54 protein-coding genes (2 of these 54 cut by a window edge) are annotated in these 54,852 nt (G+C 63.9%); 24 read left to right on the top strand and 30 right to left on the bottom strand.

The features are described 5' to 3' along the window. From AC19YR_RS04910 to AC19YR_RS04890, 5 genes are all read left to right on the top strand, one after another. Nucleotides 1-1,845 carry the 3' portion of a heavy metal translocating P-type ATPase gene (locus AC19YR_RS04910; RefSeq protein ID WP_095109141.1) on the top strand. The gene continues 381 nt to the left of window position 1, outside the view, so the window shows 1,845 of its 2,226 coding nt (coding positions 382-2,226); the start codon falls outside the window, past its left edge; it ends in the stop codon at nt 1,843-1,845. Nucleotides 1,846-1,860: 15 nt separating this feature from the next. Beyond that, nucleotides 1,861-2,730, top strand: coding sequence for a LysR family transcriptional regulator (locus tag AC19YR_RS04905; RefSeq protein ID WP_500597399.1), 870 nt, complete (start codon nt 1,861-1,863; stop codon nt 2,728-2,730). A gap of 114 nt (nt 2,731-2,844) precedes the next feature. Beyond that, entirely contained in the window at nt 2,845-3,921 is a 1,077-nt protein-coding gene (locus AC19YR_RS04900; protein WP_095109139.1) for a putative 2-aminoethylphosphonate ABC transporter ATP-binding protein, read from the top strand. Beyond that, on the top strand, nt 3,921-5,645 hold the full coding sequence (locus AC19YR_RS04895; RefSeq protein WP_500597397.1) for a putative 2-aminoethylphosphonate ABC transporter permease subunit: 1,725 nt from the start codon (nt 3,921-3,923) through the stop codon (nt 5,643-5,645). Before AC19YR_RS04900 ends, AC19YR_RS04895 begins: the two co-directional genes overlap by 1 nt. A gap of 32 nt (nt 5,646-5,677) precedes the next feature. After that, nucleotides 5,678-6,703, top strand: coding sequence for a putative 2-aminoethylphosphonate ABC transporter substrate-binding protein (locus AC19YR_RS04890; protein ID WP_500597395.1), 1,026 nt, complete (start codon nt 5,678-5,680; stop codon nt 6,701-6,703). A 69-nt stretch (nt 6,704-6,772) separates the two neighbouring features. On the opposite strand, the gene AC19YR_RS04885 is transcribed toward AC19YR_RS04890, so the two are convergent. Continuing rightward, entirely contained in the window at nt 6,773-8,155 is a 1,383-nt protein-coding gene (locus tag AC19YR_RS04885) for a GTPase/DUF3482 domain-containing protein (protein ID WP_500597393.1), read from the bottom strand. Continuing rightward, on the bottom strand, nt 8,148-9,527 hold the full coding sequence (locus AC19YR_RS04880) for a DUF2868 domain-containing protein (RefSeq protein WP_500597391.1): 1,380 nt from the start codon (nt 9,525-9,527) through the stop codon (nt 8,148-8,150). The genes AC19YR_RS04885 and AC19YR_RS04880 overlap by 8 nt, the downstream gene beginning before the upstream one ends. An 84-nt stretch (nt 9,528-9,611) precedes the next feature. Between AC19YR_RS04880 and AC19YR_RS04875 the strand changes: the two genes are divergently transcribed. Then, complete coding sequence (locus tag AC19YR_RS04875) at nt 9,612-10,124, top strand: dihydrofolate reductase (RefSeq protein WP_095109134.1); 513 nt, start codon at nt 9,612-9,614, stop codon at nt 10,122-10,124. A 101-nt stretch (nt 10,125-10,225) separates the two neighbouring features. On the opposite strand, the gene AC19YR_RS04870 is transcribed toward AC19YR_RS04875, so the two are convergent. Beyond that, nucleotides 10,226-11,617, bottom strand: coding sequence for an L-cystine transporter (locus tag AC19YR_RS04870; RefSeq protein ID WP_095109133.1), 1,392 nt, complete (start codon nt 11,615-11,617; stop codon nt 10,226-10,228). Nucleotides 11,618-11,859: 242 nt separating this feature from the next. On the opposite strand from AC19YR_RS04870, the gene AC19YR_RS04865 reads away from it, so the two are divergent. The 4 genes from AC19YR_RS04865 (at nt 11,860) to AC19YR_RS04850 (ending at nt 16,965) form a co-directional block, all read left to right on the top strand. Further along, nucleotides 11,860-12,915, top strand: coding sequence for an HAD family hydrolase (locus AC19YR_RS04865; RefSeq protein WP_500597388.1), 1,056 nt, complete (start codon nt 11,860-11,862; stop codon nt 12,913-12,915). A 327-nt stretch (nt 12,916-13,242) separates the two neighbouring features. Then, nucleotides 13,243-14,628, top strand: a complete 1,386-nt coding sequence (locus AC19YR_RS04860; protein ID WP_500597386.1) for an MBOAT family O-acyltransferase — start codon at nt 13,243-13,245, stop codon at nt 14,626-14,628. Continuing rightward, nucleotides 14,615-15,754: an SGNH/GDSL hydrolase family protein gene (locus AC19YR_RS04855; protein ID WP_500597384.1), complete on the top strand. Its 1,140-nt coding sequence runs from the start codon at nt 14,615-14,617 to the stop codon at nt 15,752-15,754. Before AC19YR_RS04860 ends, AC19YR_RS04855 begins: the two co-directional genes overlap by 14 nt. Before the next feature lie 2 nt (nt 15,755-15,756). Further along, nucleotides 15,757-16,965, top strand: coding sequence for an SGNH/GDSL hydrolase family protein (locus AC19YR_RS04850; RefSeq protein WP_500597382.1), 1,209 nt, complete (start codon nt 15,757-15,759; stop codon nt 16,963-16,965). A 60-nt stretch (nt 16,966-17,025) separates the two neighbouring features. On the opposite strand, the gene ilvD is transcribed toward AC19YR_RS04850, so the two are convergent. The 5 genes from ilvD to AC19YR_RS04825 form a co-directional block, all read right to left on the bottom strand. Beyond that, nucleotides 17,026-18,867: a dihydroxy-acid dehydratase gene (ilvD, locus tag AC19YR_RS04845; RefSeq protein ID WP_095109128.1), complete on the bottom strand. Its 1,842-nt coding sequence runs from the start codon at nt 18,865-18,867 to the stop codon at nt 17,026-17,028. A 220-nt stretch (nt 18,868-19,087) separates the two neighbouring features. Continuing rightward, nucleotides 19,088-20,284: an MFS transporter gene (locus AC19YR_RS04840; RefSeq protein WP_500597379.1), complete on the bottom strand. Its 1,197-nt coding sequence runs from the start codon at nt 20,282-20,284 to the stop codon at nt 19,088-19,090. Then, complete coding sequence (locus tag AC19YR_RS04835; protein ID WP_095109126.1) at nt 20,277-21,230, bottom strand: diiron oxygenase; 954 nt, start codon at nt 21,228-21,230, stop codon at nt 20,277-20,279. The genes AC19YR_RS04840 and AC19YR_RS04835 overlap by 8 nt, the downstream gene beginning before the upstream one ends. Then, nucleotides 21,227-22,309 carry a SagB family peptide dehydrogenase gene (locus AC19YR_RS04830; RefSeq protein ID WP_095109125.1) on the bottom strand — a complete coding sequence of 361 codons (1,083 nt, stop codon included), beginning with the start codon at nt 22,307-22,309 and terminating at the stop codon, nt 21,227-21,229. Before AC19YR_RS04830 ends, AC19YR_RS04835 begins: the two co-directional genes overlap by 4 nt. A 480-nt stretch (nt 22,310-22,789) precedes the next feature. Next, complete coding sequence (locus AC19YR_RS04825) at nt 22,790-23,986, bottom strand: class I SAM-dependent rRNA methyltransferase (RefSeq protein ID WP_500597378.1); 1,197 nt, start codon at nt 23,984-23,986, stop codon at nt 22,790-22,792. Nucleotides 23,987-24,194: 208 nt separating this feature from the next. Between AC19YR_RS04825 and AC19YR_RS04820 the strand changes: the two genes are divergently transcribed. Both AC19YR_RS04820 and mutM read left to right on the top strand, forming a co-directional pair. Beyond that, entirely contained in the window at nt 24,195-25,007 is an 813-nt protein-coding gene (locus AC19YR_RS04820) for an HDOD domain-containing protein (RefSeq protein ID WP_176465105.1), read from the top strand. A 21-nt stretch (nt 25,008-25,028) separates the two neighbouring features. Then, nucleotides 25,029-25,841, top strand: coding sequence for a bifunctional DNA-formamidopyrimidine glycosylase/DNA-(apurinic or apyrimidinic site) lyase (gene mutM, locus AC19YR_RS04815; protein ID WP_095109122.1), 813 nt, complete (start codon nt 25,029-25,031; stop codon nt 25,839-25,841). A gap of 121 nt (nt 25,842-25,962) precedes the next feature. On the opposite strand, the gene AC19YR_RS04810 is transcribed toward mutM, so the two are convergent. From AC19YR_RS04810 to AC19YR_RS04790, 5 genes are all read right to left on the bottom strand, one after another. After that, nucleotides 25,963-26,214 (bottom strand): YfhL family 4Fe-4S dicluster ferredoxin, encoded by a 252-nt coding sequence (locus tag AC19YR_RS04810; RefSeq protein WP_048722619.1) that lies wholly within the window; start codon nt 26,212-26,214, stop codon nt 25,963-25,965. 102 nt (nt 26,215-26,316) lie between these two features. Continuing rightward, nucleotides 26,317-26,796: a pantetheine-phosphate adenylyltransferase gene (gene coaD, locus AC19YR_RS04805; RefSeq protein ID WP_095109121.1), complete on the bottom strand. Its 480-nt coding sequence runs from the start codon at nt 26,794-26,796 to the stop codon at nt 26,317-26,319. A gap of 115 nt (nt 26,797-26,911) precedes the next feature. Then, nucleotides 26,912-28,507, bottom strand: a complete 1,596-nt coding sequence (locus AC19YR_RS04800) for a GMC family oxidoreductase (RefSeq protein ID WP_500597374.1) — start codon at nt 28,505-28,507, stop codon at nt 26,912-26,914. An 80-nt stretch (nt 28,508-28,587) separates the two neighbouring features. Further along, complete coding sequence (locus AC19YR_RS04795) at nt 28,588-29,133, bottom strand: twin-arginine translocation pathway signal protein (protein ID WP_095109119.1); 546 nt, start codon at nt 29,131-29,133, stop codon at nt 28,588-28,590. Nucleotides 29,134-29,160: 27 nt separating this feature from the next. After that, the gene (locus AC19YR_RS04790) at nt 29,161-30,591 is read right to left on the bottom strand and encodes a coniferyl aldehyde dehydrogenase (protein WP_500597372.1); all 1,431 of its coding nucleotides are present in this window, start codon (nt 30,589-30,591) and stop codon (nt 29,161-29,163) included. A 146-nt stretch (nt 30,592-30,737) separates the two neighbouring features. Between AC19YR_RS04790 and AC19YR_RS04785 the strand changes: the two genes are divergently transcribed. Both AC19YR_RS04785 and AC19YR_RS04780 read left to right on the top strand, forming a co-directional pair. After that, nucleotides 30,738-31,406: a TetR/AcrR family transcriptional regulator gene (locus AC19YR_RS04785; protein WP_095109117.1), complete on the top strand. Its 669-nt coding sequence runs from the start codon at nt 30,738-30,740 to the stop codon at nt 31,404-31,406. A gap of 33 nt (nt 31,407-31,439) precedes the next feature. Then, nucleotides 31,440-32,294: a sulfurtransferase gene (locus AC19YR_RS04780; RefSeq protein ID WP_095109116.1), complete on the top strand. Its 855-nt coding sequence runs from the start codon at nt 31,440-31,442 to the stop codon at nt 32,292-32,294. A 48-nt stretch (nt 32,295-32,342) separates the two neighbouring features. On the opposite strand, the gene AC19YR_RS04775 is transcribed toward AC19YR_RS04780, so the two are convergent. From AC19YR_RS04775 to AC19YR_RS04760, 4 genes are read right to left on the bottom strand one after another with little or no spacing between them, the layout of a single operon-like run. Next, on the bottom strand, nt 32,343-33,341 hold the full coding sequence (locus AC19YR_RS04775; protein ID WP_500597370.1) for a hydrolase: 999 nt from the start codon (nt 33,339-33,341) through the stop codon (nt 32,343-32,345). A gap of 56 nt (nt 33,342-33,397) precedes the next feature. Beyond that, on the bottom strand, nt 33,398-34,009 hold the full coding sequence (rsmD, locus tag AC19YR_RS04770) for a 16S rRNA (guanine(966)-N(2))-methyltransferase RsmD (protein ID WP_095109114.1): 612 nt from the start codon (nt 34,007-34,009) through the stop codon (nt 33,398-33,400). Next, nucleotides 34,009-35,502 carry a M16 family metallopeptidase gene (locus AC19YR_RS04765; RefSeq protein ID WP_500597368.1) on the bottom strand — a complete coding sequence of 498 codons (1,494 nt, stop codon included), beginning with the start codon at nt 35,500-35,502 and terminating at the stop codon, nt 34,009-34,011. The genes rsmD and AC19YR_RS04765 overlap by 1 nt, the downstream gene beginning before the upstream one ends. Then, nucleotides 35,495-36,850, bottom strand: coding sequence for a M16 family metallopeptidase (locus AC19YR_RS04760; protein ID WP_095109112.1), 1,356 nt, complete (start codon nt 36,848-36,850; stop codon nt 35,495-35,497). The genes AC19YR_RS04765 and AC19YR_RS04760 overlap by 8 nt, the downstream gene beginning before the upstream one ends. Before the next feature lie 406 nt (nt 36,851-37,256). Here AC19YR_RS04760 and ftsY point away from each other — a divergent pair, with 406 nt between their 5' ends. From ftsY to rpoH, 4 genes are all read left to right on the top strand, one after another. Beyond that, nucleotides 37,257-38,729 carry a signal recognition particle-docking protein FtsY gene (gene ftsY, locus AC19YR_RS04755; RefSeq protein ID WP_500597366.1) on the top strand — a complete coding sequence of 491 codons (1,473 nt, stop codon included), beginning with the start codon at nt 37,257-37,259 and terminating at the stop codon, nt 38,727-38,729. Next, nucleotides 38,726-39,397 carry a cell division ATP-binding protein FtsE gene (ftsE, locus tag AC19YR_RS04750; RefSeq protein WP_093418294.1) on the top strand — a complete coding sequence of 224 codons (672 nt, stop codon included), beginning with the start codon at nt 38,726-38,728 and terminating at the stop codon, nt 39,395-39,397. The genes ftsY and ftsE overlap by 4 nt, the downstream gene beginning before the upstream one ends. Beyond that, complete coding sequence (gene ftsX / locus AC19YR_RS04745) at nt 39,394-40,416, top strand: permease-like cell division protein FtsX (protein WP_500597363.1); 1,023 nt, start codon at nt 39,394-39,396, stop codon at nt 40,414-40,416. Before ftsE ends, ftsX begins: the two co-directional genes overlap by 4 nt. Before the next feature lie 113 nt (nt 40,417-40,529). Then, nucleotides 40,530-41,384: an RNA polymerase sigma factor RpoH gene (gene rpoH, locus AC19YR_RS04740; RefSeq protein WP_095109109.1), complete on the top strand. Its 855-nt coding sequence runs from the start codon at nt 40,530-40,532 to the stop codon at nt 41,382-41,384. Between the two features lie 73 nt (nt 41,385-41,457). Here rpoH and mtgA read toward each other — a convergent pair whose 3' ends face one another. Then, nucleotides 41,458-42,180, bottom strand: a complete 723-nt coding sequence (gene mtgA / locus AC19YR_RS04735) for a monofunctional biosynthetic peptidoglycan transglycosylase (RefSeq protein ID WP_500597362.1) — start codon at nt 42,178-42,180, stop codon at nt 41,458-41,460. A gap of 74 nt (nt 42,181-42,254) precedes the next feature. Here mtgA and AC19YR_RS04730 point away from each other — a divergent pair, with 74 nt between their 5' ends. The 4 genes from AC19YR_RS04730 (at nt 42,255) to trmB (ending at nt 44,528) form a co-directional block, all read left to right on the top strand. Beyond that, nucleotides 42,255-42,635 (top strand): DUF423 domain-containing protein, encoded by a 381-nt coding sequence (locus AC19YR_RS04730; RefSeq protein WP_095109107.1) that lies wholly within the window; start codon nt 42,255-42,257, stop codon nt 42,633-42,635. 83 nt (nt 42,636-42,718) lie between these two features. Then, entirely contained in the window at nt 42,719-42,919 is a 201-nt protein-coding gene (gene thiS / locus AC19YR_RS04725; protein WP_095109286.1) for a sulfur carrier protein ThiS, read from the top strand. A gap of 79 nt (nt 42,920-42,998) precedes the next feature. Next, nucleotides 42,999-43,793 (top strand): thiazole synthase, encoded by a 795-nt coding sequence (locus AC19YR_RS04720; protein ID WP_095109106.1) that lies wholly within the window; start codon nt 42,999-43,001, stop codon nt 43,791-43,793. Between the two features lie 9 nt (nt 43,794-43,802). Beyond that, a complete protein-coding gene (trmB, locus tag AC19YR_RS04715; protein ID WP_095109105.1) occupies nt 43,803-44,528 on the top strand; it encodes a tRNA (guanosine(46)-N7)-methyltransferase TrmB in 726 nt (241 codons plus the stop codon). A gap of 86 nt (nt 44,529-44,614) precedes the next feature. Here the strand turns inward: trmB and AC19YR_RS04710 are convergent, their stop codons facing one another. From AC19YR_RS04710 to AC19YR_RS04665, 10 genes are all read right to left on the bottom strand, one after another. Next, entirely contained in the window at nt 44,615-44,938 is a 324-nt protein-coding gene (locus AC19YR_RS04710) for a DUF3392 domain-containing protein (protein ID WP_095109104.1), read from the bottom strand. A 21-nt stretch (nt 44,939-44,959) separates the two neighbouring features. Further along, nucleotides 44,960-46,162, bottom strand: a complete 1,203-nt coding sequence (gene hemW, locus AC19YR_RS04705; protein WP_095109103.1) for a radical SAM family heme chaperone HemW — start codon at nt 46,160-46,162, stop codon at nt 44,960-44,962. Further along, nucleotides 46,159-46,755 (bottom strand): RdgB/HAM1 family non-canonical purine NTP pyrophosphatase, encoded by a 597-nt coding sequence (gene rdgB / locus AC19YR_RS04700; RefSeq protein WP_095109102.1) that lies wholly within the window; start codon nt 46,753-46,755, stop codon nt 46,159-46,161. The genes hemW and rdgB overlap by 4 nt, the downstream gene beginning before the upstream one ends. Continuing rightward, nucleotides 46,752-47,186, bottom strand: coding sequence for a DUF4426 domain-containing protein (locus AC19YR_RS04695; protein WP_095109101.1), 435 nt, complete (start codon nt 47,184-47,186; stop codon nt 46,752-46,754). Before AC19YR_RS04695 ends, rdgB begins: the two co-directional genes overlap by 4 nt. A 159-nt stretch (nt 47,187-47,345) precedes the next feature. Then, on the bottom strand, nt 47,346-47,966 hold the full coding sequence (gene metW, locus AC19YR_RS04690; protein ID WP_095109100.1) for a methionine biosynthesis protein MetW: 621 nt from the start codon (nt 47,964-47,966) through the stop codon (nt 47,346-47,348). Between the two features lie 7 nt (nt 47,967-47,973). Further along, nucleotides 47,974-49,113 (bottom strand): homoserine O-succinyltransferase MetX, encoded by a 1,140-nt coding sequence (metX, locus tag AC19YR_RS04685; protein WP_095109099.1) that lies wholly within the window; start codon nt 49,111-49,113, stop codon nt 47,974-47,976. Nucleotides 49,114-49,272: 159 nt separating this feature from the next. Then, entirely contained in the window at nt 49,273-49,569 is a 297-nt protein-coding gene (locus tag AC19YR_RS04680; protein WP_095109098.1) for a DUF167 domain-containing protein, read from the bottom strand. Nucleotides 49,570-49,573: 4 nt separating this feature from the next. Next, nucleotides 49,574-50,164: a YggT family protein gene (locus AC19YR_RS04675; RefSeq protein ID WP_500597359.1), complete on the bottom strand. Its 591-nt coding sequence runs from the start codon at nt 50,162-50,164 to the stop codon at nt 49,574-49,576. Between the two features lie 10 nt (nt 50,165-50,174). Beyond that, the gene (proC, locus tag AC19YR_RS04670; RefSeq protein ID WP_095109096.1) at nt 50,175-50,993 is read right to left on the bottom strand and encodes a pyrroline-5-carboxylate reductase; all 819 of its coding nucleotides are present in this window, start codon (nt 50,991-50,993) and stop codon (nt 50,175-50,177) included. Between the two features lie 33 nt (nt 50,994-51,026). Next, entirely contained in the window at nt 51,027-51,713 is a 687-nt protein-coding gene (locus tag AC19YR_RS04665) for a YggS family pyridoxal phosphate-dependent enzyme (RefSeq protein WP_500597358.1), read from the bottom strand. A 57-nt stretch (nt 51,714-51,770) separates the two neighbouring features. Between AC19YR_RS04665 and AC19YR_RS04660 the strand changes: the two genes are divergently transcribed. Continuing rightward, complete coding sequence (locus AC19YR_RS04660) at nt 51,771-52,805, top strand: type IV pilus twitching motility protein PilT (protein WP_095109094.1); 1,035 nt, start codon at nt 51,771-51,773, stop codon at nt 52,803-52,805. A gap of 66 nt (nt 52,806-52,871) precedes the next feature. Here the strand turns inward: AC19YR_RS04660 and AC19YR_RS04655 are convergent, their stop codons facing one another. Next, a complete protein-coding gene (locus AC19YR_RS04655; RefSeq protein ID WP_095109093.1) occupies nt 52,872-53,486 on the bottom strand; it encodes a C40 family peptidase in 615 nt (204 codons plus the stop codon). A gap of 251 nt (nt 53,487-53,737) precedes the next feature. Here AC19YR_RS04655 and AC19YR_RS04650 point away from each other — a divergent pair, with 251 nt between their 5' ends. Beyond that, nucleotides 53,738-54,154, top strand: coding sequence for an NINE protein (locus tag AC19YR_RS04650; RefSeq protein WP_095109092.1), 417 nt, complete (start codon nt 53,738-53,740; stop codon nt 54,152-54,154). Between the two features lie 74 nt (nt 54,155-54,228). On the opposite strand, the gene AC19YR_RS04645 is transcribed toward AC19YR_RS04650, so the two are convergent. Then, on the bottom strand, nt 54,229-54,852 hold the final stretch of the coding sequence (locus AC19YR_RS04645) for a dihydroorotase (RefSeq protein WP_095109091.1). It continues 648 nt past the right edge of the window; only the last 624 of its 1,272 coding nucleotides appear in the window; its start codon lies off the right edge, out of view; the stop codon is at nt 54,229-54,231.

The following is a 54,852-nucleotide window of genomic DNA, read 5'->3' as shown; positions in this document are numbered from 1 at the left end:
TGGCCGTTGGCCCTGTCCGGGGTCATGGCCCTGGCTGCCGAGGTTATCCACTTCACCGACGCAGCGCCCACGGTCGTCGTTGCGCTGGTGGCTCTGGTGTCGATCCTCAGTGGTGGCCTTGGCACCTATAAAAAGGGCTGGATCGCCATCAAGAACTTCAACCTCAACATCAACGCGCTGATGAGTATCGCCGTGACCGGCGCGGTGCTGATCGGCCAGTGGCCGGAAGCGGCGATGGTGATGTTCCTGTTCACCGTGGCCGAGCTGATCGAAGCCAAGTCCCTGGACCGCGCGCGCAACGCCATCAGTGGCCTGATGCAAATGGCCCCGGAGACCGCGACCGTGCGCCAGGCCGACGGAACCTGGGCCGAACGGGAAGTGAAAAGCGTTGAACTGGACGCCATCGTGCGGGTTCGCCCCGGCGAACGCGTGGGCCTGGACGGCGAAGTAACCGCCGGCAACTCCACCATCGACCAGGCGCCGATTACCGGCGAAAGCCTGCCTGTGGAGAAAACCCTCGGCGACAAAGTCTTCGCGGGCACCATCAACCAGTCAGGCTCGCTGGAGTACCGCGTCACCGCCGCCGCCAACCATTCCACCCTGGCGCGCATCATTCACGCCGTGGAACAGGCCCAGGGCGCGCGGGCGCCGACCCAGCGTTTCGTCGACAGCTTCGCGAAAATCTACACCCCGGTGGTGTTCCTCTTCGCCCTGGGCGTGGCCCTGATCCCGCCGCTGTTCATGGGCGCGGCGTGGTTCGACTGGATCTACCGCGCGTTGGTCCTGCTGGTGGTGGCGTGCCCGTGTGCACTGGTGATTTCCACCCCCGTGACCATCGTCAGCGGCCTCGCGGCGGCGGCGCGCAAAGGCATTCTGGTCAAGGGCGGCGTGTACCTGGAGGGCGGCTACAAACTCGACTACCTGGCCCTGGACAAGACCGGCACCATCACCCACGGCAAACCGGTACAGACCGATTTCGTGGCGCTCGACCCTTTGGCCGAAGGCACAGCCGTGGCCCTGGCCGCCAGCCTCGCGGCGCGCTCCGACCACCCGGTGTCAATGGCCATCGCCAACGCGGCTGTGGATAACCACACCGCGCTGCACACGGTGGATAACTTTGCGGCCCTGGCCGGGCGCGGCGTGAGCGGCGAAATCGGCGGCCAGCTCTACCACTTGGGCAACCACCGGTTGGTGGAGGAGTTGGGCCTGTGCTCCCCCGCGTTGGAAGAGCGCTTGTTCGCCCTGGAAAAACAAGGCAAATCCGTGGTGCTGCTGCTCAACTCGGGCGGCCCGTTGGCCCTGTTCGCGGTGGCCGACACCGTCAAGGCGTCGAGCCGCGAAGCCATCGCGCAACTGCATGAGCTGGGCATCAAGACCCTCATGCTGACCGGCGACAACCCCCACACCGCCCAAGCCATTGCCGCACAAGTGGGCATCGACCGCGCCGAGGGCAACCTGCTGCCGGCCGACAAACTCAGCGCCATCGAAGCCTTGTACGCCCAGGGCCATCGGGTGGGTATGGTGGGCGACGGCATCAACGACGCCCCGGCCCTGGCCCGTTCCGAAATCGGTTTCGCCATGGCCGCGGCCGGCACCGACACCGCCATCGAAACCGCCGATGTCGCTCTAATGGACGACGATCTGCGCAAGATCCCCGCCTTCATTCGCCTGTCGCGCCAGACGTCCACGGTGCTCAAGCAAAACATCGCCCTGGCGCTGGTCATCAAGGCGATCTTTCTTGCGGTAACCTTCTTCGGGATGGCCACCATGTGGATGGCTGTGTTTGCCGACATGGGCGTTGCCCTGTTGGTGGTGTTCAATGGCTTGCGCCTGGTGCGCAAATAAAGAAGCGAGCGTGCAGTGCTGAGTGCCGAGCTAAAGGCGTTTTACATGGTTGCCCGCCTGGGTAGCATCACCCAGGCGGCGAAAAAACTGGCCCTGAGCCAGCCCACGGTGACGACCCAGATTCGGCACCTGGAAAGCCAATACGGCGTGGAGTTGTTCTACCGCGGCGGCCGGCGCCTGAGCCTGAGCGACGACGGCGCGCGGTTGCTGCCGATGGTCAAGATGCTGTTGCAGCAAGAGGCTGATATTGAGTTCTTCCTGCGCAACACCGGGCAGGTGCAGGGCTCCCTGCGCATTGCCGCGACGGCGCCGTATTACATCCTCGACCTGGTGAAAACCTTTCGCGAACGCCTGCCCCAGGTCGAGGTGTCGGTGGAAATCGGCAATTCCCAGCAGGTGCTTGAAGCCCTGGAGGAATACCGTGTCGACGTCGCTGCCTCGTCCCAACTGCTGGAAGACCCGCGCCTGATCCGCCGGGTGTTGGGCATGGACCCTCTCGTGCTGGCGGTGCACCGCAACCACCCGTTGGCGGCGTTCGACCACATCCCCCTCAGTGCGCTGAACGGGCACACGCTGCTGATGCGCGAAACGGGCTCCACCACCCGGCAGTTGACCGAACACATGCTCAAGAGCGCGGGCGTGTCCTTCGGGCCCTTGCTGGAAATCGGCAGCCGCGAATCGATCCGCGAAGCGGTGCTGCGCAACATCGGCATCAGCATCATCGCCCGCCAGGAAGTGCCCCACGACCCGCAGCTAAAGGTGCTGACCCTGGAAAACGCACCGCTGTTGCCCGAGTACCTGTACTGCCTCAAAGAGCGCAAAAACGCACGGCTGCCGGCGGCATTTTTGGGCGTGGCGCAGGAAATGGCGCCGGTTGAAGGCTAAGCCCGCCTCTACCCAAATCCCCCAATACCACTATCGGCAGTTTTTTCCTCGCTGCCACAAGACCTACGCATTGCTTCCCTAGGATGGCCTGCATCTGCTTGATGAGGCCCATCCATGAACCACGCGATCGCAATACCCCTGAGCAACCCCGGTGCGCCGATGAAGGTACGCGGTGTCGAGAAACGCTTCGGCGCCTTTACCGCCCTGGACAACGTGTCGCTGGACGTCGCCGCCGGCGAGTTGGTGTGCCTGCTCGGGCCATCCGGGTGTGGCAAGACCACCTTGCTACGCTGCATCGCAGGCCTGGAGCGCCAGGACCGTGGCGAGTTGTACCTGGGTGATCGCGATGTTTCCCGACTGGCACCGCAGGCGCGGGACTACGGGATTTTGTTCCAGTCCTACGCCCTGTTTCCCAACCTCAGCGTCGAAGCCAACATCGCCTATGGCCTGGCCGGCAGCGGCCGGGAGGAGGTGCGCAAGCGCGTGGCACAGATGCTGGAACTGGTGGGCCTGACCGGCAGCGAAAAGAAGTACCCCGGCCAATTGTCCGGCGGCCAGCAACAGCGCGTGGCCCTGGCCCGCGCCTTGGCGCCAGCACCCTCGTTGCTGCTGCTCGACGAGCCGATGTCGGCCCTCGACGCCCGCGTGCGCGAGCATTTGTGCACCGAATTGCGCCAATTGCAGCGCAGCCTGGGCATCACCACGTTGATGGTCACCCACAACCAGGACGAAGCCATGTTGATGGCCGACCGCATCGCCGTGATGAACCACGGCAAGGTCGAGCAATACGCCACCCCGCAGGAAATCTACGATCACCCGGCCACGCCTTTCGTCGCCGAATTCGTCGGCCAGGGCAACTGGCTACCGTTCCAGCGCCACAGCCAGAGCCACGCCCAGGTGGGCGGCATGAGCCTGCGCCTGGCCGCCAATGCCGGCAGCGCAGCGTCGGGGCGGTTGTTCTGCCGCCCCGAGGCGATCAGCGTCAACCCGTTGGTGCACGAAGAAAACCTGTTCCCGGCCAAGGTGCGCGAGATCACCTTTTTGGGTAACCGCTGCCGCATGAGTTTTGAACTCAACCACTTGCCCGGCCACGCCTTGCTCGCCGAAGTGGCGCCCGAGGCCATGCCGCGCCTGGGCGCACAGGACATCATGGTCGCCCTGCCGCCGCGCAGCCTGCAGGTGTTTGCCTGATGAGCACACCCATGACCCTGGCGCTGGCGCACAAGCAGGTGCGCAAGGCTTCGCGCGCCGAACTCGGTGACCGGGTCTTCGTGATTGGCGGCAAACTGCTGCTGTTGTGCCTGCTGAGCGTGGCGGTGCTGATGCCGCTGCTGGCGATCTTCTGGCGCGGTTTCAGCGCCGAAGACGGCCAGGGCGGAGGCTTGGTGGCCGCGCGGGAGCTGCTGACCAGCGACAACTTCCACTGGTTGCTGGGCAATAGCCTGAAAGTTTCGCTGAGTGTTGCGGCCATCGTCGTACCTTTGGCCTACCTGTTTGCCTACGCCTTGCAGCGCACCCTGATCCCGGCAAAAGGCCTGTGGCGCGGCCTATCGCTGCTGCCGCTAATGGCGCCCTCGATGCTGCCGGGCATTGCCCTGGTCTACCTGTTCGGCAACCAGGGCCTGTTGCGTGGGTTGCTGTCGGACAACATCTACGGTTTCTGGGGCATCGTCCTCGGCGAGGCGATCTACACCTTTCCCCATGCGCTGATGATTCTGTTGTCGGCGCTGTCCTTGGCCGATGCGCGCTTGTTCGACGCCGCCTCCAGCATGGGCGCCAGCCCGGCCAAGGCGTTTCGTAGCATCACCTGGCCGGCCACCCGGCAAGCCGTGTTCGCTGCGTTCTGCCTGGTGTTCACCCTGACCATCACTGACTTTGGCGTGCCGGTGGTGGTCGGCGGCGACTACCAGGTGCTGGCCCTGGAAGCCTATAAGGCGGTAGTGGGCCAGCAGCAATTTGGCCGCGGTGCGTTGATCGGCATGGTGCTGTTGCTGCCGGCGCTGTTCAGTTTCGCCGTGGACGCCTGGCTGCGGCGCCAGCACGGCGATGCCATGAGCGGCCGCGCCCAGGTGTTCACCCCGGCGCCGTCGCGGCTGCGCGACAGCTGCTACCTGGCCATCGTGCTGTTGATCTGCGCGGTGTTGCTGCTGGTGTTTGGCATGGCGGTGTATTCGTCGCTGGTCAAGTTCTGGCCGTACAACCTGTCGCTGTCGCTCAACCACTACCAGTTCAACGACACGGCGGGCGGCGGCTGGCTGGCCTACGGCAACAGCGTGAAGATGGCCCTGTGCACGGCGCTGATCGGCAGCGTGCTGATCTTCACCGGTGCCTACCTGATGGAAAAAACCCACAGCCAGCGCGGCCTCAACCTGACGCTGCGCATGCTGAGTTTCGTACCGATGGCGGTGCCGGGTTTGGTCTTGGGCCTGGGCTACGTGTTTTTCTTCAACCTCAGCGGCAACCCACTGCATGTGTTCTACGGGACGATGACCCTGCTAGTGGTCTGCACCATTGCTCACTATTTGACCACCGCGCAAATGACCGCCACCACCGCCCTGCGCCAACTCGACGCGGAGTTCGAGGCCGCCGCCCTGTCGCTGAAGGCGCCGCTGTATCGCCACTACGTGCGGGTCACGGTGCCGATTTGCCTGCCGGCCCTGCTGGACATCGTGCGCTACCTGTTCGTCTCGGCCATGACCACCGTGTCGGCGGCGATTTTCCTCTACAGCCCCGACACCATCCTCGCCGCCGTGGCGGTGCTGAACATGGACGACGCCGGCAACGTCGGCGGCGCGGCGGCCATGTCCACCTTGATTCTGTTCACTTCGGCGAGCGTTTCCCTGCTCCTGGCCTGGGCGTCGCGCGGCTTGCTGCGCCGCTCCCAGGCCTGGCGCCAGAGCGCTCCCGGCCAATGATTCAGCCCCTTAACTCACACAGGAAAACGCTCATGTTCAAGCCCCTGGCCCTGGCCGCTGCTGCTCTCACCGCTTTCAGCCTGAACGCCTTCGCGGCGAAAACCGAGTTGACGGTATACACCGCCCTGGAAGCCGAACAACTCAAGACCTACAAACAGGCCTTCGAGCAGGCCAACCCGGACGTGGAAATCAAATGGGTGCGTGATTCCACCGGGATCATCACCGCCAAGCTGCTGGCCGAAAAGGCCCGCCCCCAGGCTGACGCGGTGTGGGGCCTGGCGGCGTCGAGCCTGGCCATCCTCGATGCCCAGGGCATGTTGCAAAACTACGCCCCGCACGACTTGGACAAAATCGGCAGCAACTACCGCGACGCCGCCAACCCGCCGGCCTGGGTGGGCATGGACGTGTGGGCCGCGACCATTTGCTTTAACACCGTCGAGGCCGAAAAACAGGGCCTGAGCAAACCGGTGAGCTGGCAGGACCTGACCAAGCCTGAGTACAAGGGCAAGATCGTCATGCCGAACCCGGCGTCGTCCGGCACCGGTTTCCTCGATGTCAGCGCCTGGCTGCAAACCTTCGGTGAAAAGCAGGGCTGGCAGTACATGGACGACCTGCACCAGAACATCGGCCAATACGTGCACTCCGGCTCCAAGCCGTGCAAGTTGGCGGCGGCGGGGGAGTTCCCTATCGGCATTTCCTTCGAGTACCCCGCCGTGCAGCTCAAGCGCCAGGGCGCGCCGCTGGATATCGTGCTGCCCAAGGAAGGCCTGGGCTGGGAAATCGAAGCCACCGCCGTCATCAAGGGCACGCCCCATGAGGCCGCAGCGAAAAAACTCGCCGACTTCTCCGCCAGCCCTGCGGCCATGGAGTTGTACAAGGAGAACTTCGCTGTCCTCGCCCAGCCCGGCATCGCCAAGCCGCAGACCGAGTTGCCTGCCGACTATGAGCAGCGCCTTATCAAGAATGACTTTGCCTGGGCCTCGAAGAATCGCGACGTGATCCTTGCCGAGTGGCGCAAGCGTTATGACGGCAAGTCCGAGAAAGTCGTAGCCAAGTAAATGATGGGTTAACCGCGCTCCCGGGGCCATCCGTCGCCCCGGGAGCGTTTTCGTTTGTATGGCCTGCGGCTAGAGGTCGTTGAGGACGTGGCTCAAGGCCTCCACCTCTTCCTGGCGTTGGGCCTGGCTCAGGCGGGCGCCGGGGTTGAGGGACGACCATTGCGGGTGCGCGCGGGCGCGGGTCAGGGCCGCGGGCAGTTTGCCTTCACGCCAGGTTTTGTCCTGGGGCGCGGCGACCTTGATGCTGTCCATCGCCGCGTGCCCGCGCAAGTTGAGGGCCTGCAGCAACTGGCGTTGGCGCAGGGCCAGCAGGCGCAGCACGCTGTCGTCGATGGTCAATTCCCGTTGGCCCTTGAGCTTACCCAGCAAGCGGCTGCCGTAGCCGCGCGCGGTTTGCAGGGCGCCGCCGGCGATAGCGCCGGCCAGGGCGGCGGCACCGAGGGTCAGGCCGCCCACCAGTAAATCCACCCCGGCGCCGGCCGCAGCGCCTGCGGCGATCCCACCGCCGACCCGCACCCCCAGTTGCTTGAGGGTTTCGGGGTTGAACAAGTCGTCGCCCCAGCGCCCATCCAGCAGCGGCAGGTCGCCCGCATCGGCGTCCTGGGGGCGAAAACCATAGAGCTTGAGCAGGGCCTCGACGCAGCGTTGTTCGCGCTGGCGGATGGCCGTGTGCAGTTGGCTGACGGCTTGCTGTTCTTCGCCGGCCTCGGTGCTGACGCTGCGCCGGCATGCCGCGCAGTCGATCAGCAGTTCGGCGATCAATCGCGCCGCGCTCTGTTGCCGGGCGTGGCGCTGGGCTTGTTGGTCGGCGATCAGGCGTTCGAGTTGGCCGCGGGCGCTTTCCAGCAGCAGCGCCAGGCTTTCATACAGGCGCCTTTCGCCATCCTCGGGCGGGGCGACGCTGTCAAAGCGCACCAGGGCGTGCAGCCCCAGGCGTGCCAGGGCTTCGCGCCAATCCGGCTCGCGGTGGTTGGCGCTGCTGACGAAGTTGAGTACTGGCAGCAGCGGTTTGCCGCAACTGGCCAGCACTTGCAACTCATCGCGGTACTTGGCCAGCACCGGCTCGCGGGCGTCGATCACGTACAACCCGGCGTCGCAGGCCAGCAGTTGGCGCAGCACCTTGGCTTCCTGTTCAAAGCGCTGGCGCGCTTCGCTGGCGTCGAGAAAACGCGCCAGCCGCGCTGGGCCGTCGAGGCGCTCGCCCGGTTGCTCCAGGCGTTCGAGGTAGTCGAGCAGGGCGATGGCGTCTTCCAGGCCAGGGGTGTCGTAGAGCTCCAGCAGCGGCTCGCCGTCCACCGACAGCCGCGCCCCTTCGACGTGGCGCGTGGTGCTGGGGCGGTGGGACACCTCGCCAAAGCCCACGTCCCGGGTCAGGGTGCGCAGCAGGGAGGTCTTGCCCACGTTGGTGTGGCCGACCACGGCCAGTTTCAGCGGCTTGGCGGATTCAGTCATGGCCTGTCTCCAGCCAGTTCATGGGGGCGCAATCGGCGAACGGCAGTTCCAGTTGGCGCAGGGCGCTGTGCCAGTCGCCCAGGCGCTCGGCGTCCAGGGCCTGGCCGGGTGGCGCTTGGAGCAACCACACGCGGGTAGCGGTTGCACTGCGCGCCAGTTCAGCGATCAGTGCCAGGCTGCCGCGATCCGGCGAGCGCCGTGGGTCGCAGGCAATCAGCAGGCGCGCCGCCGGGAAGCGGCTCAGTTGTTCCAGCAGCTTGTTGCGCGATTCGCGGCTGTCGAGGATGCCAGCGTCTTTCACACCCTTGGGCAGGGCCGGGGGCCAGGGGTGTTGGTCGTCCAGTTCGATGGCCACCAGCAGGGCGCCGTCGCTGTGCTGCACACCCGCACCGCTTTCGACGCGGTGCAACTGCGCTGGCGCGGCGTCATTGACTCCCAGGCGTTCGCTGCTGGGCATCAGGCGTTCACGCAATTGGGCGTAGCCGGGCAGGTTGAGGTCCAGGCCCAGGGCCGCTTGCCCGCGCCGCCAGCGCCAACGGCAAAACAGCATCAGCAGCAGGCGCGGCAGCACGCCGTAAATCAGCATCGCGCCCACCAGCCAGGTGGCCCACATCTGCCGCACCAGTTCGGTGTTGTACACATCGCGAGTGCTGGCCTCGATCATGGCCACGGTCGGCACGCCAAAACCGATGGCCCGTGGCGCGGCGGCGAGGGCGTTGGTCATGTCGACAAAGGCATCGGCGCCCAGCAGGGTGCTTTCCCAGAAGAAGCTGTAGCGGTGGGTGGTCAGCAGCACCAGCAGGATCGCCACCGCACTGAGCATCGCCAGCAGCCACAGGCCATTGACCAGGGTGCCCACGGCCCAGCGGTTGAGTTTGCGCCGTTGCAGCATCAGCAGCAGGGCGGGGGCCAGTTGCGCGGCCTTGGCGTCGCGGGCCAGTTTTTCGCTGAGCCACAACCACAGCCGCCCCAGGCTGGCGCTGTGTTCACCGGCAAACGCCAGGCCCAAGGCCCAGCCCAGCAGCAGGATCAGGTTCAACCCCAGCAGGCTGCCTAGAGCCCAAAACACATTGACCGGGCGCTGGCCGTCGCCCAGTGCGGCGAAGGCCAGGCCTGCGCCGCTGATGATGGCCAGCACGGCCAGCAGCCATACCGCCAGGCGTGCGCCTTGCAGCCAGTGGCCCAAGGCTTCGCGCAGGCCATCGCGGGTGGCCAGGGTCAGGGCGCGGTGCTGGATGCGGCTCGCCAGGTCGCCGCCGGCGGCGCGGGCGAGGCGGTTGGCTTCCTGGTCGTCCAGGGCGCCGGCGTGTTCTTCGCGCAAGCGCACGGTTTCCGTCAGCCAGAGGTGGTGCAGGGGAGTCAGTTCAGTCACGCACGATACCGTCGCTCAAATGAGCGCTGAGCATAACCGCTGCGGCGCTTATCGGGGTAAGACGGCTCTGCTATCCTCGCCGCCATGAAAAAAACTCTCCCCTTAAGCCTGATCGCGGCCCTCGCCGAGAACCGCGTGATCGGCGTCGATAACCGCATGCCCTGGCACTTGCCGGGGGATTTCAAATACTTCAAGGCCACTACGCTGGGCAAACCCATCGTCATGGGCCGCAAGACCTGGGATTCCCTCGGCCGGCCCTTGCCCGGGCGCCTGAACATCGTGGTCAGCCGCCAGCCGGGTTTGCAGCTAGAAGGCGCGCAGGTCTACCCCTCGTTGGACGCCGCCCTGGCCCGCGCGCAAGCCTGGGCCCAGGAGCAGGGCGTGGATGAAGTGATGTTGATTGGCGGCGCGCAGCTGTATAGCCAGGCCCTGGCCGATGCCGACCGCTTGTACCTGACCCGCGTGGCGCTCAGCCCCGAGGGCGATGCGTGGTTCCCCGAATTCGACCCGGGCCAGTGGACCCTGGTCAGTAACACCCCGGTGGCCGCCGAGGGCGACAAACCGGCGTACAGCTTTGAGGTGTGGCACCGCCACTGAGGGCTAACAGCATCGCGGGCGGGCGCGCTCTCACAGTGGAACTCGGTTACCTGTGGGAGCGGGCCCGCCCGCGATGCTGTTAATAGGGGTAACAGGCGCCGCTAAGCGTGCGCCAATTCCTCATGCTCATCGGCATTGAGCAGTTCTTTATCGGTCTGCTGCATGATCTGGCTGGTGATCGCCCCGGCGGTCATCGAACCGCTGACGTTCAGGGCTGTGCGGCCCATGTCGATCAACGGCTCTACGGAAATCAGCAGCGCCACCAGCGCCACCGGCAAGCCCATGGCCGGTAGCACGATCAGCGCGGCGAAGGTTGCACCGCCGCCCACGCCCGCCACGCCCGCCGAACTCAACGTAACAATCGCCACCAGCGTCGCGATCCACAGTGGGTCCAGGGGGTTGATGCCCACGGTCGGGGCCACCATCACCGCCAGCATGGCCGGGTACAACCCGGCGCAACCGTTCTGGCCGATGGTTGCACCAAAGGACGCGGCGAAACTGGCGATCGACTGCGGAATACCCAGGCGCCGGGTTTGCGCCTCGATGCTCAACGGAATGCTCGCGGCGCTGGAGCGGCTGGTGAAGGCGAAGGTCAGCACTGGCCAGACCTTGCGGAAAAAACGCAGTGGGTTGATCCCGGCCAGCGCCACCAGCAGGCCATGGACCACGAACATCAGGCCCAGGCCGATGTAGGACACCACGACAAAACTGCCGAGCTTGATGATGTCTTGCAGGTTGGAACCGGCCACCACCTTGGTCATCAGGGCCAGCACGCCGTAGGGCGTCAGCTTCATCACCAGGCGCACCAGGCGCATCACCCAGGCTTGCAGGGTGTCGATGGCGTTGATGACTTTCTGGCCTTTTTCCACATCGTCCTTGAGCAGTTGCAGCGCCGCCACACCCAGGAACGCGGCGAAAATCACCACGCTGATGATGGAGGTAGGCTTGGCGCGGGCCAGGTCGGCGAAGGGGTTCTGCGGGATAAACGACAACAGCAACTGCGGCACATTCAGGTCGGCAACCTTACCGGCGTAGTCGCTCTGGATGGTTTGCAGGCGCGCCAGTTCCTGGGTGCCGGCCACCAGCCCTTGGGCGGTGAGGCCGAACAGGTTGGTCAGGGCGATGCCGATCAACGCCGCGATGGCGGTGGTGAACAGCAGGGTACCGATGGTCAGGAAGCTGATTTTGCCCAGGGACGAGGCGTTGTGCAGGCGGGCCACGGCGCTGAGAATCGAAGCAAATACCAGCGGAATCACGATCATTTGCAGCAATTGCACGTAACCGTTGCCCACCAGGTCGAACCAGCCGAGGGAGGCTTTGAGCACCGGGCTATCGGCGCCGTAAATCGTGTGCAGGGCCACGCCGAACGCCACGCCCAGCACCAGGGCCAGCAGGACTTTCTTGGCCAGGCTCCACGTGGTGTGGCGGGTTTGGGCCAGGCCCAGCAACAGGGCGAGGAATACCAGCAGATTGAGGATCAGCGGCAGATTCATTGAGACTCCGGACATAAACGAGTGCCAATCGCGTAGCGCTGCGATTGCGAACCGGCAAGCCTAACAGCTTGAAAAATAATGAATTAATACCGAGATGGAATGGTGACCGTCGTTTTTGGAATAAGGCTGTGGCGCAGATGCGCATGCCGGTGGCGCAATTACGACGCAAGCGGTCGTGGGCAGAGCGGCGCGGTGATGGGGATTTGCTAGCGTCCAACGCTTCCATTCAGGGAGAACCCGCCATGAAACTCGCTTCGAGATTGATCGCTGCCGCGCTGTGCCTGGGCCTCGCCGGCCAGGTGCTGGCCACCGAGTTGCAGCACTGGCCCGCAGAGCAGGCCAAGCAGTTGAACGCCATGATCGTGGCCAATGCCAACAAAGGTAACTACGCGGTGTTCGACATGGACAACACCAGCTACCGCTATGACCTGGAAGAATCCTTGCTGCCGTTCATGGAGAACAAGGGCCTGATTACCCGCGAAAGCCTGGACCCGTCCCTGAAACTGATGCCCTTCAAAGACACCGCTGAGCACAAGGAAAGCCTGTTCAGCTACTACTACCGCCTCTGCGAAGTGGACGACATGGTGTGCTACCCCTGGGTGGCGCAGGTGTTTTCCGGCTTCACCCTCAAGGAACTCAAGGGTTATGTCGATGAGTTGATGGCCGCCGGTAAACCGGTGCCGGTCAGCTATTACGAGGGCGACGTGGTGAAGACGATGGAGGTCAAGCCGCCGCAGATCTTCCCCGGCCAGGTCGAGTTGTATAACCGTTTGATGGAGAACGGCATCGAGGTCTACGTAATGACCGCGGCTTCCGAAGAGCTGGTGCGCATGGTCGCCTCCGACCCCAAGTACGGCTACAACGTCAAACCGCAGAACGTGATCGGTGTGAGTTTGCTGCTAAAAGATCGCAAAAGCGGCGAACTGACCACTGCGCGCAAGCAGATCAGTGCCGGTAAGTACGACGAAAAAGCCAACCTCGGCCTGGAACTCACGCCTTACCTGTGGACCCCGGCGACCTGGATGGCGGGCAAGCACGCGGCGATCCTGACTTACATCGACGAATGGAAAAAACCGGTGCTGGTGGGCGGCGACACCCCGACCAGTGATGGCTACATGCTGTTTCACGGCGTTGACGTGGCCAAGGGCGGCATCCACCTGTGGATCGACCGCAAAGACAAATACCGTGCGCAGATAAACGCCATGATGACCAAGCACGCCGCCGCCCAAGCCCAGGAAAGGCTGCCGGTCACGGCGGACAAGAACTGGGTGATCGTCAAACCTGAAGACATTTTGTAAGCGCGGGGCTTGCTGGCTAATCATGCGCTGCCGGTTCTGGCCTCATCGCGGGCAGGGCCCGCTCCCACAGTGTGGGTGGGATTTGCTTTTCCTTTGTGGGAGCGCGCCTGCTCGCGATGGCGGGGGGCAAGACAGTTGCTCCCACAGTGGGGGCGTTTGTGGGCTTGGCCTACATCCCCGGTCGTATACTCCGACGGCTCTAGCTCGGCCTTTTACCTTGTGAGCAGTGCAGGCCTTCTGCCATAATCGCGCGCCCTTTTTACGCCACCCCGCGGCCTGTCGCGGCCGGTGGCGTTGTTGTTTTGCCTTTACGTAACGGACTACGTTGTGAGCTATCTTTCGATCGAATTCGGCCTGTGTTTCATCCTGTTTTTCGCCTTCTACTGGAGCCTGTGCTGGAGCCCGCGCCTGCAAAACGCGCTGTTGCTGGCCGCTAGCTACGCGATCCTCGCCAGTTTCAGCCTCGACTTCCTTTACGTGCTGCTGGGCTACACCGTGCTGGTGTATGCCCTGGGCCTGTTCAGCCAGCGTTTTCCTGCCCAGCGCATTACCTGGGCGTTGCTGCTGTTGCTGGTGCTGGGCTGTTTTTACCTGTTCAAGTACCAGGATTTTTTCACCAGTTCCGTGCAGGGCGTGTTGCTGAGCCTGGGGCTGGATGTGGCCCTGCCGCTGCTGCAAGTGCTGCTGCCCATTGGGCTGTCGTTCTATACCTTTCACTCGGTCAGTTACCTGGTGTCGATCAACCGGGGGGAACTCAAGCCCGGCTCGCCGTTCGACCTGGCGCTGTACCTGGCGTTTTTCCCCAGCCTGATCGCCGGCCCGGTCAACCGCGCCAGCCATTTATTGCCGCAAATCCGCCCCGAGGGCATCCGCCAGGTATTGGAGCCGCAACGGGCCTTGGGCCTGATCGCCATGGCGGTGGTCAAGCTGTTCTTCTTGAGTTCGTGGCTGGCCAACGAATGGGTGGACCCGGTGTTCGAGACGCCGGTGGGCTATTCGGGCGAGCAGATTTTGCGCAGCGTGTACGGCTATTCGTTCCTGATCTATTTCAATTTCAGCGGCTACACCAACCTGGTGACTGGCATCGCGCTGCTGTTGGGTTTTCGCCTACCCGAGAACTTCAACTTCCCCTACGCGGCGCGCAACCTCAAAGAATTCTGGGGGCGCTGGCACATCAGCCTCTCCACCTTTATCCGCGACTACGTGTACATCCCCTTGGGCGGCAACCGCCGTGGGGTGTGGCGCGGCAACCTGAACATGCTGCTGGCGATGCTGATTTCCGGTTTGTGGCACGGTGCCAGCGCCAATTTCCTGATCTGGGGGGCGCTCCACGGTGTGGGGCTGGCGCTGTACAAGCTGTGCAGCCCGCGTTTGCCGCGCTGCCCGGACCTGCTGGCGCGCCTGTTGACCTTCCACTACGTGGCCTTTGCCTGGGTTTTCTTCCGCAGCGCCACCTTCGATGATGCCCTGGATATGCTCGCGGGCCTGGGCACGATGTCGGCGGCGGGGCTGGCCAATACCGGCGCGAGCCTGCTGGCGTGCCTGTTGGGCGTGGCGTTCTACCCGCGCCTCGTCGCGGGGTTGCAACGCCTGTTCGATGCTGGCACGCGCCTGCCATGGCTGGTGTATCCCGTGCCCTTGGCACTGTTTATCTGCTTGGTGATTTTTGCTTCGCCGTCGGGCGTGCCGGGGTTTATCTATGCCAGTTTCTGAACCGTCGCCATTGTTGCGCCACCAGGCCGGTGCCGCACGGGTGCTGTACGCCATGCTGCTGAGCAGTGCGCTGTTGTTGTGGTTGAACCAGGATTCGGTGCACCAGTATTGCCAGCAGAAGTACCACGACGGCTGCGAACTTCCCGGCTTGGGCCAAAGCACGGCATGGCGCACCGGGGCTTATCTGAGCGAGGCGCTGGGCGCGGCGCGGGTGGCGTTTGTCGAGAGCTTGAGCGGCCACGGCCAATTCCAGGCAGTGGCCGAGGCAGAAGCGGCGCCGCAAAACGACGTGGCCCCCGCGATCGCGGTAGCGCCCGTGGTTGCACCGCCCGTGGCCAAAACCCTGGGGGCCACCCCCGCCGTGGTGAAACCCGCCCCGGTTGCACCTGCCCCGCGGCCAGTGCCGGTGGCTGCGCCGCCCACGGTTGCCGCAGCGGCCATGCCCCGGGTCACCAGCACGCCGCTGATGGCGTCTCTCAACAGCGGAGACGAGGTGTTTTTTGTCGGCGACTCGCTGATGCAAGGCGTGGCGCCGCACATGGCCAACACCCTGCGCAAACGCTACAACCTCAAGAGCGTCAACCTCAGCCGCCAGAGTACGGGGCTGGCGTACCCGAGTTTTTTCAACTGGCCGAAAACGGTGCAAAGCACCCTGCAAGCCAACCCGCGCATTCGCCTGATGGTGGTTTTCCTCGGCCCCAACGACCCGTGGGACATGCCCCAGGGCAAGGGCAAGCCGTTCCTGCGCTTCAAAACGCCGGATTGGGAAAACCTTTACCGCCAGCGCATCGATGCCATCCTCGACGTGGCCCAGGCGCAGAATGTGCAAGTGATTTGGGTCGGCCCGCCGAACATGCAAAAAACCAAGCTGTCGGATGCCATGGCGTACCTCAGCGACCTGTATAAGAACCGCGTCGAACACTACGGCCAGCATTACGTCTCGGCCAACGAAGTGCTGGGTTATACCAGTGCGCAGTTTTCCTACTACCTGACGGACAAGGGCGGCAAGCAACTCAAGACCCGTGTCGACGATGGCATTCACTTCACCATCACTGGCCAAAAACTGATCTCTGCGCAGGTGCTGTCGCGGATCAACTTCCCCAGTGAACAATTGACGGAACACTAGACATGCGGCACCTGCCGGGCGTGATCGCGCTACTGATGAGCTTTGCCTTGCTGAGCAGTTGCGCCCCCGTGGACGCGGTGCAGGCCACCCCGGCGCCCGTCGTCAAAAAAGCCGTCACCTATAACGCCGCCGTGCCGAACCTGGCGGCGCTGACGGCACGCTTCAAGAGCGCCAACCGCAGCCCCATCAGCGTCGTGCAACTGGGCGACTCGCACACCGCCGCCGACCTGTTCAGCGGCGAGATGCGCCGTTTGCTCCAGGCCCAGTACGGCGATGGCGGTATCGGCTTCGTTGCCGCCACCCCGGTGCCCGGCACCCGCTACGAGCGGGTCATCCTGACCACGGCCAAGCGCCAATGGGCGCTGGTGTCGGCGCGCAACCAGCAAAGCGCGCAGTTCCCGTTGGGCGGCTACCTGGCGTTGCCCCAGGTGGCGGGCGCGCAGGTGCGGATTGCCGAGCGCCAGCCTAGCGGGCAGCGTTATCGGGTGTCGGCGCTGTACCAGGCGCAGGCCAATAACAGCCTCAAGGCCCGCGACGGCGCGACCCAGGCCAGCCGCATGCTGGCGGCCACGGGCGGGCAGTGGCGGTTCAGCCCGGTGTTCAACAACATCGCCTTGCCGGTGGAACTGAGCATCGCCCAGCCCCAGGGCCTGGCGCTGGGCGGCTGGAATATTCAGGGGCAGAAAAACGCCGGCGTGACCTATTCGGCCCTGGGTATCAACGGCGCGCGCCTGGACGTGCTGGACAAGTGGCAGGCCGGTTGGCTCGACACCCTCAAGGCCCTGCGCCCAGACCTGGTGGTATTGGCCTACGGCACCAACGAAGCCTTCGACGATGAGCTGGACTTGGGGCTGTACGAGCGCCAATTGCAGGGCAAAATCGCCGAACTGCGGCGAACCTTGCCCAAAGCCGTGATCTTGTTGGTGGGCGCCCCGGATTCGATCAAGAACCGCCGCGCCCAGGCCTGCGCCGCCGCCCAGCCCCACAGCCTGCGCCAAGTCATCCAGATCCAGAAAACCGTCGCCCGGCAAAGCGGCGCGTTGTATTGGGACTGGCAGGCGTTCATGGGCGGCGATTGCTCGATCCGCAACTGGCAGGCCCGGGAAATGGCCCGTGGCGACCTGGTGCACCTCACCGCCGACGGCTACCGGCAAAGCGCCGAAGGGCTGTACCGCTTCCTGCGCGGGCAACTGGGCGAACGCCTACCCTGACGCTGAGGTAGCAGGCAAAAAAATGCCCCGCACGTGGCGGGGCATTTTTATGGGCGTGGATCAGAGGCCGTCGAGCATGGCCTTGTTGCGCACGGCGCCTTTGTCGGCGCTGGTGGCCAGCAGGGCATAGGCCTTGAGGGCGGTGGTGACTTTGCGCGGGCGCACTTCCACCGGTTTCCAGCCTTTGTTGTCCTGTTCAACGCGGCGCGCCGCCAGCTCTTGATCGCTGACGAGCAGGTTGATCGAGCGGTTGGGGATGTCGATCAGCACTTTATCGCCGTCCCGCACCAGGCCGATGGCGCCGCCCGCGGCGGCTTCCGGCGAGGCGTGGCCGATGGACAGGCCCGAGGTGCCGCCGGAGAAGCGCCCGTCGGTGAGCAGCGCACAGGCTTTACCCAGGCCCTTGGACTTGAGGTACGAGGTTGGGTAGAGCATTTCTTGCATGCCCGGGCCGCCCTTGGGCCCTTCGTAGCGGATGATGACGATGTCACCGGCCTGCACTTCGTCGGCGAGGATGCCGCGCACGGCGCTGTCCTGGCTTTCAAAGATTTTCGCGTTGCCCTCGAACACATGGATCGACTCGTCCACGCCCGCGGTTTTCACCACGCAGCCGTCCAGGGCGATGTTGCCGTAGAGCACGGCGAGGCCACCTTCCTGGGAGTAGGCGTGCTCGACGCTGCGGATGCAGCCGTTTTCACGGTCGTCGTCCAGGCTCGGCCAACGGGTGGACTGGCTGAACGCGGTCTGGGTCGGGATGCCCGCTGGGCCGGCCTTGAAGAAGTGGTGCACGGCTTCGTCGCTGGTCTGGGTAATGTCCCATTTGGCGATGGCGTCGGCCATGGTCTTGCTGTGCACGGTCGGCAGGTCGGTGTGCAGCAGGCCGCCACGGGCCAGGGAGCCGAGGATGGAGAAGATGCCGCCGGCGCGGTGCACGTCTTCCATGTGGTACTTCTGGATGTTCGGCGCGACCTTGCACAGCTGCGGCACGTGGCGCGAGAGGCGGTCGATGTCCTTGAGGTTGAAGTCGATCTCGGCCTCCTGGGCGGCGGCCAGCAGGTGCAGGATGGTGTTGGTCGAACCGCCCATGGCGATGTCGAGGGTCATGGCGTTCTCGAACGCCTTGAAGTTGGCGATGTTGCGCGGCAGCACCGACTCGTCTTCTTCGATGTAGTACTGGCGGCACAGGTCGACGATGGTGCGCCCGGCCTGCAGGAACAGCTGTTCGCGGTCGCTGTGGGTGGCCAGGGTCGAGCCGTTGCCCGGCAGGGCCAGGCCCAGGGCTTCGGTGAGGCAGTTCATGGAGTTGGCGGTGAACATACCGGAGCACGAACCGCAGGTCGGGCAGGCGCTGCGCTCGTACTCGGCGACCTTCTCGTCAGAGGCCGTGTCGTCGGCGGCGATCACCATGGCATCGACCAGGTCCAGGCCATGGCTGGCCAGTTTGGTCTTGCCCGCTTCCATTGGGCCGCCGGAGACGAAGATCACCGGGATGTTCAGGCGCAGGGCGGCCATCAGCATGCCGGGGGTGATCTTGTCGCAGTTGGAGATGCACACGATGGCGTCGGCGCAGTGGGCGTTGACCATGTATTCGACGGAGTCGGCGATGATCTCGCGGCTGGGCAGCGAATAGAGCATGCCGTCGTGGCCCATGGCGATGCCGTCATCGACGGCGATGGTGTTGAATTCTTTGGCCACGCCGCCAGCGCGTTCGATTTCGCGGGCGACCAGTTGGCCCATGTCCTTGAGGTGGACGTGGCCGGGAACGAACTGGGTGAAAGAGTTGGCGACGGCGATGATCGGCTTCTTGAAGTCGTCATCTTTCATCCCCGTGGCGCGCCACAGTGCGCGGGCGCCGGCCATGTTGCGGCCGTGGGTGGATGTTTTCGAGCGGTAAGCAGGCATGGAACACTCCGGGCGGTTAATCAGGTATCAAAAGGGAAGTGAGCTTCTATTGACGTCTGGAACACACAGAAATGGCCGTGTGCCCGGATGCTGCCGCCAGCGTTACGGGATCGCCGTGTGCCTGGGCCTTGAGCTCATAAACCCGCCGGGGATGACTGGCGATGAATGCGCCGATTCTACACCGCTGGCGCCAGGAAGGAATGGCGCGCCGCGCCGAGTGTCAGGCGCCCGCTTGGCCGGTGCGGGCCAGGCCTCGGCGCAGCTGCGCATTGAGCGCCAGGCCCAGGGCGCCCGACAGCATCAGGCACGCGGCCAGGGTCCAGGCCAGGTGGCTGCCGCTGGCCAGGTTAATCAGGGCGCTGAGCAGCCCGCCGATGATGAAAATCAGCACACTGCCCGCCGAGGCCGAGGCGCCGGCCTGCTCGGGGAACACGTCCATGGCCCGGGACGTGGCGGCGGGCCGGGTGAGGGTGGTGCCGGCGGTGCACACCAGCATCGGCAGCAGGATGGTCAGGGTGCTTACGCCCCACCACCCGGTGAGGGCCAGCATCAGCAGCCCCGCAAGCAGGATCAGGCTCAGCCCGCCGACAATCTGCCCGTGGGCGCTGACCCGCGCACTCAGCGCCCCGGCGACCACGCCGCCGACCAGGTAAGCGGCGCCGTACAGCAGCAGGGTCAGGGCAAATTGGTAAGCCGACAGGCCCAACTGCTCCATGAAAATCAGCGGCGAGATGACGATGAAGGAAAAGTGGCAGGCAAACGCGATGGCGCTTATCAGCCAGTACGCGAAGAAGTCGAAGCGCCCGCCCAGGCTGCGGTAGGCCTGGAGGATGTTCTGCCGTGGCCCCTCGGCACGGCGCGGCGCGGCGGGCAGGAACACCCAGGCCTTGAGCCACACCAGCGCCGCGAGGCCGATAAACAGATAAAAACTGCCGCGCCAGCCCACCGCGCCCTGCAGCAGCGTGCCGGCCAGGGGGGACAGCGAGATGAACACCCCGGTGGCGGTGGTCATCAGGATGCGCAAACGCTCCCGTTCGCGGCCCTGAAACAAATCCTGGACCAGCGCCTGGGACAGTACGAAGCAGCCGCAGCCCAGGGCCTGGAGCAGGCGAAAGGCAAGAAACCAGCGGTAGTCGCTGGCCAGCGCGCACCCCGCCGCGCCCAGCATCGCCACGGCCATGCCCGCCAGCAACAAGCCCTTGCGCCCGATCACGTCGGACAACGGCCCGAGCAGCAGTTGGGACAGGGCGATGCCGATGGCGAACAGGCTGATGGAAAACGCGATATCCGCCGCGGGGGTGGCGAAATGGGCGGACAGCGCCGGGAAGGACGGCAGCAGCACGTCGATGGGGAAAACCCCGAGCAACACCATGGCCAGCAACAGCGCCACCGCTGCACCCTTGCTCGCCCTAGCCATCGATCAGCCCTGCGTCGACGAACAACTGGCGGTTGTAGGCAGGCTCGAAGAAACCGTACTTCTTCATCGTCGCCAGGGTGGTGGTGGCATTGGCCCGCGCCCGCTGTGCCCAGGCCTGGGGCTGGAGCAGCGGCTCGATCACCTGCGTGCGGGTGGCCGGGTCGATGCCGGCGCTGGCGAAGCTTTCGTGCAGCCACTGGCCATCGATCTGCGCGAACACCTGAATGATCGCCAGCAGCAGGTCCGCCGCCGCCGGTTGCCGCGCCGCCGCCAGCGCCTCCCAGGTGTAGCCGAACACCTCGCAGAAGTAGCGGCTGTGCCGCGCCTCGTCTTCCAGGTGTTCGCGCAGCATGTGGTAGACGCACGGGATCAGGCTGTCGCGGGTGATGGCCAGCAGCTCCTTGGCGATGATGGTTTCGGAGACGAAACCGATGAAAAACCAGGCCAGCGGCACCTGTTGCGGCGCGGTGCGCTGCACCAGCGCCAGCAGGTGGCGGATGCGCTGGGGCACGCGGTGGCGGTTGTCGATGCCGTACCAGTGGGCGATCTGCGCGGCCAGGGTGTCGGAAAACAGCGCGTGGTAGCCCTCGTCGGTGTACAGCTGCAGGGCCGCGGTGCGCATCGGCCGGGGCACGGCCATGGCCAGGTCGCCGTGGACCAGGGTTTCGACGGCGCGGTTGACGATTTTGTGTTCCAGCAGGGTGGTGTAGTCGAGGAAATACACCAGGTGATTGGCCGCCAAACGCTGCTGGGTGGCGCGGCCCAGGCCCTGGATCAGCGGGTGCGCCAGGTACGGCAGGAACGCGGGCGGAAACCAGTCCTGGGTGAGCAGTTGCCGGTCGAGGTCGGCGGGTAGCTCGAAGCAGTCGGGTTTGCTGCGCACCGAGGCCTTGCGGTCCCAGTCGGCCAGGGTGAAACGGTGTTGGGCGGCGCTGGAGGCGGTCATGGGGCGTCCTGGGCGGCGATCAACGCACGCAGTTCCTGGCATTGGGCCTGGCCGTCACCGTGGCCGCAGCCGACGAAAAACAGCGCCTGTTCGGCCGAGGTTTCTTGCAGGCCAAGCTGGGCTTCGACCTGGGCGTCGCTCAGGGCGCCGGTGAGCCAGGTGTTCAGGCCCAGAGCGGTGGCGAGCAACTGGAAGGTCTGGGACAGATGCCCGGCCTCGACGTAGGCCATGCGATAGGCGCGCGAGTGTTCGTACTTCCACCACAGCTTGTCGAAGCGGCAGGTAATGAACAGGCCCACCGGCAGCGGGTTGATGAAATGCTGGCCGGCCAGTAACTGGCCCAGCGGCGCGTCAAGCAACGGCGCGACCAGTTGCAGGGCATGGCGGTCGGGGTGGTAGAAGTACACCCCCGGGGCGAGGCCGCTGACATTGCGCACATACAGGTAGCCGTCGCAGGCGTTCAAGCCGCCACCGGAGGGGCTGCTGCGCCGTGCCGCGAAGCCCTCGGCAATGGCCGGGTCATCGTCGTCGGCGCGTTCGTGCAAATAGCCGAGCGTCAGGTACAGCAGGGTGCCCACGTCCACCAGGCTGACTGCGCGCGGGGTGAAGGAGCGGCAGGTTTTGCGCTGAATCAGGGTGGTGGCCAGCCCGGCGGCCCGGGCCACCGACAGCGCAGGGTCGGGCAGGGGGATCAGCTCGGGCCCGTCAAAGGTGCAGCGCGGCGGGGGCGGCGCAGCGGCCATGACTTCTTTGCAATGCGCCAGATAATGCTGCGACCACTCATTGATATCCTGTGGCATATATTCGCAGGGAATATTCTTTGTGCCGATGTGGAATATCTTGGAAAGTTCATCCCAGCCCCAGGGTGTGGGAACTTGTTGAATGGGTGTGAAGAGGCCGGCGGCGAGAAATTGCGCATCCATGCTGTTGCACGGATCAAGTTGTTCAGGCGTGGCTATAAGTTGGATAAGGCGGGCGGAATAGTCGGGGTCTAGTTCAAATTGTGTATGACGCTTGTAGTCCCATATAACCAGGCAGGGAGGTCGGGCAAGAACAAAGAAACTCGGATTTATATACATGGCGATGTTGGCCCTGCAAGCGTGGGCGATGAGGCTGGGGCGCCGGCATTCCCCAGCCTCATCTAGCGGTTAACAGCAGGGTTTAGCGGGTTTTCGCCGGAACCATGGCAGACAGGTTGGCGAGTTTGGTTGCTTCCATAATGATGGTTTTCATGGGTGTAACTCCTTTGATGTATGTTGTTTGAGTGTTGTGTTTTTTTATGTTGTCACTTCCGAGTGACGAACAAATAGTAACGGTTAATTATTTAAAGATGAAGTAGTTGGCGGGTAGGGTTGTTCCATGAATGGCGTAGGATCCGTCTTGTGGAACTTCTAGAGTGCTGAGTTTGTTTAATTTTTACTTTGAATTGTGGGGCGCGATAGGGTGCACACAAGAGCGAGAGTGGGCTGTGGAGCGGAGTTGGTTAGTTTATTTTTTAGTTGGCGGGAAATGTGTTGAAAGTCATGAAGGGCCGTGCGGCCCTTCATGATGGCCGGGACTCAGCTGTTAGGCAGCAGTCGGCAGGTGATGCTCTTGATGTAGCGGGTTTCGGCGATGGCCGGGTGAACGGGGTGGTCCGGCCCTTGGCCGCCGCGTTCGAGCATCTGGATGTTGCGGTCCAGGTGGCGGGCGCTGGTCAGCAGGATATTTTGCAGGTCGTCTTCGGGCAGGTGCATGGAGCACGAGGCGCTGACCAGGATGCCGTCCTTGCTGAGCAGGCGCATGGCTTGCTCGTTGAGGCGGCGGTAGGCGCCCTCGCCGTTCTTCATGTCTTTCTTGCGTTTGATGAAGGCGGGCGGGTCGGCGACGATCACGTCGAAACGCTCTTCGCTGGCCTTGAGTTCTTTCAGGGCTTCAAAGACGTCGCCTTCGATGCAGGTCATTTTTTCCGCAAAGCCATTCAGGGCGGCGTTGCGCTCCACGCCGTCGAGGGCGAAGGCCGAGGCATCGACGCAGAACACTTCGCTGGCGCCGAACGCGGCGGCTTGCACGCCCCAGCCGCCGATGTAGCTGTACAGGTCCAGCACGCGTTTGCCCTTGGCGTAGGGCGCCAGGCGTGCGCGGTTCATGCGGTGGTCGTAGAACCAACCGGTTTTCTGGCCTTGAAGCACGGGGGCTTCGAATTTCACGCCGTTTTCTTCCAGAGCGACCCATTCCGGCACGAGGCCGAACACGGTTTCGACATAGCGGTTCAGGCCTTCGGCGTCGCGGGCGGCGGAGTCGTTCTTGAACAGGATGCCGCTGGGCTTGAGCACTTGGGTCAGGGCGGCGATCACGTCGTCTTTATGGGCTTCCATGGTGGCGGAGGCGATCTGCACCACCAGAATGTCGCCGAAGCGATCGACCACCAGGCCCGGCAGCAGGTCGGAGTCGCCATAGACGAGGCGGTAGAACGGCTTGTCGAACAGGCGCTCGCGCAGCGACAGCGCGACGTTGAGGCGGTGCACCAGCAGGGATTTGTCCAGGGGCAACTTGATGTCGCGCGACAGCAGGCGCGCGCAGATCAAGTTGTTCGGGCTCATGGCCACGATGCCCAGGGCCTTGCTGCCGGCCGCTTCGAGGATGGCCTGATCGCCGGCCTTGAAGCCGTGCAGTGGGGTGGCGGCCACATCGATTTCGTTGCTGTAGACCCACAAGTGGCCGTTGCGCAGGCGACGGTCGGCATTGGCTTTAAGGCGCAGGCTGGGCAGGGACATGACGTCGCTCCGGAAAAAAGAGCGGGAGTATAGCCTGTTGCGCTGGCAATGGCGGCGCCGCTGCGCCCTTGAATCTGGATCCGTGTTGGGTTTTGCGGTGTCGGCCGACTCTTTATAAGGGGTAGAATCGCCGCCTAGACCGGAGTGAGTACTTATGTCCCAAGAGCTATCAGCCGAACAGATCCAGCAGGCCCTGCAAGGCATCAGTGTGCCGCCCCAGCCGCAAATCATGGTGGATTTGCAGATGGAGCAATACATGCCCGACCCGGACCTGGAAGTGATCGCGCGGCTGATCTCCCAGGACCCGGGCCTGTCCGGGGCGTTGCTCAAGATCGTCAATTCGCCCTATTACGGGCTGAGCAACAAGATTGCCTCGATCCAGCGGGCGGTGAACCTGCTGGGCAGCCGTTCGATCATCAACCTGATTAACGCGCAGTCGATCAAGGGCGAGATGAACGACGACACCATCGTCACCCTCAACCGCTTCTGGGACACCGCCCAGGACGTGGCCATGACTTCGTTGACCCTGGCCAAGCGCATCGGCTCCCAAGCGGTGGACGAAGCCTACGCCCTGGGCCTGTTCCACGATTGCGGCGTGCCGTTGATGCTCAAGCGCTTCCCCCACTACATGAACGTGCTGGAACAGGCCTACGCCGCTGCCGGCGCCGATTGCCGGGTGGTGGACACCGAGAACCGCGCGTTCAACACCAACCATGCGGTGGTCGGTTACTACACGGCAAAATCCTGGCGCCTGCCAGACCACGTCAGCAACGCCATCGCCAACCACCACAATGCCCTGGCCATTTTCAGCGACGAGTCTTCGCGCAACAGCCAACTGAAGAACCTGCTGTCGATCCTGAAAATGGCCGAGCACATCTGCGCCTCCTACCGGGTGCTGGGTAATCAGGTCGATGACCATGAGTGGAACAGCATCGGCCCGTTGGTGCTGGACTACGTGGGGCTTTCGGATTACGACTTCGAGAACCTCAAGCAGACCATCCGCGAGTTGGGCGCACACTGATTTCTCAACCCTGGGGCGAGCATGCCGGAACTACCTGAAGTCGAAACCACCCGGCGCGGGATTGCGCCGCACCTGGAGGGCCAGCGCGTCAGCCGTGTGATCGTGCGCGAGCGGCGCTTGCGCTGGCCGATCCCCGAAGACCTCGATGTGCGCCTGTCCGGGCAGCGCATCGTGCTGGTGGAGCGGCGCGCCAAGTACCTGCTGATAAATGCCGAAGTGGGCACGCTGATTAGCCATTTGGGCATGTCCGGCAACCTGCGGCTGGTGGAGGCCGGGTCGTTGGCGGCCAAGCACGAGCATGTGGACATCGAACTCGAATCCGGCCTGGCGCTGCGTTACACCGACCCGCGGCGGTTCGGCGCGATGCTGTGGAGCCTCGACCCGCTGAACCACGAATTGCTGGCGCGCCTGGGGCCGGAACCCTTGACTGAGCTGTTCGACGGCGATCGGCTGTTCAAGCTGTCCCGGGGCCGCTCGATGGCGGTCAAGCCGTTCATCATGGACAACGCGGTGGTGGTGGGCGTGGGCAATATCTACGCGACCGAAGCGCTGTTCGCCGCCGGCATTGACCCACGGCGTGCGGCCGGGGGCATTTCCCGGGCGCGCTATTTGCGCTTGGCGGTGGAGATCAAACGCATCCTCGCCGCCGCCATCGAGCGCGGTGGCACCACCTTGCGCGACTTCATCGGCGGCGACGGCCAACCCGGTTACTTCCAGCAGGAACTGTTCGTGTACGGCCGCGCCTATGAGGCGTGCAAGGTGTGCGGGAGTGAGTTGCGCGAGGTCAAGCTGGGGCAGCGGGCGAGTGTGTTTTGCTTGAAGTGCCAGCGCTGAGCCTGGGCTGAGGGCCTCATCGCGAGCAGGCTCGCTCCCACGGGGCACCTTTTAACCTTGTGGGAACGGGCCTGGCCCGGGCGGCGATCCGACGATAGTGCCCTGCCAGCCCCCACACCTCTCAAGCCTTACCGGTAATCACCCGGTATTTGGCCATCAGCTGTTCTTCGGTTTCCGGGTGGGCTTCATCCAGCGGGATGCAATCGACCGGGCAGACTTGCTGGCACTGCGGTTCGTCGTAGTGGCCGACGCATTGGGTGCACAGGTTGGGGTCGATCACGTAGATCTCTTCGCCTTGGGAAATGGCGGCGTTGGGGCACTCGGGCTCGCAGACGTCGCAGTTGATGCAATCGTCGGTGATGATAAGGGACATGGGGCACTCCAGCCTGGGCGGACAGCCCAGGCAGCTAAAAACGAATGCGCGCAATTGTGCCGTATTGATGGGCGCAGTGCACGCGGGCGCGATGGAGGGCGGTTATTTCTTGAAGCGTTCGGTCAGGGCCTCGGCCACCGCCGGGTGGACGAACTTGGTGATATCGCCGCCCAGGGCCGCGATTTCCCGCACCAGGGTCGAGGAAATGAACGAATAGCGCTCCGACGGCGTGAGGAACAGGCTTTCCACGTCCGGCGCCAATTGGCGGTTCATGTTGGCCAGTTGGAACTCGTACTCGAAATCCGACACGGCGCGCAGGCCACGCAGGAACACATTGGCGTTCTGCTCCTTGGCAAAGTGCGCCAACAGGGTGGAGAAGCCGACGACTTCGACATTGGGTAGATGCTTGGTGACCTCGCGGGCCAGCTCCACGCGTTGTTCCAGGGGGAACAGCGGGTTTTTCTTGGGGCTGGCAGCCACGGCGATAATCACGTGGTCGAACAGGCGCGAGGCGCGTTCGACCAGATCGCCATGGCCCTTGGTAATAGGGTCGAAGGTACCTGGGTACAACACTCGGTTCATCGCGTCGTCCTGGCGGGAGTCCGTTGGGGAGTCGGATGGTAGCGCAGCAATCCCGGTGGGCCAAGCCGACTTTTTGTGAACAAAGCACTATAGACGCGGCGAATAATCCTGGTTTTCACGGGTTTTTCAGCCGCTCGGCCAGGGCGCTGGCCAGTTGTGCGGTCAGGCCATAGACCGACAATTGCGGGTTGGCGCCGATGCTGGTGGGGAACAGCGAGCCGTCGTGGATCGACAGGTTAGCCAACTGATGATGGCGCCCCAGGCTGTCGCACACCGCGCTTTGCACCGCTTCGCCCATGGCACAACCGCCCATCACGTGGGCGCTGCCCAGGCGCGTGCGGTACAGCGCCAGGTCCAGGCCGTCGATCATGGCGCGGGCCTCGCCCAGGGTTTTCACGTAGCGGGCATCGTTGTGCAGCGGCATCACCGCTTTGGCGCCGCCGGCGAACTGGATCTCGGCCATGCTGTGGAAGGCCCGGCGCAGGCCATCCCAGGCGTAGGCCGAGACGGGGTAGTCGAGCACCGGCGTGCCATCGCCGCGCAGCTCCACGTGGCCGCCGGGGCTGTCGGGGTGAAAGCCGTCGCGCATCAGCGCCAGCATGGCGTGGGTGTTGGGCAGTTGGGCCATGCGCAGGGCGTTGTCGCTGCCAAAACCGCCGAACAGGGTGGCGGCCAGCGCCGGGTGCAGGGGCGGCACTTCGAGCTTGTAGGACATGGGCCCGGTGGTGCCGTTTTGCCATTGGAAGTGGTCGGAGTAGATCGACTGCGGCGCGCCATAGAACGGGTTGATGACCTCGTCGAAATGCCCGGCGGACATGTTCACCAAGTGCAGAAAGGTGCGCTTGCCCAGGCGTGCGTGAGGGTCTGGCGCGCCTGAGCGCAACAGCAGCGCCGGGCTGTTGATGCCGCCGCCGGCCAGTACGTAGTGACGCGCCTTGACGCGGATGCGCCGCCCGGTGGGCGCCACGCAGCGCTCGTCCATGGCCACGCATTGCAGGCCGGTCACGCGCTCGCCGTCGATCAACAGCTTTTCGGCGCGGGCCAGGTACAGCAACTCGCCGCCGCTTTCCAGCGTGGCAGGGATGGTGGTGACCAGCATCGATTGCTTGGCGTTGGTCGGGCAGCCCATGCCGCAATAGCCCAGGTTCCAGCAACCGCGCACATTGCGCGGGATCACCTGCCAGCTGTAGCCCAGTTGTTCGCAGCCTTTTTTGATGACTTCGTTGTTGGCATTGGGTGGCACCCGCCACGGGGCGACCCCCAGGCGCTGTTCCATTTTCTCGAACCAGGGCGCCATCTCGGCCACGCCATGGCCTTTGACGTTGTGTTCGCGGGCCCAGTGTTCCAGGGTCGGCGCCGGTGTGCGGAAACTGGAGGTCCAGTTAATCAGCGTGGTGCCGCCCACGGCACGGCCCTGGAGGATGGTGATGGCGCCGTCCTTGCTCAAACGGCCGATGCCTTCCTGATAAAGGCTGGCGTAGGCGGCGTCTTCGAGCATTTTGAAATCGCTGCTGGTCTTGAGCGGGCCTTCTTCGATCAACAGCACTTTATAGCCGGCGGCGCTGAGGATTTCGGCCGTGGTGCCACCGCCCGCGCCGCTGCCGATGATGGCCACGTCGGCTTCAAGCGTCAGGTCTTGGGTGAGGGTGGAGCCGTCATGGGTTTTCCAGCCGCGGGCCATGCCATCGCGAAACGGATCGGGTACGGGCATCAGGGGTCTCTTTCTTATTGTTGAGGTTGGGGCAGGTTCGCTCCCACGGGGGCATCCCTTGGGTTGTCAGTCACAGCGCCTCACACCCGCGGCGGCCCCGGGTAGCCGCAGTGGGCCCAGGCCTCGGCGCGGCTGTACCAGGCCATCATCACCAGTTGCAGCAGGGAGCTGTGGCCCATGCGCAGCAGGCTCAGGCTGCTGTTTTCCCAGCGCTGGAGGAAGTGGCGGATGTCGTCGCCGCTGGCGTTTTCCCACGCGCCCCAGATGCCGGTCAGGGGGCCGCGGGTGACCGCCATGGCGAGCACGTCAAACAGTTGCCGGGTCAGCTTGAGCATTTCTGGCGAGAGGTAGGCCAGGTTGCGGTCCAGGCTTTGCAGGGCGCCCTCCAGCGCAGCGGGGAGGGCGTCGGCGGCCACGGCGCCGTCGAGCATCACCGGCATCACCGCCCGCACAAAGGGCAGGTCGGCGCTGCGCAAGGCGAGAAAACCGCTGGCCGGTTGGCTGGCCGAACAACCGCTCAGGCTGGCGCCCAGGCCAGCGGTGGCGAGGAAGGCGCTGGCGCCCAGGCTGAACTTCAAAAGGCCGCGCCGCGACAGTGCGGCGGGCTCGGGCAGGCATGGATTCATTATTGTTTTAACCGGCAGTGGGGCGCGTTAGCGGATGAACAGTTTGTGGATCAGCTTCTGGATGGCCGTGCCATAGGGCGGGTAGATCAGCCGCGCCGCGTTCAGGCGTTGCTTGACCAGCACGCCCTTGGCCTTGCTGAAGGTCAGGAAGCCTTCATGGCCGTGGTACTGGCCCATGCCCGAGGGGCCGATGCCGCCGAAGGGCAGGTCGTCCTGGGCCACGTGCAGCAGGGTGTCGTTCAGGCACACGCCGCCGGAGTGGGTTTCCTGCAGCACGCGTTGCTGCTCGGCCTTGTCGTAGCCGAAGTAGTACAGCGCCAGAGGGCGCGGCCGCTGGTTGATGTAGGCAAACGCCTGGTCGAGGCCGCTGTAGGGCACGATCGGCAGCAGCGGGCCGAAGATTTCGTCCTGCATCACCGTCATTTCATCGTTGACGTTGAGCAGCACGCTGTGGCCCAAACGCCGGCCCTGGTTCTGCTCGAACAGCGGAACCAACAGTGCGCCCTTGCTCGTGGCGTCGCTGATGTAGCCGTTAAGCCGGTTGAGTTGGCGATCGTTGATGATTGCCGTGTAGTCCGGGTTATCCACAAGCGTGGGGTAAAACCCGCGCACAGCCTGGCGGTAGGCCTCGACGAAGGAACCGACGCGCTCTTGCGGCACCAGCACGTAGTCCGGGGCGACGCAGGTTTGCCCGGCATTGAGGGTTTTGCCGAAGGCGATGCGCTCGGCGGCGTCCTTGAGCGGCACGTCGCTGGAGACGATGGCCGGCGACTTGCCGCCCAGCTCCAGGGTCACCGGGGTGAGGTTCTCGGCGGCGGCGCGCATCACGTGCTTGCCGATGCTGGTGGCGCCGGTGAACAGCAAGTGGTCAAACGGCAGCCGCGAGAAGGCCATGCCCACCTCGGCCTCCCCCAGCACCACGCACACCAGGTCTTGGGGGAACACCCGCGCCAGCAGGGTTTTGAGCAGTTGCCCGGTGGCCGGGGTGGCCTCGCTGAGCTTGAGCATCACCCGGTTACCGGCGGCGAGGGCGCCAACCAGCGGGCCAATAGCCAGGTACAACGGGTAGTTCCACGGCGCGATCACGCCCACCACCCCCAGAGGCTGATAGACCACTTTGGCCGACGCGGGCTGAAAGGCCAGGCCGACCTTGCGCCGCGACGGTTTCATCCAGGCCTTGAGGTGGCGGCTGGCGTAGTGGATGCCGTGCAGGCTGGGCATCAGCTCGGCGAGCAGGGTTTCGTCGGCGCTGCGGTTGCTGAAATCCTCGCTGATGGCGGCGATCAAAGCCTGGCGTTCGCTGTTCAGTACATCGCCCAGGGCCTTGAGCCACTGCTGACGCTGCGCCGCAGGGGGCATGGGATGGGCGGCGTAGGCCTGGCGCTGGGCGTGGAAAAGCTTGAGCAGTTCGTCGCGCTGGGCTTGGGCGTCTTGCAGGTAGGCGATTTCAGCAGGCATGGCGGCGTCCGTTTTATTCGAGTTGTGCATTTTCTAGAGCTTATACTCTAAAAGGTCAAGGCCGAACTGTGCGTCACTTTGATTTATCCACAAGCGGTTAGGCCGTAAGATGCTCGCCAACGCACTCTGAATTAAAGCCCTTGCCCATGGCCCCACGCATAAAAACCAGCGAGCGCATCGTCCAGAATAGCCTGGAGCTGTTCAACCAGCAGGGCGAGCGCAGCGTCAGCACCAACCACATCGCCGCCCACATGGAAATTTCCCCGGGCAACCTCTATTACCACTTCCCCAACAAGCAGGCGATTATCGCCGTGCTGTTCAGCGAGTACGAAAGCCTGGTGGACAGCTTCCTGCGCCCGCCCCAGGGCCGCGCGGCGACGGTCGAAGACAAGCGCTTCTACTTGCAGGCTCTGTTGGCGGCGATGTGGCGCTACCGCTTCCTGCACCGCGACCTGGAGCATTTGCTCGACAGCGACGCGGACCTGGCCATGCGCTACCGGCGTTTCTCCCAGCGTTGCCTGATCCAGGGTCGCGCCATCTACGAAGGCTTTGTCGCCGCCGGCATCCTGGCGATGGACAAGGTGCAGATCGAGTCCCTGACCCTCAACGCCTGGATCATCCTCACGTCCTGGGTGCGGTTTTTGTGCACCACCCGGGAAAACTCCACGCACCTGAGCGAAGAAGCGATCAAGCGCGGGGTTTATCAGGTGCTGGTGCTGGAGGCCGGTTTCGTCACCGAGCAGGCGCGGGACGCGGTGGACGCGCTTTTTGAGGAGTACTACGTGCCGCTGGGGCAGGCGCTGGAAGAACTGTAGGATGGCCTGAGCCTTAACTCACGGGAGCCTGTTATGCCGATTGCGCAACTCATCAGCCCGCAAGACCTGGACGGCAAGAAAGACCAGCCGAACCTGGTGCTTCTCGATTGCCGCTTTGCCCTGGATGACCTCGACTACGGCCAGCGCAGCTATGCCCAAGGGCATATCGCCGGGGCTTCGTTCGCGGACCTGGAGCGCGACCTCAGTGGCCGGGTGAGCAAAGGCGTGACCGGGCGCCACCCGTTGCCCGAGCCGCAGGCCCTGGTGGAGCGCCTGCAAGCCTGGGGCGTGAATGACGACAGCGACATCGTGCTGTACGACGACGGCCCCGGAGCTTTCGCCGCCCGCGCCTGGTGGCTGTTGGCCTGGCTGGGCAAGCGCGACGGGGTATTTATCCTCGATGGCGGCCTCAAGGCTTGGCACGCGGCCGGCCTGCCCTTGAGCCTCGACGCGCCGCGCCAGGGTGTTGGTAACTTTGCCGGCACACCGGACAACAGCCTGCTGCTCAGCGCCGAGCAACTGCAACAACGCCTCGGCGACCCGGCCTTGACCTTGCTCGATGCCCGCGCCGAGGCGCGTTTTCGCGGTGAAGTGGAGCCCATCGACCCGGTGGCCGGGCACATTCCCGGCGCCCACTGCGCAGTGTTCACCGACAACCTGGGCAGCGATGGCCGCTTCCTCAGTGCGCAGGCCCTCCAGCAGCGCTTCGCCGCCCACCTGGGCGAGCGGCCAGTGAGCGAACTGGTGGCCTATTGCGGTTCCGGCGTGACGGCGTGCCACAACCTCTTCGCCCTGTGCCTGGCGGGCTATCCGCTGGCGCAGTTGTATGCCGGCTCGTGGAGTGAGTGGATCACCGACCCTGCACGGGAAGTCGCCAAGGGCGCTTGACGGCCGTACACCACCGGCCCCTGTGGGAGCCGGCCGGGCCTTCCTCGTTTATTGCCCCGCCCCCTGCGCCAGCCATTGCGGTATGCGCCGTTCCAGGTAGTAGCCGGGGCGGCGCAGGGTGCCGTCAACGAACCCCACATGGCCGCCGTGCGCATGTAGCTCCCATTGCGTGCCGGGTGCCAGTTCGCTGGCGTCGGGCAGGCTGTGGGGGAACACGAACGGGTCGTCGGCGGCTTGGATCATCAGGGTCGGCGTGGTGATGGTAGCGAGGAAGTAGCGGCTGGAGGCGCGCCGATAGTAGTCGTCGGCATCGCGGTAGCCGTGCAGCGGTGCGGTGACGCGGCCATCGAAGTCCCAAAAGGTACGCAGGTTGCTCAGCGAGCCGAGCCCTTGCAGGGTGGCCAGGCCTTCGTGGCGGCCGTCGTGCTGGAACTGGCGCTGCTTGTTTTTGATGTAGGCGAGCATTTCGCGCATGAAATGGGCCTGGTAGACCCGCGAAAAGCCCTGGCCGATGCGGTCGGCGCATTGGTCGAGGCGAAACGGCACCGACACCGCCACCGCGCTCTGCAAGCCGCTGTCCTCGCCGGTTTCCCCCAAGTGTTTGAGCAGCACATTGCCGCCCAGGGAGTAACCGACTCCGTGCAGCGGCGCGCTGGGGCGCTTGGCCCGTAAGTGGCGGATCACCGCGGCGAGGTCTTCGCTGGCGCCGGAATGGTAGCTGCGCGCTAGCAGGTTGGGCTCCCCCGAACACCCACGCCAGTTCAGCGCCACGCTGGCCCAGCCCTGGGCGGCAAGGGCCTGTTGCAGGCCGGCGACATAAGGCGAGTTCGACGACCCGGTGAGGCCGTGCAGCACCAGTACCAGTGGGGTTTCCAGTTCGTGGGGGCCGTGCCAGTCGAGGTCGAGGAAGTCGCCATCCTCAAGCCACAGGCGTTCGCGCTGGCGTTCTAAATGGACGGTTTTGCGCCACAGCGGCCCCCACAGGGTTTGCAGGTGCGGGTTGCGCAGGCCCAGGGCGGGCGTGAAGTGGTTCGGCGGTGTCGGCACGGAGGGTCTCGTAGCAGCGGTGCGCAGTGTGGCTGCGCACCTTGTTACACGGTCGGTCAGCCGACCGCCTGCGCCATACGTTGCCACAAGGCGTAGTAGACGCGCCCGGACTTCTGTTCGCGATGCAGGCGCCAGTTGCCCGGCAGGCCCAGACTCGACGGTGGCGCTTCGCTTTCGGTGTAGACCCAGGCTTCGTCCGCCAGCCACTGGCGCTCTTCGAGCAGGGCGCAGGTGGCGGGCAGCAGGTTCTGGTTGAACGGCGGGTCGAGGAACACCAGGTCGAAGGCAATGGCGGGCTGGGTTTCCAGGTAGCGCAGGGCATCGGCGGTCTGCACCTGGCCGACGCTGCAACGCAGGGTGCCCAGGTGCTCGCGCAGGCTGGAGACGGCGATGTTGCTGCTATCGAGCGCCTGGCCCATGGCCGCGCCACGGGACAGGGCTTCGAGGAACAGCGCGCCGCTGCCGGCGAACGGGTCCAACACCTTGGCCCCGGCCACGTAAGGGGCGAGCCAGTTGAACAGCGTTTCGCGCACGCGGTCCGGCGTTGGGCGCAGGCCCGGGGCGTCGGGAAAGCTCAAGCGACGGCTGCGCCATTCGCCGCCGATGATGCGCAGTTGGTTCACGCCGTTATGGACGTTGTGGACGGGTTTCTTGGTGGGACGGGCCATTAATGCTCCGGAACCCCGAGCGGCTGCTCGGCAGGTTTATCAGTAGGGGCCGGTAACGGCTTCTGTGCAACGGTCGGGCCGGCGGTGACGATCACCATTTTGTCGGCGCTCAGGTGTTTGTTGAGCGCCGTTTTGACCTGCTCGACGGTCAGGGCCTGGGATTGTTGCATGAAGTCTTCCAGATAGCTCAACGGCAAGTTGTAGAACCCCATGGCGCCCAACTGGCTGACGATGTCGGCGTTGCTGGCGGTGGACAGCGGGAAGCTGCCCGCCAGCTCACGCTTGGCGTCGTCGAGTTCTTTCTGGGTGGGGCCGGTTTTCAGGTAGTCGGCCAGTACGTCCTGCACCAGTTTGAGGGTGCCTTCGCTCATTTCGGCGCGGGTCTGCAGGTTGATGTTGAACGGGCCGCGGGCCTGCATCGGGCTGAAACCGGAGTAGACGCCGTAGGTCAGGCCGCGTTTTTCCCGCACTTCGGTCATCAGGCGCGTGCCGAACCCGCCGCCGCCCAGGATCTGGTTGCCCAGGGACAGGGCCGCGTAATCCGGGTCGGCGCGGTCGATGCCCAGTTGGGCGAGCAGCAGGTGAGTTTGTTTGGACGGGTATTCGATATGGCCAATGCTGGCCTTGGGCTGCACCGGTTCCGGGATTTTCGCCAGGGCCGGACCTTTAGGCAGGGCAGCGGACACCTGGGCGGCGATGGCTTCGGCGTCGCTGCGGGACAAGTCGCCCACCAGGGCAATCACCACGTTGCCGGCCGCGTAGGCTTTTTCGTGGAACGCTTGCAACTGCACCAGGCTGATGGGCGGGATGCTTTGCTCCGTGCCTTCGCTGGGGTGGGCGTAAGGGTGGTCGCCGTAGAGGCGGCTCATCAGTTCCAGGCTCGCCAGTTTGCCGGGGTTCTGCTTCTGGTACTCGAAGCCGGCCAGCACCTGGTTCTTGATGCGTGCCAGGGCATCGGCGGGGAAGGTCGGCTTGCCGACGACTTCGGCGAACAGCGCCAGGGCCGGTTCGCGTTTGTCGCTGGCACTTAGGCTGCGCAGGGAGGCGACGGCCATGTCCTTATAGGAACCGTTGCCGAAATCCGCGCCCAGGCCCTCGAAGCCTTCGGCAATCGCACCGACGTCCTTGCCCGCCACACCTTCGTTGAGCATGGCGTTGGTCAGCATGGCCACGCCGGGTGTCGCGCCGTCCTGGCTGCTGCCGGCGGCGAAGATCAAGCGCAGGTCGAACATCGGCAACTCACGGGCCTCGACGAACAGCACCCGGGCGCCTTCGGCGGTGTTCCAGGCTTGCACGTTCAAGCTGCGCCGGCTTGGCGCCTTGCCATCCAGTTCGGCCAGCGATTGCAGGGTCTTGGTGGTTTGGGCCTTGTCCAGCGCGGGGCTGGCGACGGTGTCGCCCGCGCGGTTGAGGTAATAGAAGCCGGCCGCGCCGAGCAGCACCACGGCCACCAGTACGATCAGAGCCTTGGCAGGGGATTTACGCTCACTCATGGGTAGTCTCCTCGGGCAGTACATGCGCAACGCTGAGACGTTCGCGAGTGAAGTAGGTGCGGGCGGCTTTCTGGATGTCGTCCGGGGTCACGCTTTGCAGCTCGGCCAATTCGGTGTCCATCAGCCTCCACGACAGGCCGACGGTTTCCAGTTGGCCGATGGCGGTGGCTTGGCTGGTGATCGAGTCGCGCTCGTAGACCAGCCCGGCGATAACCTGGGCGCGCACACGCTCCAGTTCTTCGGCGGTGGGCGGGGTGGTTTTCAGTTGTTCAAGCAGGCGCCACAGGCCCGCGTCGGCCTGGGCCAGGGTTTTTTGCTTCTGGGTATTGGGCGTGGCGGTGAGCATGAACAGGCTGTCGCCGCGGGTGTAGGCGTCGTAGTTCGATGAGCCACCGGACACCACTTCTTCGCCGCGTTCGAGCTGGCTCGGGATACGTGCGCTGTAACCGCCGTCGAGCAGCGCCGAGATCAGGCGCAGGGCGTGAACCGAGCGCTTGTCGTCGGTGGTGGCCAGGCTGGGTACGTTGAAACCCAGCATCAGGCTCGGCAGTTGGGTCTGCACATGCAGGGTGATCTGGCGCTCGCCGGGTTCGGCCAGTTCCAAAGGGATTTTCGCCGACGGCAGGTCACGCTTGGGGATCGGGCCGAAATAGCGCTGGGCCAGGGTCTTGACCTCGTCCGGGGTGACATCGCCGACCACCACCAGGGTGGCGTTGTTGGGCGTGTACCAGGTTTCGTACCAGTGACGCAGCTCCTGCACGCTCATGCGGTCCAGGTCGGCCATCCAGCCAATGGTGGGCGTGTGGTAGCCGCTGGCCGGGTAAGCCAGGGCCTTGAAGCGCTCGTAGGCCTTGGACATCGGCTTGTCATCGGTGCGCAGGCGGCGCTCTTCCTTGATGACTTCGATCTCCTTGCTGAACTCCTCCGGTGGCAGGCGCAGGCTGGCCATGCGGTCGGCTTCAAGCTCGAAGGCCACGGGCAGGCGATCGCGCGCCAGTACCTGGTAGTACGCGGTGTAATCGTCGCTGGTAAAGGCGTTTTCCTCGGCGCCGAGGTCGCGCAGGATCAACGAGGCTTCGCCGGGGCCGACCTTGTTGCTGCCCTTGAACATCATGTGTTCCAGGGCATGGGACAGGCCGGTCTGGCCCGGGGTTTCGTAGCTGGAGCCAACCTTGTACCAGACCTGGGACACCACCACCGGCGCGCGATGGTCTTCGCGCACGACCACTTTGAGGCCGTTATCGAGGGTGAATTCGTGGGTCGGTTGCGGGTCGGCAGCCAGGGCTGCAAAGGGCAGGCAAACTGTGCTGAGCAGCAGGCCTGCGGCGCGGCGGGCTAGAGCATTCATTCGTTTTTTAACCTGTTGGGCTGCCCGCGTGATGGTCGGGGCAGCGGACGAGGAGGTTGGGCATGCCATCATTCTTGAGCGGTACTGGTAATGACGCATGACACGCCCTAGGATACTGATCCGTTTTACTGGCGGCCACGCCTATCAGGCCTCTGATGAATCAGAGTGTGCTTGAGAAGGTTGCATGGGTTAGCGGCAAAAAGCCTGGTTTTATCAGCTAAACTGCGTTTTTTCGCCGATTTTGCCGTTCCAGTTCAGTGTAGAAGCGCTCTTTCGGATGCCTTGGGCGTTTTGACAACATCTTGCGCGTGAACAAGCTCGGTTAATCGTAGTCTGTTTCGCATCCAATAGTTATTTGCCGGGGCGCCACCAATGGCGCGTCGCCACCTTGAGATAGCCGTCCTCCATGTTTGGTTCCAACGACGACAAAAAGACCCCAGCCGCGGCTGGCGAGAAGAAAGGCCTGTTCGGATGGCTGCGCAAAAAGCCGCAGGAAGCCGTCAGCGAGCAACCGCAACCCGCTCCTGAACCGATTGCCGAGCCTACGCCAGCCGTCGAGGCCCCGGCGCCGGTGGTGTTGCCGCTGGCCGAACCGGTGCTGCAACCGGTAGCCGAGCCCGTGCCACTGGCTGAGGCCGCCCCCGTTGGCGAACACAAGCCCTGGTTGACCCTGCCAGTGGCTGAAGAGCCGGTGGCGCTGGTCCCGGACGACTGCGCCCCGCACATCACGCCGCCGATTCCCGCCCCGACCGCCACCCAGCAAGCGGTGGAGCAACTGCCGGTGGCCGAGCACGTGCCTGCGCCAGAGCCCGTCGTCGAGATCCCGCACGAGCCGGAGCCGGTCATCGCTGCGTTGGCCGTTGCGCCCGCGCCAACCCCGATGGAACCTATCGTTGAATCGCTGCCCGTTGTCAGCGAGCCTGCACCGGTTGCGGTGCAAGAGAACAAGGTCGGCTTCTTCGCCCGCCTCAAGCAAGGCCTGTCGAAAACCAGCGCCAGCATCGGCGAAGGCATGGCGAGCCTGTTCCTAGGCAAGAAGCTGATCGACGACGAACTGCTCGACGACATCGAAACCCGCCTGCTGACCGCAGACGTGGGTGTCGAAGCCACTTCGGTGATTATCCAGAGCCTGACCCAGAAGGTCGCCCGCAAGCAGTTGGCCGATGCCGACGCGCTGTACAAGTCGCTGCAAGGCGAGTTGGCGAACATGCTCAAACCGGTCGAGCAACCGCTGGTCATCAGCGCGCAGACCAAGCCCTTCGTGATTCTGGTGGTGGGCGTCAACGGCGCCGGCAAAACCACCACCATCGGCAAGTTGGCGAAGAAACTGCAACTTGAAGGCAAGAAAGTCATGCTGGCCGCCGGCGATACCTTCCGCGCTGCGGCCGTGGAGCAATTGCAGGTGTGGGGGGAGCGCAACAAGATCCCGGTGATCGCCCAGCACACGGGCGCCGATTCGGCCTCGGTGATCTTCGACGCCGTGCAGGCCGCCAAGGCCCGCGGCATCGACGTGCTGATCGCCGACACCGCCGGGCGCCTGCACACCAAAGACAACCTGATGGAAGAGCTGAAGAAAGTGCGCCGGGTGATTGGCAAGCTGGACGCCGACGCGCCCCACGAAGTGCTGCTGGTGCTGGACGCCGGCACTGGCCAGAACGCCATCAGCCAGGCCAAGCAATTCCACCAGACCGTGCAACTGACCGGCCTGGCCCTGACTAAGCTCGACGGCACCGCCAAGGGCGGGGTGATTTTCGCCCTGGCCAAGCAGTTCGGCCTGCCGATCCGCTACATAGGCGTGGGCGAAGGCATCGACGATTTGCGCACCTTTGAAGCCGAACCCTTTGTCCAGGCACTGTTTGCCGAGCGGGAGCGCTCATGATTCGATTCGAACAGGTCGGTAAACGCTATCCGAACGGCCACGTCGGCTTGCATGAGCTGAGCTTTCGAGTACGTCGGGGCGAATTCTTGTTTGTCACCGGCCATTCCGGCGCGGGCAAAAGCACGCTGCTGCGCCTGCTGCTGGCGATGGAGCGCCCCACCACCGGCAAGCTGCTGCTGGCCGGCCAGGACCTGGCGACCATCAGCAATGCGCAAATTCCTTACCTGCGTCGGCAGATAGGCGTGGTGTTCCAAAACCATCAACTGCTGTTCGACCGCACGGTGTTCAACAACATTGCCCTGCCGTTGCAGATCCTGGGCCTGTCCAAGGCGGAAATCACCAAGCGCGTGGATTCGGCCCTGGAGCGCGTGGCGCTGTCGGACAAGACCGACCTCTACCCCGGCGACCTGTCCACCGGCCAGCAACAGCGCGTCGGCATCGCCCGCGCCATCGTCCACCGCCCGGCCCTGCTGCTGGCGGACGAACCCACCGGTAACCTCGACCCGCGCCTGGCGGCGGAGATCATGGGGGTGTTCGAGGACATCAACCGTTTGGGCACCAGCGTGCTGATCGCCAGCCACGACCTGGCCCTGATCGCCCGCATGCGCCACCGCATGCTCACCTTGCAACGCGGCCGACTGATCGGCGACGGGGAGGCCGGGGTATGAGTGCCACACGCAGTCCCAAGGTTTCCGAGCGGGTGGCGCCCAAGGCGGCGGATCCGAAACCTGCCAAGAAAAAACGCGACGATGACGACGGCCCGGACTTTCGCACCCTGCTGCACGCCTGGATCGAAAGCCACCGCGCCAGCCTGCTCGACAGCCTGCGGCGCCTGGGTAAGCAGCCCATCGGCAGTTTCTTCACCTGCATGGTGATGGCCGTGGCTTTGAGCCTGCCCATGGGCCTGTCGCTGCTGCTGGGCAACGTCGAACGCCTCGGCGGTTCGTGGCAGCGGGCGGCGCAGATTTCCCTCTACCTGCAACTGGACGCCAGCGCCGCCGAGGGCGAGCAATTGGGCGAGCAGATCGCGGCTATGCCGGGCGTCGCGGATGCCCAATACATCAGCCGCGAACAGGCGCTGGAGGAATTCCAGCAGCAGTCCGGGATCGGCGAAGCGCTCAAGGAATTGCCGCAGAACCCGCTGCCGGGTGTGGTGCTGGTAACGCCCAAGGAAGTCGACAAGGCAGCCCTGGAAACCCTGCGTCAGCGCCTGGCCGAGATGCCCAAGGTGCAACAGGCGCAACTTGATCTAGTCTGGGTGGAACGCCTTGCGGCAATCCTCAAGCTGGGTGACCGGTTTGTCTTCGGTCTGACCGTGCTTTTGGTGTCTGCATTACTTTTGGTGATAGGCAATACCATTCGTCTTCATATTGAAAACCGCCGCACCGAGATAGAAGTGATTAAACTCGTCGGCGGCACCGACAGCTATGTGCGTAGGCCCTTTCTATATATGGGCGCGCTTTATGGCTTGGGTGCAGGGATTCTTTCGTGGGGGTTGCTGGCGTTCGGCCTGGATTGGCTGAACGACGCAGTGGTGGGGTTAGCCGGGTTGTATGGCAGTGATTTTGCCCTGGCTGGCGTGCCTCCTGCTGACGGCCTGTCACTCTTGCTTGGCGCGGTGCTGTTAGGGTATATCGGTGCATGGATCGCCGTCGCAAGGCACCTCAGGGAGCTTGCGCCGAAGTAGTGTCTTTTTGCTTGTATTGACCTTTCAGCTTTCTAGGGAACTTGTCCTACGGTTCCCGGTCAATTTTCGCAGTGCTGAACTGCACGAGTTATGTGAGTCGGAGGTTTTTTCGTATGACCACTTCTTTGCAACCTGCCTATGCCCTAGTCCCAGGCGCAAACCTGGAAGCCTATGTGCACACGGTCAACAGCATTCCATTGCTGACGCCCGAGCAGGAGCGTGAACTGGCCGAGAGTCTCTATTATGAGCAGGATCTTGGGGCGGCTCGGCAGATGGTGCTCGCCCACCTGCGTTTTGTCGTACATATCGCCCGCAGCTATTCCGGCTACGGGTTGGCCCAGGCCGACCTGATCCAGGAAGGTAACGTGGGCCTGATGAAAGCGGTCAAGCGTTTCAACCCGGAAATGGGCGTGCGCCTGGTGTCCTTTGCGGTGCACTGGATCAAGGCGGAAATCCACGAATTCATCCTGCGCAACTGGCGCATCGTGAAAGTCGCGACCACCAAGGCCCAGCGCAAGCTGTTCTTCAACCTGCGCAGCCAGAAAAAACGCCTGGCGTGGCTGAACAACGAAGAAGTGCACCGCGTGGCCGAAAGCCTGGGCGTCGAGCCCCGTGAAGTGCGCGAGATGGAAAGCCGCCTGACTGGCCATGACATGGCCTTCGACCCGGCCGCCGAGGCGGACGACGACAGTGCCTTCCAGTCGCCGGCCAATTACCTCGAAGACCACCGCTACGACCCGGCGCGGCAACTGGAAGATGCTGACTGGAGCGATAACTCCACCAGCAACCTGCACGAAGCCCTGCAAGTGCTGGACGACCGCAGCCGCGACATTCTCTACCAACGCTGGTTGGCAGAAGAAAAAGCCACGCTGCATGACCTGGCGCAGAAGTACAACGTATCGGCTGAGCGTATCCGCCAGTTGGAAAAAAGCGCGATGAACAAGCTGAAGCTGTCTATCGCCGCTTGATCTCAAACTGCTAGTGGATGTAGGTGTGGATGTGGGAGCGGGCAAGTCCGTTCCCACACTTTTTTCTGCTGTGTCAGTCTGCCCACGGCAAGCGCCGCGAATCATTGATCCCCAACAGATAACTCTCTCCCCCCAACTGGTTCATCTGCTGCCGAATCCAGCTGGCACGCCGTGCCACGTAAGGGCTTGGGCGGCTGGCGCTCCAGGCGCGGGGGTTGGGCAGCACCGCGGCCAGCAGGCTGGCCTGTTGCCGCGACAGTGAGCGGGTGCTCACGCCAAAGTGATGGCGCGCCGCCGCCTCGGCGCCAAACACGCCGTCGTCCCACTCCACGCTGTTGAGGTACACCTCGAGGATGCGTTGCTTGGGCCAGAGGATTTCGATCAGCCCCGTGAACCAGGCCTCCAGGCCCTTGCGCAGCCAACTGCGGCCCGACCACAGAAACAGGTTCTTCGCCACTTGCTGGCTCAAGGTGCTGGCGCCGCGCAGCGAACCACCGCGCTCGTTATGGGCCAGGGCGGCCTTGATCGCGCCGACGTCAAAACCCCAGTGTTCGGAGAATTTCTGGTCTTCGCCGGCAATCACCGCCACTTTCAGGTCGTTGGCGATTTCATCCCACGCTTGCCAGTCGCGCTGCAGGTCGATGGGCTTGCCATTGAACCAGGACTGCACCTTGCGCTCGACCATCAATGCCGTTCCCGGCGGCGGTACGACGCGGAACACAAGCACCAGCAGCACGCTGCCAGCCGCGAACCAGAGCAGGCCTTGGGTGATACGACGAAAGATTAAACGCAACATAGAGATGGCTTGGCCGGAGCGGTCGAGCGGGCCATTATACAGACCCTGTCCTACGAGTCTGACTGGAGTTCCTCATGCTGCGTGGCTTTGTGATGCTGGCTGCCTTCTTCGGCTTTACTGGCGTTGCCCTTGGCGCGTTCGCCGCCCATGGCTTGAAAAACCGCCTCAGCGCTGAATACCTGGCGATTTTCCACACCGGCGTCAGCTATCAGTTGGTCCACACCCTGGCCCTGGTGGGCGTGGCGCTGCTAGCTGCGCACCTGCCCGGACGCTTGGTGACTTGGGCCGGCGCGTCATTCACCCTCGGCATCCTGCTGTTTTCCGGGAGCCTGTACCTGTTGACCCTGACCGGCATCAGCAAACTGGGGATCATCACCCCGTTGGGTGGCGTCGCGTTCCTGGTGGGCTGGCTCTGCCTGGGCCTGGCCGCGTGGCGCCTGCAACCGACGCCCTGAAACCACCGCTGACCAGAGGGCTTGGGTCGGCCTGACGGATCGGGCTAGAATGCTGGCCCTTAAAAACGATGGCGGCCTTTGGCATGCGTATTCAGCTGAACGGTGATTCCTTAGAACTGCCCGACGGTGCAACCGTTGCGGCCCTGCTCGCGCACCTGGAGTTGACCGGGCGTCGCGTCGCAGTCGAGCTCAACCTGGATATCGTCCCCCGCAGCCAGCACGCCGACACCACGCTGAACGACGGCGATAGCGTCGAAGTGGTGCACGCCATCGGTGGCGGCTAGAAGCTAGCGCGTTCGCTACGTTTTCCCTGAATTTGCCGACAAGATTTCTGCAGAACCTCTCCCCAACCGAGGATTCCCGATGAGCAATGTTCGCAGCGACAAGCCTTTCGTCCTGGCCGGTCGTACCTACCAGTCGCGCTTGCTGGTAGGCACCGGCAAGTACCGCGACATGGAAGAAACCCGCCTGGCCATCGAAGCCTCGGGGGCCGAGATCGTCACCGTTGCCGTGCGCCGCACCAACATCGGCCAGAACCCGGGCGAACCGAACCTGCTGGATATCCTGCCGCCGGACCGCTACACCATCCTGCCGAACACCGCCGGTTGCTACGACGCCATCGAGGCCGTGCGCACCTGCCGCCTGGCCCGTGAGCTTCTGGACGGCCATAACTTGGTGAAGCTGGAAGTGCTGGCCGACCAGAAAACCCTGTTCCCCAACGTGATCGAAACCCTCAAAGCCGCCGAAGTGCTGGTCAAGGAAGGTTTCGACGTGATGGTCTACACCAGCGACGACCCGATCATCGCCCGCCAACTGGCCGAAATCGGTTGCATCGCAGTCATGCCGCTGGCGGGCTTGATCGGCACCGGGCTGGGCATCTGCAACCCCTACAACCTGCAGATCATCCTTGAAGAAGCGAAGATCCCGGTGTTGGTGGATGCCGGTGTCGGCACCGCGTCCGACGCCACCATCGCCATGGAACTGGGCTGCGAGGCGGTGCTGATGAACTCGGCCATCGCCAATGCGCAGCAGCCGATCATGATGGCCGAAGCCATGAAGCACGCAATCGTTGCCGGTCGTCTGGCGTACCTCGCCGGGCGCATGCCGAAAAAACTCTATGCCAGCGCCTCTTCGCCGCTGGATGGTCTGATTAAGTAAGAGCCATTGATGACTGAATCAAACGAAACGCCGAACACCGTGCAAGAAGGCGACGAGTCCAAGCACCGCCGTATCAAGAGTTTCGTGATGCGCGCCGGGCGCATGACCGAAGGCCAGCAAAAAGGCCTGGAGCAAGGCACGCCGTTGTTCGTCCTGCCGCTGGCGGATGCGCCGGTGGATTTTGACCAAGTGTTTGGCCGTTCGGCCCCGCGCTCCCTGGAAATCGGCTTTGGCATGGGCCACTCCCTGCTGGAAATGGCAGCGGCGTCGCCCGAGCAGGATTTCATCGGTGTGGAAGTGCACCGCCCAGGTGTCGGCGCGTTGCTCAACGGCGTGCTGACCCAGGGTCTGACTAACCTGCGGGTGTACGACTGCGATGCTATTGAAGTGCTCAACCGCTGTATCGCCGACAACAGCCTGGATCGCCTGATGCTGTTTTTCCCCGACCCTTGGCACAAGAGCCGCCACCACAAGCGCCGTATTGTCCAAGCGTCTTTCGCAGAGTTGGTGCGCAGCAAGTTGAAAGTCGGCGGCATCCTGCACATGGCCACTGACTGGGAACCCTACGCCGAGTACATGCTGGAGGTGATGAACGTCGCGCCGGGCTACCGCAACCTCGCCGAAGACGGCCGCTGCGTGCCGCGCCCGAGCGAGCGCCCGATCACCAAGTTCGAGCGCCGTGGCGAGCGACTGGGGCATGGGGTGTGGGATTTGAAGTTCGAGAAGCAGTCTTAAAGCAGGCAAAACCTAGTGTGGGAGCGGGCTCGCCCGCGATAGCGGTTTCGGCCTCATCGCGAGCAGGCTCGCTCCTACAGTTGTGGTTAGCGGCGATCCGCCACTACCCCGATCAGCACCAGCACCACCAACAACACCGGCGCCAGGCTGTAGTTGTTGAATTGGCTCAGGCCGCGCACGATCCACGGCGTGGCGTAGATCAACGCCGCGCCGCTGCCGATCATGCACAGCAGGGCCATCAGCGGTACGCGCAAGGCGCCGGCGATGTTGCCCAGGCGTTGTTCGACCCAGCCCTTGATGTCGGCGCCAAACAACACCAGCAGGCAGCCCACCAGCGCCAGGGAGATGTCCGACAGGTTGCTGCGGCTCCAGCGCGAGACGGTGGCGAGTAGGTCGAGTACCAGGTCCATTCGATTTCCTTAAAGAGCCAGTCAGCTCAAAAACTTCTGTAGCAGGTCATTGAGAAAGAGTTGGCCGCGCTCGGTGGCCGCCAGCCGTGACGGTTCGACCTGCAATAAGCCACTTTGTTCGGCCTCGCGGCGGCCCTGGGCCAGGCTTTGCAGCGTCAGCCCGGTGCGTTGCGGGTACAGCTCGGCGGCCACGCCCTCGGTCAGGCGCAAGGCGTTCATCAAGAACTCGAATGGCAGTTCGTCGTCGCCCAGGTATTTTTCGCCGGCCTGGAAGTTTTTGGCTGGGTTGAGGTAGTCCTTGGGCAGGCGGGTTTTCCAGGTGCGCACGATGCGCCCGTCCGGGTGGCTGAGCTTGCCGTGGGCGCCGGCACCGATGCCGATAAAGTCGCCGAAACTCCAGTAATTGAGGTTATGCCGCGCCGCTTTGCCGGGCTGGGCGTAGGCCGAGACCTCGTACTGCGCGTAGCCGTGCTCGGCCAGCAGAGCCTGGCCGGCCTCCTGGATGTCCCACAGGGTGTCGTCCTCCGGCAACACCGGCGGCTGGTTCCAGAACACCGTGTTCGGCTCCAGCGTCAGTTGGTACCAGGACAGGTGCGTAGGCTTGAGGGAGATGGCTTGGCGCAGGTCGTCGAGGGCGTCGTCCAGGGACTGATCGGGCAAGCCGTGCATCAAGTCCAGGTTGAAGTTGTCGAACCCGGCCAGGCGCGCCATGCCGGCGGCGCGGATCGCTTCGTCGCCGTTGTGGATGCGCCCCAGGGCACTGAGCTTGGCCTGTTGGAAACTCTGGATGCCGATGGACAGGCGATTGATGCCCAAGGCCCGGTAGGCGCTGAATTTCTCTTGCTCGAAGGTGCCAGGGTTGGCTTCCAGGGTGATTTCGATGCCTGGGGCGAACGGGATACGTTGCTCCACGCCCTTGAGCAGGCGCCCCAGGGCGGCGGCGCTGAACAGGCTCGGGGTGCCGCCACCGAAGAAGATCGAACTCAGTTCGCGGCCGTACACCGCGTGCAGGTCCTGGTCGAGGTCGGCCAGCAGGGCATCGACGTACTCTTCTTCCGGCAGCACGGGGCTGGCGGTGTGGGAGTTGAAGTCGCAGTACGGGCATTTGCGCACGCACCAGGGAATGTGGATGTACAGCGCCAGCGGCGGCAATAGCGGTAATGCCGCGCGGGTGCTGGGCGTGCCGCCGACGATCAGCGGCAACGCGGGCGAGTCGTGGGTCATTTCAAGCCCAGACGTTGGCGCAGCAAATCCATTGCGCGGGCGCGGTGGCTGATCTGGTTCTTATCGGCGGGGCTCAGCTGCGCGCTGGAGCAGTCGCGCTCCGGCACCCAGAACAGCGGGTCGTAGCCAAAACCATGTTCGCCGCTGGCGGCGGTGAGAATGCGCCCGTGCCACAAGCCTTCGCAGAGGATCGGCAGCGGGTCGTCGGCGTGGCGCACCAGGGCCAGCACACAGACGAACTGCGCGCCGCGCTCGGCCTCGGGCACGTCCTTGAGGGCGTCGAGCAGCTTGGCGTTGTTCGCCGCATCGCCCTGGCCGTCGGCATAGCGCGCCGAGTAAATGCCCGGCGCGCCGCCTAGGAAGTCCACCGCCAGCCCGGAATCGTCGGCCAGCGCCGGCAAACCGGAAATGCGCGCGGCATTGCGGGCCTTGAGGATGGCGTTCTCGACGAACGACAGGCCGGTTTCTTCCGGCTCGACGCGGCTGAACTCGCCAATGGAGCGCAGTTGTACCGCTTGGCCGAGCATGGCCTGGAGTTCTTTGAGTTTGCCGGCGTTATGGCTGGCCAAAACCAGTTGGGTGAAGTTCATCATTGGCCCGGAAACAGCTCTTGGTTGAAGCTGAAACTGTGGGCTTGGCCGCCGGTTTCAACGCTGATGGTGAAGGTTCTGACTTCCTGCTGCTCCACCGGGTATTGGGCGATGTAGTAGATCGCGCCGGGTTCGGTGATTTTCTTGAACGTCAGCGGCACGCTTTTGCTGGTCAGGTCCTTGAGGGTGCCGGTGACTGTGGCGTCCGTCGCTTTGCCAGCCTTGAGCACGGAGAGGTTGATGAGCCCCTGATGCTTGTCGCGCACCAGGCCGGCGGCCTTGGCGATGTCCGGTTGCAGGGCGGTGGAGTTGAAGGTGTTGTAGTGCACCGTCACGTCACCGAAAACTTCCTTGCGTTCGCCTTTGATGGCGTCGGCGGCCATGGCGCTCAGGCTCAGGCAGGCAGTCAGGGCTAACAGGGCTAGACGTCCCATGATCGTTCTCCTCAAAAAATATTTGTGGGCAGTAGCAAGCGGGCTGGCCCGCGCTGGGCAGCGCAGCGGCCCCTCAGTGCGTTTGAGCAAGCACCGCATCAGGAGCGCTACGCACTCCAGCGCGGGCGAGCCCGCTTGCGACAGCCGTTAATGTTGGGGTCAGACCGCGACCTGGTGATCTTGCAGGCCAGGACTGCTGACGCGGTAAATACCGATTTCACCTAATAGGTTAGGCCATAGCTTACTGGCCCACCCGTGGCGGTGTTGTTGATCGACGGCAAGCCGATCGATGACTTTCGCCGCACGTTCGCGGCACAGTTCTTCAAAGTCTTCAAAGGTGCAGAAGTGGATGTTCGGCGTGTTGTACCAGGTGTACGGCAAGAATTCCGACACCGGCATGCGGCCCTTGCTGGCCAGGTACCAGCGGCAGCGCCAGTGGCCGAAATTGGGAAAGGTGATGATGCACTGGCGGCCCACGCGCAGCATTTCGTCGAGGATTCGGTCCGGGTAGTGCACCGCTTGCAGGGCTTGGGTCATCACCACGATATCGAAGCTGTTGCTGGCGAAGTTGCCCAGCCCCTTGTCCAGGTCCTGCTCGATCACGTTGATGCCCTTGGCCACGCATTCGGCAATGTTGTCCGGGTCGTTTTCCAGGCCATAACCGGTGACTTGCTTGTTGTCCCGCAGCCAGGTCAGCAGTTCGCCATTACCGCAGCCAAGGTCGAGCACGCGGCTGCCGGCGGGGATCCATTCCTGGATGATTTCCAGATCAGCTCTCATGGCGTTCTCACAATTGGATTCTGTTCATGTAATTGCCAAACGCCTGCAAGTAGCGCGGGATCGGGATCAAGAAGGCGTCGTGGCCCTGGGGTGCGTCGATTTCCAGGTAGCAGACGTCTTTTTTCGCCGCCATCAGGGCGTCCACCAGTTCCCGCGAGCGGGCCGGGGAGAAGCGCCAGTCGGTGGTGAACGACATCACGCAGAACTTGGCCTTGGCCCCGGCGAAGGTTTTCGCCAGGTTATCGTCGAAGTTCGCCGCCGGATCGAAGTAGTCCAGCGCTTTGGTCATCAACAGGTAGGTGTTGGCGTCGAAGCGCCCGGAGAATTCTTCGCCCTGGTAGCGCAGGTAGCTTTCCACTTGGAATTCGACGCTATGGAAGTCGTAGTTGAGCTTTTCGCTCTTGAGGCCGCGGCCGAATTTCTCGCCCATGGAGTCATCCGACAGGTAGGTGATGTGCCCCACCATCCGCGCCAGCATCAACCCGCGCTTGGGGATCACACCGTGCTCCTGGAACGAGCCGCCGTGGAACTCGGGGTCGGTGAGGATGGCCTGGCGCGCCACTTCGTTGAAGGCGATGTTCTGCGCCGAGAGCTTAGGCGCCGAGGCGATGGCCAGGCAATGGCGGATGCGCTCGGGGTAGCTGATGCTCCACTGCAAGGCCTGCATGCCGCCCAGGCTGCCGCCGATCACCGCGGCCCATTGGTCGATGCCCAGCAGGTCGGCCAGGCGCGCCTGGCTGTGCACCCAGTCTTCGACCGTGAGCACCGGGAAGTCGGCGCCAAACGGCTTGCCGGTGTCCGGGTTGGTGCTGCTGGGGCCGGTGGAGCCGTTGCAGCCGCCCAGGTTGTTGAGGCTGACGACGAAGAAGCGGTGGGTATCGATGGGCTTGCCGGGGCCGATGCAGCTGTCCCACCAACCGGGCTTGCGGTCGTCGGGGCTGTGGTAGCCAGCGGCATGGTGATGGCCCGACAGCGCATGGCAGATCAGCACGGCGTTGCTGGCCGTGGCGTTCAGCTCACCGTAGGTTTCATAGATCAGGTCATAGGCGGGCAGCGAACGGCCGCAGGCCAGGGCGAGGGGTTCACTGAAGTGCGCCACTTGGGGCGTCACCAGACCAACGGAATCGGCGGGAAAGGCAGTTGGCATCGACCCTGCTCTCATTTAAATGAGGCGTAAGTCTAAAGAGCAGGGCCCCTAGCGGCAAGCGGCTATACCGTGGCGTCCCCCTCGCGAGCAGGCTCGCTCCCACACGTCATTGCATAACCTTGTGGGAGCGAGCCTGCTCGCGATAAGTGAGGCGGCTCATCACCCCGCCGGGCGCTCCAGCCCCGGCAGCGGCGGGAGTTTTTTCGGTGCACTGATGCGCACCCGTTTCTGCCGGTTCAACTCGCCGCTGAGCAGGCTCACCTGGCTTTTGGCGACCCCGAAGGCCTTGGCCAGAAAAGCCATCAGGTAGGCATTGGCCTTGCCCTCGACGGGCGGTGCGGTGAGGCGGATTTTCAGGCGTTCGCCGTGCAGCCCGCAGAAATCATCGCTGCGGGCCGCCGGTTGCAGGTGGCATTCGAGGATCAGATCCTCGCCGTCCCAGCGGAAATAGCTCACCGGGTCAGATCAGCATGCGCAGGATGTCCGGCATCTGGCTCATGGCGGCGAGGTTGTTGATGACCAGCATGTCCAGCAGCTTGAGCACCATGAACGCGAGGATCGGCGAGATATCCAGGCCGCCCAGGCTGGGCAGGATCTTGCGAAACGGCGCCAGCACCGGCTCGCAGATCTGGTTGACCAACTCGGCGCCCGGGTTATGGCTGCCCGGTGCGACCCAGGACAGGATCACGCTGATAATCAGGGCGAAGAAGAAAATCTTCAGGAACAGCGCCGTCACGCCGATGATCGCCCAGATCAGCAGTTGCAGCGGGTCGCCCGTGGTGCCGTAGGCCAGCAGCATGGTCACGGCCATCAGTAGCACCTGGAGGATAAGGGCCAGCACCAGGGACGACATGTCCAGGCCGAACACGCTGGGGATGACCCGGCGCAGCGGCTTGAGCAGCGGCTGGGTGGCCTTGACCGCGAACTGGCACAGTGGGTTGTAGAAGTTGGCGCGTACCAGTTGCAGCACGAAACGCAACAGCACGATCAGCAGGTACAGGCTGCCGAGGGTTTGCAGCACGTAGATGGCTGCGGTTTCCAATCCAATCATGAATGGCTCCTTATTGGCCCAGTTGTTCGGCCATTTCGGCCGAGCGATGTGCGGCGGCGCCCAGGGCGGTTTCGACCAGCGCCTCGAAGCCGCCGGCCTGGAATGATTTGATGGCCGCTTCGGTGGTGCCGGCCGGGGAGGTGACGCGGCGGCGCAGCTCAGCGGCGTCCACGTCGCTGGCCACCGCCATGTGGGCGGCGCCGAGTGCGGTTTGTAGGGTCAGTTGGGCGGCGATGTCACGGGGCAGGCCGAGTTTCTCGCCGGCGGCGGTCATGGCTTCGATCAGCAGGAAGAAGTACGCCGGGCCGCTGCCGGAGACGGCGGTGACCGCGTCCAGTTGCTGCTCGTTTTCCAGCCACAGGGCCAGGCCCACGGCCGACAACAGCTCTTGCGCCTGCTGGCGTTGCGCCTCGGTGACGGCGCCAGTGGCGTACAGGCCGCTCACCCCTTGGCGCAGCAGCGACGGGGTGTTGGGCATGCAGCGCACGATGGGTTGCTCGCCGAGCCACTTGGCCATGCTGGCACAGGTGATGCCAGCGGCGATGGACACCACCAGTTGCTGCGCCGTGAGGTGCGGGCGCAGCGCCTCGCAGACGGCTTTCATCATTTGCGGCTTGACCGCCAGCACGACCACGTCGGCGCCGTCGATGGCCTGGGCGTTGTCGGCGAACAGTTCGATGCCGTGCTCGGCGTGAACCCGCGCGCGGGTTTCTGCGCCGGGGTCGCTGGCGCGGATCTGCGCGGCGTCCAGGCCCTTGGCGCGCAGGCCGCCGATCAGGCTGGCGGCCATGTTACCGGCTCCGATAAAGGCAATACGTGTCTTGCTCATGACAGGTCCTTATAGAGAAGTAAGTCAGCCATTTCAGGACTGGCTGTAGTCGCGGGCACCGAATAGCGCAGTACCGATGCGCACCCAGGTGGCGCCTTGGGCAATGGCTGACTCCAGGTCGTGGCTCATGCCCATGGAAAGCGTGTCCAGCGGCAAACCGAGGCTGGCTTGCAGCTGTTGTACGGCGGCAAACGCGGCATCTTGCTCGGCGCGCTCGTCGGTTGGCTCCGGGATCGCCATCAAGCCGCGCAGCTTCAAACGCGGCAAGGCATTGATGGCCGTGGCCAGGGCCGGCAGGTCGGCCGGGGTGCAGCCGGATTTGCTCGCCTCGCCGCTGACGTTGACCTGGATGCAGATGTTCAGTGGCGGCAGTTCAGCGGGGCGTTGCTCGGACAGGCGTTGGGCGATTTTCAAGCGGTCCACGGAATGCACCCAGGCGAAGTGTTCGGCGATGGCTCGCGTCTTGTTCGATTGAATGGGGCCGATGAAGTGCCAACTCAAGGGCAGGTCGCGCAGTTCGAGTTGCTTGCTCAGGGCTTCTTGCAGGTAGTTTTCGCCGAAATCGCGCAGCCCGGCGGCATAGGCTTGGCGCAGGGCCTGGGCGGGTTTGGTCTTGCTCACGGCCAGCAGTTGCACGCTGTTTTCGTCGCGCCCGGCGGCTTTTGCGGCAGCGTGGATGCGGCTGCGAACCAGGGCAATGCTGTCTGCTATCGTGGACATTCGATGGGCGCCTGTGGTTCTGAGGTTGGCGGCATTCTACTGGAGTTGGGTTTGGATATGGATATCACTGAGCTACTGTCCCTGAGCGTGCGGCTCGGGGCTTCGGATGTGCATCTGTCGGCGGGCCTGGCGCCCATGGTGCGAGTGGACGGCGACATCCAGCGCCTTGACCTGCCGACGCTGGACTCGGCGCGGGTGCGGGCCTTGCTGGACGAGATCATGGACGATGAGCAGCGGGGGCAGTTCGACGCGACCCTGGACCTGGATTTTGCTTTCGAGCGCGACGGCGTGGGGCGGTTTCGCGTCAACCTGTTCCACCAGCAGCGCGGCATCGGCGCGGTGCTGCGCAGCGTTGCCGCCCAGGTGCCAAGCCTGGCGTCGTTGGGGTTGGGGGAAGTGTTTCGGCGTATTGCCGAGGCACCCCGTGGCCTGGTATTGGTCACCGGGCCCACCGGGTCGGGCAAGTCCACCACCCTGGCGGCGCTGGTCGATCACCTCAACGCGCACCGCCAGCAGCACATCCTCACCATCGAAGACCCCATCGAGTTCATTCATGAGCCCCGCCAGTGCCTGATAAGCCAGCGCCAAGTGCAGCGCGACACCCGCAGTTTCGCGGCCGCGCTGCGGGCGGCCCTGCGCGAAGACCCGGACGTGATCCTGGTGGGCGAGATGCGTGACCTGGAAACCATTCGCCTGGCCCTGACCGCCGCCGAAACCGGGCACTTGGTGTTCGGCACGCTGCACACCACCTCGGCAGCGAAAACCATCGACCGCGTACTGGACGTGTTCCCGGGCACGGAGCGAGGCATGGCGCGCTCGATGCTGTCGGAGTCATTGCAGGCAGTGGTGTCGCAGTGCTTGGTCAAGAAAGTCGGTGGCGGGCGGGTGGCGGCCCATGAGGTGATGCTGGGCACGGCGGCGATCCGCAACCTGATCCGCGAAGACAAGGTGGCGCAGATGTATTCGGCGATTCAGACCGGCGGGGCGCTGGGCATGCAAACGCTGGACATGGCCCTCAAAGACCTACTGGCCAAGGGGTTGATAAGCCGCGAACAGGCGCGGGAGAAGGCACGGGCGCCGGAGGGGTTTTGAGGCTTTAGGGCCTCAAAACCTGTGGGAGCGGGCTCGCCCGCGATGAGGCCGTCAGCGTCAAACTGCTCAGCGCTGCACAATCCGCAGGGTATTGGGCTCTTTGGGCAACACTCGCTTGGCCACCACGTAGTGTTTTTCCCAATATGGTTTTTTCAGGGTGTCGATGGTTACCGACTTGCCGCGCCGTGGCGCGTGGATAAAGCGGTCGTTGCCCATGTAGATGGCGACGTGGTTGACCCGGCGGCTCTTGAGGTTGAAGAAAATCAGGTCGCCGGGCTTGAGATCCTTGCGGTCGACTTTCTGCCCGTGGCCGCTGGCCATGGCGTTGGAGGTGCGCGGTAGATCGATGGCGGCGACGTCGTTGAAGGCGTACTTCACCAGGCCGCTGCAATCAAAACCCTTGCTGGGGCTGCTGCCGCCCCAACGGTAAGGGGTGCCGAGCACATTGACCGCGCGGCTGAGCACGTCGCTGCTTTGCTTGGCGGCCATGACGGGCACACGCTTGTTGCTGCTGACGCGGTTCAGGCGAGGCGCCTGCTTGTTTTTGCTCGAAGGAGCCGAAACATGGGATTTGGGGGTGAAACCATTGACGTTGGGCAGACGTTGCTCACGATTGGTGGCGTGGGCGGCCAGTGGCATTAATAGGCAGATGGTTAGCCATGTCTTGAAAAATGGACGCATTAGGCAGGGCTCTATAAAGGTAGGCGCGCAACTTTATAACAGCTTTTTTGTCTGTTTCGCGGCCACTGGTCGATTCAAATCGGTAGCCAAGTTCGGCCAACATGCGGCAAATTGGCGCAATTGTCAGACAGAAGTCAGGCGCTACAAGGCTTTGCGCGCGGTGTAAGGTGAACCAGCCACACGTCGGGACGACACAAAAAAGTCACACCTATAGCGAAAAAATTTATCTATCGGACCGCAAGAGGAACTCCATGAACACCTATCAGCAACAGGACACCCACAGCAAAATCATCGGCTATCTGCTGTGGATTTTCGGTTTTACCGGCGCCCACCGCTTCTACTACGGCAAGCCGGTGACCGGGACGATCTGGTTTTTCACTCTGGGCTTGCTGGGGATTGGTTGGTTGATCGACCTGTTCCTGATCCCGGCCATGGACCGCGAAGCCGACCTGCGTTTCACCGCCGGGCCGCTGGAGTACAACGTGGCGTGGATTCTGCTGGCGTTTCTGGGGGTGTTTGGCGTGCACCGCATGTACCAGGGCAAGTGGATCACGGGGGTGATCTACCTGTTCACTGGCGGGTTGCTGCTGGTAGGGGTGCTGTATGACTTCTGGACGCTCAACACGCAGATCTCGATCCGCAACGCCCAGAGCCGTGGGGGGCGATAGCCACTCCCCCATGATGGGAGCCTACTTGCGGGCCGCGCCGCGGCCCGCTCCCACACAAGTTGCTCTTACAGGGTTTAGGCCTGGTAGGTGATGTGCCCATCTACCAGGGTGTAGCGCACGTTCGCCGGCAGGCTGTGGCCCATGAACGGGCAGTTTTCGCCTTTGGACAGCCAGCCTTCGCCGGCCACGGTGGAGCGGTTGGGGTCGAACAGCACCAGGTCGGCGGCGGCGCCCACGTGCAGCTTGCCGGCGGGTAGGCGCAGGGCTTGCGCCGGGCCGGCGCTCAGGCGTGCCAGTAGCGTCGGCAGGTCGAGCAAGCCGTCTGCCACCAGGGTCATGGCCAGCGGCAGCAGCAGTTCAACGCTGCTGATGCCCGGTTCGGTGGCGCCGAACGGTGCCAGTTTGGCGTCGCGCTCATGGGGCTGGTGATGGCTGGAAATGGCCGAGATCACGCCGCTTTTCACCGCTTCGCGCAAGCCGTCGCGGTCGGCGCGGGTGCGCAGCGGCGGTTGCACGTGGTAGAGGCTGTTGAAGTCGATCAGCGCCTCGTCAGTCAGGATCAACTGGTACAGCGCCACATCGGCGGTCACTTTCAGGCCGCGGGCCTGGGCCTGGGCGATCAGCGCCGCGCCACGGGCGCTGGTCAACTGGCTGAAGTGCGCGCGCACGCCGCTTTGTTCTACCAGCAAGAGGTCACG

Source organism: Pseudomonas sp. MF08817, assembly GCF_059862705.1.
This window is presented reverse-complemented; position numbering and strand designations above follow the sequence as displayed.

Excerpts from the sequence above, each read along its gene's own strand:
- AC19YR_RS04900 (WP_095109139.1), top strand. The coding sequence starts at position 2,845 with ATGAACCACGCGATCGCAATACCCCTGAGCAACCCCGGTGCGCCGATG.
- AC19YR_RS04895 (WP_500597397.1), top strand. The coding sequence starts at position 3,921 with ATGAGCACACCCATGACCCTGGCGCTGGCGCACAAGCAGGTGCGCAAG.
- AC19YR_RS04890 (WP_500597395.1), top strand. The coding sequence starts at position 5,678 with ATGTTCAAGCCCCTGGCCCTGGCCGCTGCTGCTCTCACCGCTTTCAGC.
- AC19YR_RS04885 (WP_500597393.1), bottom strand. The coding sequence starts at position 8,155 with ATGACTGAATCCGCCAAGCCGCTGAAACTGGCCGTGGTCGGCCACACC.
- AC19YR_RS04875 (WP_095109134.1), top strand. The coding sequence starts at position 9,612 with ATGAAAAAAACTCTCCCCTTAAGCCTGATCGCGGCCCTCGCCGAGAAC.
- AC19YR_RS04870 (WP_095109133.1), bottom strand. The coding sequence starts at position 11,617 with ATGAATCTGCCGCTGATCCTCAATCTGCTGGTATTCCTCGCCCTGTTG.
- AC19YR_RS04865 (WP_500597388.1), top strand. The coding sequence starts at position 11,860 with ATGAAACTCGCTTCGAGATTGATCGCTGCCGCGCTGTGCCTGGGCCTC.
- AC19YR_RS04855 (WP_500597384.1), top strand. The coding sequence starts at position 14,615 with ATGCCAGTTTCTGAACCGTCGCCATTGTTGCGCCACCAGGCCGGTGCC.
- AC19YR_RS04850 (WP_500597382.1), top strand. The coding sequence starts at position 15,757 with ATGCGGCACCTGCCGGGCGTGATCGCGCTACTGATGAGCTTTGCCTTG.
- ilvD (WP_095109128.1), bottom strand. The coding sequence starts at position 18,867 with ATGCCTGCTTACCGCTCGAAAACATCCACCCACGGCCGCAACATGGCC.
- AC19YR_RS04840 (WP_500597379.1), bottom strand. The coding sequence starts at position 20,284 with ATGGCTAGGGCGAGCAAGGGTGCAGCGGTGGCGCTGTTGCTGGCCATG.
- AC19YR_RS04835 (WP_095109126.1), bottom strand. The coding sequence starts at position 21,230 with ATGACCGCCTCCAGCGCCGCCCAACACCGTTTCACCCTGGCCGACTGG.
- AC19YR_RS04830 (WP_095109125.1), bottom strand. The coding sequence starts at position 22,309 with ATGTATATAAATCCGAGTTTCTTTGTTCTTGCCCGACCTCCCTGCCTG.
- AC19YR_RS04825 (WP_500597378.1), bottom strand. The coding sequence starts at position 23,986 with ATGTCCCTGCCCAGCCTGCGCCTTAAAGCCAATGCCGACCGTCGCCTG.
- mutM (WP_095109122.1), top strand. The coding sequence starts at position 25,029 with ATGCCGGAACTACCTGAAGTCGAAACCACCCGGCGCGGGATTGCGCCG.
- AC19YR_RS04810 (WP_048722619.1), bottom strand. The coding sequence starts at position 26,214 with ATGTCCCTTATCATCACCGACGATTGCATCAACTGCGACGTCTGCGAG.
- coaD (WP_095109121.1), bottom strand. The coding sequence starts at position 26,796 with ATGAACCGAGTGTTGTACCCAGGTACCTTCGACCCTATTACCAAGGGC.
- AC19YR_RS04800 (WP_500597374.1), bottom strand. The coding sequence starts at position 28,507 with ATGCCCGTACCCGATCCGTTTCGCGATGGCATGGCCCGCGGCTGGAAA.
- AC19YR_RS04795 (WP_095109119.1), bottom strand. The coding sequence starts at position 29,133 with ATGAATCCATGCCTGCCCGAGCCCGCCGCACTGTCGCGGCGCGGCCTT.
- AC19YR_RS04790 (WP_500597372.1), bottom strand. The coding sequence starts at position 30,591 with ATGCCTGCTGAAATCGCCTACCTGCAAGACGCCCAAGCCCAGCGCGAC.
- AC19YR_RS04785 (WP_095109117.1), top strand. The coding sequence starts at position 30,738 with ATGGCCCCACGCATAAAAACCAGCGAGCGCATCGTCCAGAATAGCCTG.
- AC19YR_RS04780 (WP_095109116.1), top strand. The coding sequence starts at position 31,440 with ATGCCGATTGCGCAACTCATCAGCCCGCAAGACCTGGACGGCAAGAAA.
- rsmD (WP_095109114.1), bottom strand. The coding sequence starts at position 34,009 with ATGGCCCGTCCCACCAAGAAACCCGTCCACAACGTCCATAACGGCGTG.
- AC19YR_RS04765 (WP_500597368.1), bottom strand. The coding sequence starts at position 35,502 with ATGAGTGAGCGTAAATCCCCTGCCAAGGCTCTGATCGTACTGGTGGCC.
- AC19YR_RS04760 (WP_095109112.1), bottom strand. The coding sequence starts at position 36,850 with ATGAATGCTCTAGCCCGCCGCGCCGCAGGCCTGCTGCTCAGCACAGTT.
- ftsY (WP_500597366.1), top strand. The coding sequence starts at position 37,257 with ATGTTTGGTTCCAACGACGACAAAAAGACCCCAGCCGCGGCTGGCGAG.
- ftsE (WP_093418294.1), top strand. The coding sequence starts at position 38,726 with ATGATTCGATTCGAACAGGTCGGTAAACGCTATCCGAACGGCCACGTC.
- ftsX (WP_500597363.1), top strand. The coding sequence starts at position 39,394 with ATGAGTGCCACACGCAGTCCCAAGGTTTCCGAGCGGGTGGCGCCCAAG.
- rpoH (WP_095109109.1), top strand. The coding sequence starts at position 40,530 with ATGACCACTTCTTTGCAACCTGCCTATGCCCTAGTCCCAGGCGCAAAC.
- mtgA (WP_500597362.1), bottom strand. The coding sequence starts at position 42,180 with ATGTTGCGTTTAATCTTTCGTCGTATCACCCAAGGCCTGCTCTGGTTC.
- AC19YR_RS04730 (WP_095109107.1), top strand. The coding sequence starts at position 42,255 with ATGCTGCGTGGCTTTGTGATGCTGGCTGCCTTCTTCGGCTTTACTGGC.
- thiS (WP_095109286.1), top strand. The coding sequence starts at position 42,719 with ATGCGTATTCAGCTGAACGGTGATTCCTTAGAACTGCCCGACGGTGCA.
- AC19YR_RS04720 (WP_095109106.1), top strand. The coding sequence starts at position 42,999 with ATGAGCAATGTTCGCAGCGACAAGCCTTTCGTCCTGGCCGGTCGTACC.
- trmB (WP_095109105.1), top strand. The coding sequence starts at position 43,803 with ATGACTGAATCAAACGAAACGCCGAACACCGTGCAAGAAGGCGACGAG.
- AC19YR_RS04710 (WP_095109104.1), bottom strand. The coding sequence starts at position 44,938 with ATGGACCTGGTACTCGACCTACTCGCCACCGTCTCGCGCTGGAGCCGC.
- hemW (WP_095109103.1), bottom strand. The coding sequence starts at position 46,162 with ATGACCCACGACTCGCCCGCGTTGCCGCTGATCGTCGGCGGCACGCCC.
- rdgB (WP_095109102.1), bottom strand. The coding sequence starts at position 46,755 with ATGATGAACTTCACCCAACTGGTTTTGGCCAGCCATAACGCCGGCAAA.
- AC19YR_RS04695 (WP_095109101.1), bottom strand. The coding sequence starts at position 47,186 with ATGGGACGTCTAGCCCTGTTAGCCCTGACTGCCTGCCTGAGCCTGAGC.
- metW (WP_095109100.1), bottom strand. The coding sequence starts at position 47,966 with ATGAGAGCTGATCTGGAAATCATCCAGGAATGGATCCCCGCCGGCAGC.
- metX (WP_095109099.1), bottom strand. The coding sequence starts at position 49,113 with ATGCCAACTGCCTTTCCCGCCGATTCCGTTGGTCTGGTGACGCCCCAA.
- AC19YR_RS04675 (WP_500597359.1), bottom strand. The coding sequence starts at position 50,164 with ATGATTGGATTGGAAACCGCAGCCATCTACGTGCTGCAAACCCTCGGC.
- proC (WP_095109096.1), bottom strand. The coding sequence starts at position 50,993 with ATGAGCAAGACACGTATTGCCTTTATCGGAGCCGGTAACATGGCCGCC.
- AC19YR_RS04665 (WP_500597358.1), bottom strand. The coding sequence starts at position 51,713 with ATGTCCACGATAGCAGACAGCATTGCCCTGGTTCGCAGCCGCATCCAC.
- AC19YR_RS04660 (WP_095109094.1), top strand. The coding sequence starts at position 51,771 with ATGGATATCACTGAGCTACTGTCCCTGAGCGTGCGGCTCGGGGCTTCG.
- AC19YR_RS04655 (WP_095109093.1), bottom strand. The coding sequence starts at position 53,486 with ATGCGTCCATTTTTCAAGACATGGCTAACCATCTGCCTATTAATGCCA.
- AC19YR_RS04650 (WP_095109092.1), top strand. The coding sequence starts at position 53,738 with ATGAACACCTATCAGCAACAGGACACCCACAGCAAAATCATCGGCTAT.